At 65.8% G+C, this 55,039-nt stretch carries 55 protein-coding genes (1 of these 55 cut by a window edge); 29 read left to right on the forward strand and 26 right to left on the reverse strand.

The window, feature by feature from the left end:
- The first annotated feature begins 182 nt into the window (after positions 1-182).
- On the forward strand, positions 183-2,648 hold the full coding sequence (locus DX914_RS20310; RefSeq protein ID WP_158549403.1) for a hypothetical protein: 2,466 nt from the start codon (positions 183-185) through the stop codon (positions 2,646-2,648).
- Positions 2,649-2,928: 280 nt separating this feature from the next.
- Positions 2,929-3,435: a hypothetical protein gene (locus tag DX914_RS19080; RefSeq protein ID WP_115861816.1), complete on the forward strand. Its 507-nt coding sequence runs from the start codon at positions 2,929-2,931 to the stop codon at positions 3,433-3,435.
- A gap of 12 nt (positions 3,436-3,447) precedes the next feature.
- Here DX914_RS19080 and DX914_RS19085 read toward each other — a convergent pair whose 3' ends face one another.
- Complete coding sequence (locus DX914_RS19085; RefSeq protein ID WP_115861818.1) at positions 3,448-4,425, reverse strand: alpha/beta fold hydrolase; 978 nt, start codon at positions 4,423-4,425, stop codon at positions 3,448-3,450.
- A 134-nt stretch (positions 4,426-4,559) separates the two neighbouring features.
- Between DX914_RS19085 and DX914_RS19090 the strand changes: the two genes are divergently transcribed.
- The gene (locus DX914_RS19090) at positions 4,560-5,438 is read left to right on the forward strand and encodes a helix-turn-helix domain-containing protein (protein ID WP_115861820.1); all 879 of its coding nucleotides are present in this window, start codon (positions 4,560-4,562) and stop codon (positions 5,436-5,438) included.
- Positions 5,439-5,558: 120 nt separating this feature from the next.
- Positions 5,559-6,188, forward strand: a complete 630-nt coding sequence (locus tag DX914_RS19095) for a hypothetical protein (RefSeq protein WP_115861822.1) — start codon at positions 5,559-5,561, stop codon at positions 6,186-6,188.
- Positions 6,189-6,276: 88 nt separating this feature from the next.
- Here the strand turns inward: DX914_RS19095 and DX914_RS20645 are convergent, their stop codons facing one another.
- From DX914_RS20645 to DX914_RS19120, 5 genes are all read right to left on the reverse strand, one after another.
- The gene (locus DX914_RS20645) at positions 6,277-7,686 is read right to left on the reverse strand and encodes an XVIPCD domain-containing protein (RefSeq protein WP_231118336.1); all 1,410 of its coding nucleotides are present in this window, start codon (positions 7,684-7,686) and stop codon (positions 6,277-6,279) included.
- Between the two features lie 50 nt (positions 7,687-7,736).
- Positions 7,737-8,147: a hypothetical protein gene (locus DX914_RS20135; protein WP_147300731.1), complete on the reverse strand. Its 411-nt coding sequence runs from the start codon at positions 8,145-8,147 to the stop codon at positions 7,737-7,739.
- A gap of 93 nt (positions 8,148-8,240) precedes the next feature.
- On the reverse strand, positions 8,241-9,752 hold the full coding sequence (locus tag DX914_RS19110; protein ID WP_115861827.1) for an XVIPCD domain-containing protein: 1,512 nt from the start codon (positions 9,750-9,752) through the stop codon (positions 8,241-8,243).
- A 13-nt stretch (positions 9,753-9,765) separates the two neighbouring features.
- Complete coding sequence (locus tag DX914_RS19115) at positions 9,766-10,317, reverse strand: lysozyme inhibitor LprI family protein (RefSeq protein WP_115861829.1); 552 nt, start codon at positions 10,315-10,317, stop codon at positions 9,766-9,768.
- Between the two features lie 201 nt (positions 10,318-10,518).
- A complete protein-coding gene (locus DX914_RS19120) occupies positions 10,519-11,211 on the reverse strand; it encodes a glutathione S-transferase family protein (RefSeq protein ID WP_196778967.1) in 693 nt (230 codons plus the stop codon).
- Positions 11,212-11,371: 160 nt separating this feature from the next.
- Between DX914_RS19120 and DX914_RS20315 the strand changes: the two genes are divergently transcribed.
- From DX914_RS20315 to DX914_RS19130, 3 genes are all read left to right on the forward strand, one after another.
- Complete coding sequence (locus DX914_RS20315) at positions 11,372-11,512, forward strand: hypothetical protein (RefSeq protein WP_158549405.1); 141 nt, start codon at positions 11,372-11,374, stop codon at positions 11,510-11,512.
- Positions 11,513-11,636: 124 nt separating this feature from the next.
- Positions 11,637-12,191 carry a hypothetical protein gene (locus DX914_RS19125; protein ID WP_147300732.1) on the forward strand — a complete coding sequence of 185 codons (555 nt, stop codon included), beginning with the start codon at positions 11,637-11,639 and terminating at the stop codon, positions 12,189-12,191.
- A 255-nt stretch (positions 12,192-12,446) separates the two neighbouring features.
- Positions 12,447-12,758: a hypothetical protein gene (locus DX914_RS19130; RefSeq protein ID WP_147300733.1), complete on the forward strand. Its 312-nt coding sequence runs from the start codon at positions 12,447-12,449 to the stop codon at positions 12,756-12,758.
- Between the two features lie 81 nt (positions 12,759-12,839).
- Here the strand turns inward: DX914_RS19130 and DX914_RS19135 are convergent, their stop codons facing one another.
- The 5 genes from DX914_RS19135 to DX914_RS19155 all read right to left on the reverse strand — a co-directional run bounded on the left by DX914_RS19135 (position 12,840) and on the right by DX914_RS19155 (position 17,413).
- On the reverse strand, positions 12,840-13,352 hold the full coding sequence (locus DX914_RS19135) for a hypothetical protein (protein WP_115861837.1): 513 nt from the start codon (positions 13,350-13,352) through the stop codon (positions 12,840-12,842).
- Positions 13,349-14,509, reverse strand: coding sequence for a LamG domain-containing protein (locus DX914_RS19140; RefSeq protein WP_115861839.1), 1,161 nt, complete (start codon positions 14,507-14,509; stop codon positions 13,349-13,351). The genes DX914_RS19135 and DX914_RS19140 overlap by 4 nt, the downstream gene beginning before the upstream one ends.
- Before the next feature lie 214 nt (positions 14,510-14,723).
- Positions 14,724-15,179 (reverse strand): hypothetical protein, encoded by a 456-nt coding sequence (locus tag DX914_RS19145; RefSeq protein WP_115861841.1) that lies wholly within the window; start codon positions 15,177-15,179, stop codon positions 14,724-14,726.
- A 65-nt stretch (positions 15,180-15,244) separates the two neighbouring features.
- On the reverse strand, positions 15,245-16,342 hold the full coding sequence (locus tag DX914_RS19150; protein WP_115861843.1) for an MrcB family domain-containing protein: 1,098 nt from the start codon (positions 16,340-16,342) through the stop codon (positions 15,245-15,247).
- Between the two features lie 717 nt (positions 16,343-17,059).
- A complete protein-coding gene (locus tag DX914_RS19155) occupies positions 17,060-17,413 on the reverse strand; it encodes a helix-turn-helix domain-containing protein (protein WP_115861845.1) in 354 nt (117 codons plus the stop codon).
- Between the two features lie 261 nt (positions 17,414-17,674).
- On the opposite strand from DX914_RS19155, the gene DX914_RS20140 reads away from it, so the two are divergent.
- Genes DX914_RS20140 through DX914_RS19160 form a run of 3 tightly spaced genes read left to right on the forward strand, consistent with a single transcriptional unit; the run spans position 17,675 to position 21,314 of the window.
- Positions 17,675-18,835, forward strand: coding sequence for an ABC-three component system protein (locus DX914_RS20140; protein ID WP_147300735.1), 1,161 nt, complete (start codon positions 17,675-17,677; stop codon positions 18,833-18,835).
- 8 nt (positions 18,836-18,843) lie between these two features.
- Positions 18,844-19,353, forward strand: a complete 510-nt coding sequence (locus DX914_RS20785; RefSeq protein WP_425480708.1) for a three component ABC system middle component — start codon at positions 18,844-18,846, stop codon at positions 19,351-19,353.
- Positions 19,353-21,314 carry a DUF3732 domain-containing protein gene (locus DX914_RS19160; RefSeq protein WP_115861847.1) on the forward strand — a complete coding sequence of 654 codons (1,962 nt, stop codon included), beginning with the start codon at positions 19,353-19,355 and terminating at the stop codon, positions 21,312-21,314. The genes DX914_RS20785 and DX914_RS19160 overlap by 1 nt, the downstream gene beginning before the upstream one ends.
- Positions 21,315-21,408: 94 nt before the next feature.
- Here the strand turns inward: DX914_RS19160 and aceE are convergent, their stop codons facing one another.
- The gene (aceE, locus tag DX914_RS19165; protein WP_115861849.1) at positions 21,409-24,114 is read right to left on the reverse strand and encodes a pyruvate dehydrogenase (acetyl-transferring), homodimeric type; all 2,706 of its coding nucleotides are present in this window, start codon (positions 24,112-24,114) and stop codon (positions 21,409-21,411) included.
- A gap of 324 nt (positions 24,115-24,438) precedes the next feature.
- Here aceE and DX914_RS19170 point away from each other — a divergent pair, with 324 nt between their 5' ends.
- On the forward strand, positions 24,439-24,918 hold the full coding sequence (locus DX914_RS19170; RefSeq protein WP_115862098.1) for an REP-associated tyrosine transposase: 480 nt from the start codon (positions 24,439-24,441) through the stop codon (positions 24,916-24,918).
- 140 nt (positions 24,919-25,058) lie between these two features.
- Here DX914_RS19170 and DX914_RS19175 read toward each other — a convergent pair whose 3' ends face one another.
- The gene (locus tag DX914_RS19175) at positions 25,059-25,388 is read right to left on the reverse strand and encodes a DMT family transporter (protein WP_115861851.1); all 330 of its coding nucleotides are present in this window, start codon (positions 25,386-25,388) and stop codon (positions 25,059-25,061) included.
- The gene (locus DX914_RS19180; RefSeq protein ID WP_115861853.1) at positions 25,385-26,005 is read right to left on the reverse strand and encodes a glutathione S-transferase C-terminal domain-containing protein; all 621 of its coding nucleotides are present in this window, start codon (positions 26,003-26,005) and stop codon (positions 25,385-25,387) included. The genes DX914_RS19175 and DX914_RS19180 overlap by 4 nt, the downstream gene beginning before the upstream one ends.
- Positions 26,006-26,091: 86 nt before the next feature.
- Here DX914_RS19180 and DX914_RS19185 point away from each other — a divergent pair, with 86 nt between their 5' ends.
- Complete coding sequence (locus DX914_RS19185; protein WP_158549406.1) at positions 26,092-26,973, forward strand: LysR family transcriptional regulator; 882 nt, start codon at positions 26,092-26,094, stop codon at positions 26,971-26,973.
- A gap of 161 nt (positions 26,974-27,134) precedes the next feature.
- On the opposite strand, the gene DX914_RS19190 is transcribed toward DX914_RS19185, so the two are convergent.
- On the reverse strand, positions 27,135-28,037 hold the full coding sequence (locus DX914_RS19190) for a LysR substrate-binding domain-containing protein (RefSeq protein WP_115861857.1): 903 nt from the start codon (positions 28,035-28,037) through the stop codon (positions 27,135-27,137).
- 104 nt (positions 28,038-28,141) lie between these two features.
- Between DX914_RS19190 and DX914_RS19195 the strand changes: the two genes are divergently transcribed.
- The gene (locus tag DX914_RS19195; protein ID WP_115861859.1) at positions 28,142-28,771 is read left to right on the forward strand and encodes a flavodoxin family protein; all 630 of its coding nucleotides are present in this window, start codon (positions 28,142-28,144) and stop codon (positions 28,769-28,771) included.
- Positions 28,772-29,090: 319 nt separating this feature from the next.
- On the opposite strand, the gene DX914_RS19200 is transcribed toward DX914_RS19195, so the two are convergent.
- A complete protein-coding gene (locus DX914_RS19200) occupies positions 29,091-31,376 on the reverse strand; it encodes an NADP-dependent malic enzyme (RefSeq protein WP_115861861.1) in 2,286 nt (761 codons plus the stop codon).
- Positions 31,377-31,596: 220 nt separating this feature from the next.
- Between DX914_RS19200 and DX914_RS19205 the strand changes: the two genes are divergently transcribed.
- Positions 31,597-32,943: a glycosyltransferase family protein gene (locus DX914_RS19205; protein ID WP_115861863.1), complete on the forward strand. Its 1,347-nt coding sequence runs from the start codon at positions 31,597-31,599 to the stop codon at positions 32,941-32,943.
- Positions 32,944-33,056: 113 nt separating this feature from the next.
- Here DX914_RS19205 and DX914_RS19210 read toward each other — a convergent pair whose 3' ends face one another.
- Positions 33,057-34,331, reverse strand: a complete 1,275-nt coding sequence (locus tag DX914_RS19210) for a flavohemoglobin expression-modulating QEGLA motif protein (protein ID WP_115861865.1) — start codon at positions 34,329-34,331, stop codon at positions 33,057-33,059.
- 173 nt (positions 34,332-34,504) lie between these two features.
- Positions 34,505-35,626 (reverse strand): ribosome small subunit-dependent GTPase A, encoded by a 1,122-nt coding sequence (rsgA, locus tag DX914_RS19215; RefSeq protein ID WP_115861867.1) that lies wholly within the window; start codon positions 35,624-35,626, stop codon positions 34,505-34,507.
- Positions 35,627-35,812: 186 nt separating this feature from the next.
- Between rsgA and DX914_RS19220 the strand changes: the two genes are divergently transcribed.
- From DX914_RS19220 to DX914_RS19240, 5 genes are all read left to right on the forward strand, one after another.
- The gene (locus tag DX914_RS19220; RefSeq protein ID WP_115861869.1) at positions 35,813-37,063 is read left to right on the forward strand and encodes a pyridoxal phosphate-dependent aminotransferase; all 1,251 of its coding nucleotides are present in this window, start codon (positions 35,813-35,815) and stop codon (positions 37,061-37,063) included.
- Positions 37,064-37,069: 6 nt separating this feature from the next.
- Complete coding sequence (locus DX914_RS19225) at positions 37,070-37,699, forward strand: SGNH/GDSL hydrolase family protein (RefSeq protein ID WP_115861871.1); 630 nt, start codon at positions 37,070-37,072, stop codon at positions 37,697-37,699.
- Positions 37,700-37,799: 100 nt separating this feature from the next.
- A complete protein-coding gene (locus DX914_RS19230) occupies positions 37,800-38,474 on the forward strand; it encodes a methyltransferase domain-containing protein (protein ID WP_115862100.1) in 675 nt (224 codons plus the stop codon).
- A gap of 120 nt (positions 38,475-38,594) precedes the next feature.
- Positions 38,595-39,161, forward strand: a complete 567-nt coding sequence (locus DX914_RS19235; RefSeq protein ID WP_115861873.1) for a lysozyme inhibitor LprI family protein — start codon at positions 38,595-38,597, stop codon at positions 39,159-39,161.
- Positions 39,162-39,427: 266 nt separating this feature from the next.
- Entirely contained in the window at positions 39,428-39,988 is a 561-nt protein-coding gene (locus DX914_RS19240) for a DUF924 family protein (protein WP_115861875.1), read from the forward strand.
- Between the two features lie 349 nt (positions 39,989-40,337).
- Here DX914_RS19240 and grxD read toward each other — a convergent pair whose 3' ends face one another.
- Positions 40,338-41,264, reverse strand: a complete 927-nt coding sequence (gene grxD, locus DX914_RS19245; RefSeq protein WP_115861877.1) for a Grx4 family monothiol glutaredoxin — start codon at positions 41,262-41,264, stop codon at positions 40,338-40,340.
- 89 nt (positions 41,265-41,353) lie between these two features.
- Here grxD and DX914_RS19250 point away from each other — a divergent pair, with 89 nt between their 5' ends.
- A complete protein-coding gene (locus tag DX914_RS19250; RefSeq protein WP_115861879.1) occupies positions 41,354-42,142 on the forward strand; it encodes a polysaccharide deacetylase family protein in 789 nt (262 codons plus the stop codon).
- Positions 42,143-42,325: 183 nt separating this feature from the next.
- Here the strand turns inward: DX914_RS19250 and DX914_RS19260 are convergent, their stop codons facing one another.
- Positions 42,326-43,102 (reverse strand): AMP nucleosidase, encoded by a 777-nt coding sequence (locus DX914_RS19260; RefSeq protein ID WP_115861881.1) that lies wholly within the window; start codon positions 43,100-43,102, stop codon positions 42,326-42,328.
- A gap of 132 nt (positions 43,103-43,234) precedes the next feature.
- Between DX914_RS19260 and DX914_RS19265 the strand changes: the two genes are divergently transcribed.
- Positions 43,235-44,689, forward strand: a complete 1,455-nt coding sequence (locus tag DX914_RS19265) for an amidohydrolase (protein ID WP_115861883.1) — start codon at positions 43,235-43,237, stop codon at positions 44,687-44,689.
- 116 nt (positions 44,690-44,805) lie between these two features.
- Entirely contained in the window at positions 44,806-46,107 is a 1,302-nt protein-coding gene (locus DX914_RS19270; RefSeq protein ID WP_115861885.1) for an amidohydrolase family protein, read from the forward strand.
- A gap of 156 nt (positions 46,108-46,263) precedes the next feature.
- On the opposite strand, the gene DX914_RS19275 is transcribed toward DX914_RS19270, so the two are convergent.
- From DX914_RS19275 to DX914_RS20145, 3 genes are all read right to left on the reverse strand, one after another.
- Complete coding sequence (locus DX914_RS19275) at positions 46,264-46,566, reverse strand: hypothetical protein (protein WP_115861887.1); 303 nt, start codon at positions 46,564-46,566, stop codon at positions 46,264-46,266.
- 258 nt (positions 46,567-46,824) lie between these two features.
- Complete coding sequence (locus DX914_RS19280) at positions 46,825-47,214, reverse strand: hypothetical protein (RefSeq protein WP_115861889.1); 390 nt, start codon at positions 47,212-47,214, stop codon at positions 46,825-46,827.
- 47 nt (positions 47,215-47,261) lie between these two features.
- On the reverse strand, positions 47,262-47,717 hold the full coding sequence (locus DX914_RS20145) for a hypothetical protein (RefSeq protein WP_147300736.1): 456 nt from the start codon (positions 47,715-47,717) through the stop codon (positions 47,262-47,264).
- A 257-nt stretch (positions 47,718-47,974) separates the two neighbouring features.
- On the opposite strand from DX914_RS20145, the gene DX914_RS19290 reads away from it, so the two are divergent.
- Both DX914_RS19290 and DX914_RS19295 read left to right on the forward strand, forming a co-directional pair.
- A complete protein-coding gene (locus DX914_RS19290) occupies positions 47,975-48,439 on the forward strand; it encodes a hypothetical protein (protein WP_147300737.1) in 465 nt (154 codons plus the stop codon).
- 52 nt (positions 48,440-48,491) lie between these two features.
- Positions 48,492-49,106 carry a DUF4304 domain-containing protein gene (locus DX914_RS19295; RefSeq protein ID WP_115861893.1) on the forward strand — a complete coding sequence of 205 codons (615 nt, stop codon included), beginning with the start codon at positions 48,492-48,494 and terminating at the stop codon, positions 49,104-49,106.
- On the opposite strand, the gene DX914_RS19300 is transcribed toward DX914_RS19295, so the two are convergent.
- The 3 genes from DX914_RS19300 to DX914_RS19310 form a co-directional block, all read right to left on the reverse strand.
- Positions 49,075-49,467: a VOC family protein gene (locus DX914_RS19300; protein ID WP_115861895.1), complete on the reverse strand. Its 393-nt coding sequence runs from the start codon at positions 49,465-49,467 to the stop codon at positions 49,075-49,077. The two genes, DX914_RS19295 and DX914_RS19300, sit on opposite strands and share 32 nt — an antisense overlap.
- A gap of 425 nt (positions 49,468-49,892) precedes the next feature.
- Positions 49,893-50,378 (reverse strand): hypothetical protein, encoded by a 486-nt coding sequence (locus DX914_RS19305; RefSeq protein WP_115861897.1) that lies wholly within the window; start codon positions 50,376-50,378, stop codon positions 49,893-49,895.
- A 254-nt stretch (positions 50,379-50,632) separates the two neighbouring features.
- Positions 50,633-51,037 (reverse strand): hypothetical protein, encoded by a 405-nt coding sequence (locus DX914_RS19310; protein WP_115861899.1) that lies wholly within the window; start codon positions 51,035-51,037, stop codon positions 50,633-50,635.
- A 161-nt stretch (positions 51,038-51,198) separates the two neighbouring features.
- Between DX914_RS19310 and DX914_RS19315 the strand changes: the two genes are divergently transcribed.
- From DX914_RS19315 to DX914_RS19330, 5 genes are all read left to right on the forward strand, one after another.
- The gene (locus DX914_RS19315; RefSeq protein ID WP_115861901.1) at positions 51,199-51,438 is read left to right on the forward strand and encodes a helix-turn-helix domain-containing protein; all 240 of its coding nucleotides are present in this window, start codon (positions 51,199-51,201) and stop codon (positions 51,436-51,438) included.
- Between the two features lie 338 nt (positions 51,439-51,776).
- Positions 51,777-51,995: a DUF6364 family protein gene (locus tag DX914_RS20790; RefSeq protein WP_425480709.1), complete on the forward strand. Its 219-nt coding sequence runs from the start codon at positions 51,777-51,779 to the stop codon at positions 51,993-51,995.
- Positions 51,970-52,566 (forward strand): riboflavin biosynthesis intermediates N-glycosidase, encoded by a 597-nt coding sequence (gene ybiA, locus DX914_RS19320; protein ID WP_115861903.1) that lies wholly within the window; start codon positions 51,970-51,972, stop codon positions 52,564-52,566. Before DX914_RS20790 ends, ybiA begins: the two co-directional genes overlap by 26 nt.
- A 391-nt stretch (positions 52,567-52,957) precedes the next feature.
- Complete coding sequence (locus tag DX914_RS19325; RefSeq protein ID WP_196778968.1) at positions 52,958-54,511, forward strand: HAD family hydrolase; 1,554 nt, start codon at positions 52,958-52,960, stop codon at positions 54,509-54,511.
- A gap of 24 nt (positions 54,512-54,535) precedes the next feature.
- Positions 54,536-55,039, forward strand: partial view of a phosphoribosyltransferase-like protein gene (locus DX914_RS19330; RefSeq protein WP_115861907.1) — the 5' portion only. Its footprint extends 597 nt past the window's final position; only the first 504 of its 1,101 coding nucleotides appear in the window; the start codon lies at positions 54,536-54,538; its stop codon lies beyond the right edge, outside the window.

Raw genomic sequence — 55,039 nt, forward strand, 5'->3', positions numbered from 1 at the left:
GCGGTTGGAACTGCGAGCGGCCACGCTACCGCAAGCCGCGCGCCGACGGTAGCGCAGCCTCGAAAGTGCCGGCCGGCGCCGCGCGCGTATACTCGCCCCACTTGCGGCCCACGTCCCGGAACCCGTGGCCTGGCCTCCCCCGCCGCAACACGGATGTTCTTGCGGATACCACCGGAGGCTGCATGACCACGCTACCCACTGCCCCCAGCGCCGGGGCCGATCCCGATTGGGACGCCATCATCGACAACCCCTACCACGCCGGCCCCCTGGTGCGGGTCAGCCGCGCCGGCAACTGGTGGCTGGTGGTGGGCATGCGCCTGGACCTGGCCGATGCGATACAACGCCCCGGCCGGATCAAGACCGAGCGCGAGAACGAAGACCGCCTGCTGATCTTCGCCGACACCGTCACCGCCCAGCACGCGGCCGACGCCCCCATCCTGTGTCACGAGTACGAGCACATCGTGGTGATGGCGCGGCGCCTGGAAGCCGGTGCGCAACTGCTGCTGGAAAAGCGCGGCTGGGAAGTCGTCTTCCGCCTGGGCTTCTACGTCGGCTACCTGAGCCCGGCCACGCTCAAGCGCAGCGTGGAACGCTGGATGCGCTGGAACGACCCGCAGTGGGGCCAGCACGAAGTGCGCGGCAAGACCGACCTGCCCAATCCGCTGGTGCCCAGGCAGGTCAAAGTCAGCACCTATCCCTTGGACGAAAAAAAGCCGCTGCCGTTCTTCGAGGAAGCCATCGACCTGTCGGCGCTGCCGCTGCCGGCGTGCAAAGCCCTGCTGGAACGCATGCTGTTCGCCGCGCAGGCGTTGGGCATGGAAGGCAAGGGCGAGCAATCGCTGGAACTGCTCTCGCGCATGGAGGGCCTGATCGCGCTGACGCCGGACGTGGCCGCCTGGCAGGACGTCGCCCTGGGCTGCCGCAGCGCGCAGGAACTGCTGCGTCCGGTGTCCTTCGACCCCAACCAGGTGCCCTACCTCAGCGCCTCGTTCTACGGCGACCTGGCCAAGGAGCACGTGCCCGCCCTGCAGGCCTACGCGGGCACCTTCGCCCGCCTGAGCGACCGCAGTTACGACCTGGCCGCGCGCAAGCAGGCGGCCAAACAGGTGCTGGGCGAGAAAGACGACGCCAACGCCTTCCAGAAACTGGTGGGCCAGCAGCTGGCCGAGAACCTGCGGCTGGCCACGGCCAACGTCAAACGCGCGCAGGACTGCATCGAACCGCAAAGCAGCAACGTCCGGCGCGCCGAGGCCGAGTTCAAGCGCGGCATGGACGCCTGGAAGGCGGCGAAGGAACGCGAGGCGGCGCTGGCGATCGTCGGCGCGGTGTTCTCCTTCGTCTCGGGCGTGGCCTCGATGTTCGGCGGCAACGCGGCCGGCGCGGCCGGCGCGGCCAAGGCCGCCGCCGATGTGGCCAGCACCGCGGCCAAGCTGGCCGAGATCATGAAGGTGCTGGTGAAAGTGGGCCAGGCGATCGAGAAGATCGTGAAGATGTGCATGGCCATCGTCGCGGCCGTGGACAAGATCGACAACGCCAAGAAATTCGCCGACGACCTGTCGGCGATCACCCGCGAAACCTTGTCCGAAGACGCCAAGGGCGCGCCCTCGGCCGCCGCGCACTGGGACCAGATGTGGGTGGAAATCGAAACCCAGCTGGCCCCGGCCATCCAGGAAGGCGTGGGCGGTGCCGAGGAGTATCTGAAGGAACTCAAGATCCTGGTGATCTACGGCCGCGCGCTCACCACCGCGCAGGCCGCGCTGCCGCCGCTGGTGCAGGAGATCGCGCGGTCCAAGCTGCAGACCGAAATCGCCCGCCGCCAGCACGACGCGGTGGCGCGCGAGATCGACGCGCTGAAGAAGGAACAGACCCTGTCCGGCCAGGCCATGGTGGTGCTGTGGGGCAACTACCGCGCCGTGCAGCGCTCCATGTTGGTGGCGCTGACCCAGTTCGACGCCGCCTACCGCTATTGGGCGCTCAGCGACGTGCTGCCCGCGCGCGACAACCACCGCGGCATCGCCGACCTGGCCGGCGACCTGGTCGCGCTGGCCGACTTGAAGAAACTGCAGGCGCGCGCGTTGGAAAGCTTCAATCCACCGCCCCAGCCCTACACCCGGCAGAAATACGCCCTGCCCGCGCATGCCTGCCAGGCCCTGCTCAAGGGCGAGCGCGTCGATCTTCGCTTCACCCCCACCTACGGCCCCATGGCCAATTGGGGCCGCATCAGCCGCGTGCGCGTGAACGAAATCTACGTGTGGGTGGAATGGGCCGAAGGCCAGCGCCCCAAGCAGGGCGAAGTCGAATTCACCGTGCGCACCAACGGCGCTTACGACGACCGTCGCCTGGTGCAGGGGCAGATGAAGGAATTCCACTTCCACGGCGTGCCGGTCAACCTGACCTTCCGCTACGACCTGGCCGGCACCCCGCCCGACCAACCCGGCGACTGCATCCGCGTGCGCGCGGCCATCGCCGAGGATTTCCGTACCTCGTATTCGGAGCCGACGCTGTATACGGACTGGGTGCTGTCATCGCCCAAGGTCGAAGCCGGCGACAAGGACACGGTGGATCTGACCCAGCTGAAAGCGGCGATCAAGGGGATACGCGTGGAGTTCGCGGGCACGTTCATCAAGGACCCGGACAAGGCGTTTTGAGCCGGATGGCCAACCCGGCCGCCGACACCATCGCCACTCAGTACACGGTCGCGGCTCACGTCGCTCCTACCCCAAAGCAGCCCACACTGGGCCTTGGGGTAGGAGCGGCGTAAGCCGCGATGGTCCCGAGCGCCGAAACACTCACCCCACGTGTCGGCTGCGCTTTGGGGTAGGAGCGGCGTAAGCCGCGACCACGCCCTCCCCACCACTCGCGCAACCATCGGCGCGATGTCCGCGTCTGAGCTAAGGTGCCTCCATCCGCACTCAACCGCCCACGCCCATGCCCCGTCCCGCCTTGCTGCTGCTCGCCCTCGCCCTCAGCCTGCCCGCGCACGCCGCCGACCCGGCTCCCCCGTCGCCCACCGCCGAGGCCATGTCCTCGCTGGTGGTCGGCAGCCTGATCCTGGCCGCACGCACCGACCCGAACAGCAGCGCCGCCCTCATCGGGTGCCTGGAAAAGATTCCGCGGACCATCGCCGCCCCGGTCATGCAGGAGATCGTCCTCGCCGAACTGAGCGCGCAAGAGCTGGCGTCGCTGGACAAGTTCTACACCGGCCCTTACGGCCGGCGCGTCACCGACAACATCGAGCGCACCAACAACCCGCGCGAACCGTTCTCAGACGCCGAATGGGAACAGGTGGGCCCCGTCCTGCGTTCCGACGCCAACCGCAAGGCGCTCAAGGCCACGCACGTGATCGGCCCCCATGGCGGCCGTATCCAGGCCGCGGTCAATCCTCACGTCGAGCGTTGCCTGAAGCTGGACGAGGCTCCAGCCACAGGCAGCTGAAACCGCGCGCCGCTACACCCGCCACAGCTTGCGCGCCTCCTCGGCGATCACCTCCGGGAACTCCTCCTGGAAGAACAGCTTCGCCTTCGGCACGCGGCGGATGCCCTGCGAATTGGGGAATAGCCGGTCCAGATACTCCGCATCGCCCTGATCGAAAATATCGTCCGCCGCGCCCCACACCACACGCATCGGCACCGGGCTGCGCTTGAGCCGCGCTTCGATGCCCGCCAGCGGATTGGGCGTCAGCGCCATATGGAAGGCGTGGTACTGCGCGCGCCGCAACGGCGTGCTGACCAACGGGGTCACGTAGTAATCGATAGTGGCGTCGGCAAAACCGCTGGGGTCGGCGAACACCGCGGCACCGAAGGTCGCACGCGCCTTGGCCCGGTCGGTCAGCCACTCGGCGGTGGCGTCCGCGAGCGTGCCGGCGCGGGCCATGTCCAGCACCGGCTGGATCTTCGGCGGCGGGCTGTCGGGCTCCACGTCGCAATTGGTCAGCAACAGACTGCGCACGCGCTTGGGATAGCGCAGCAGGAACAGCTGCGCCACCGCACCACCGCTGTCGCTGGCGACGAGGTCGACCTGCTCCACCTTCAGCATGTCCAACAACGCGCCCAGCATGGCAGCCTGATCCTTCGCCGCCAGCGGCTGGTCGGCGGGAATCTCCGAATAGCCCAAGCCCATGAAGTCCGGCGCGATGCAGCGGCGATACGGCCACAGGCGATCGATCGCGCCGCGCCATTGGTAGCCGTTGAGCGGCGCGCCGTGCAGGAACAAGGCGGCGCGACCCTGACCGCGTTCGACGTAGGCGATCTTGCCGAACGAAAGCGCGGCATAGCGGCGGGTGGCGCGGTACGCGGCGGCGTCCAAAGGCGCGGACGCGGCAAGTTGCGCGCCACGCCGGCGGGCGCCGGCCAGCGGCGCATAACCGCCGGCGACACCCGCGGTCAGGCTGGCGGCGGCCAGGGCGATGAACTGTCGGCGTTGCATGGGTCGGTCCTATGGGGTGACCGGGCCATGCTGGCGGCGCCCGCGGATTCAGGCGCGCACAAACGGACGGCGGCGAGCACGCAGGGATGATTTTCGGCACTGTCGGCGCCCCACCCGCCGGCCGAGGATGCCCCATGAGCGACCGCCCCGCCTGCTACCCGGCCCCGCCCGCAGCGCTATCGGCGGCGGACCGCGCACCTTTGTTGGACGTACTGACCTCACCCGTACCGCAGGGCGTGTTCGATTCGCCCGTGGACGGCCGCCACGTGCTCTGCCTGCACCTGGGCGAACCGGTGCCCGTGTCGTACCGCACCGACGGCCACCCCCGCACCGGCGTGCGCCTGCACGGCCAATACTGCGTGGTGCCGGCGGGCGCGAGCACGCGCTGGGTGCTGTCGCAGCCGGCGCGCTCGCTGCTGCTGCGGCTGACGCCGTCGCTGTGGCAGGACACCGCGCACACGGCCGGCTCCCACAGCGCCCTGCTGGCGCCCGCGATTCATGTGCGCGACCCGCAAGTCGAGCGCATCGGCTGGATGATGCAAGCCGAAGACCACGACGCCTACCCCGGCGGCCGCTTGTTCGCCGACAGCCTGGCCACCGCCCTGGCCGCCCGCCTGCTGGCCTTGCAATCGCGCCGCTCGCTCAACGACGGCACCCGCGGCCGCGCCCTGCCCGCTTGGCGTTTGCGCCGTGTGCAGGAGTATGTCGAAGCGCATTTGGACGAGCCGCTGTCGTTATTGGAGCTGGCCGCCGTGGCAGGCTACAGCGCCTCGCATTTCAAAGCGCTGTTCAAGCAGGCGGTCGGTATTCCGGTGCACCGCTACGTATTGGAGCGGCGTGTCGAACGTGCGCGCCTGCTACTGATGCAGGGCCGACAAAGCATCAGCGAGATCGCGCTCGTTACAGGGTTCTCGCATGCCAGCCATATGGCGCGCTGCTTGCGGCGCCTATTGGGCGTAAGTCCATCACAGTTGATGCAGGGGTCGTCGGTCATAGAGAACAATCTGCACTAACACTGGCCACTAGGTCGCTCCAAGTACCTCCTGGCACCGGAGGTGCGCACATAACCCGCCTCTTCCTTCAACTACGATCAGCTGCAAAGATGGGTCCAGTCCAATCGGCAGGGAAGCACGATGAAGGAAATTCTCGATGCAGGCGGCACGTCCTTCCTGATTCCCGTCGTGCTCGCCCTGGTGGTCTTGTATGCCATCAGAGGCTTGAACGGGCTGCATAGCCGCAAGTACCAAAACCGTAAAGAGTTCCTTGAGGTATGGGATAACACCCGGATTCAGGATGACCTTTGGCTGGAAGTGACGGTGCGCCATCTGTTCGGCGCCTATCTTCCTGCCCGAGTCGTACACCTGGCGCTAGCGCAGCCCAACAAAAGCGAATCCTTGCTGCAGTTGTCGGAACTATGGGACTTGTTCGACTACGACCCAGAAACCGAAACGGTGCGCTGGCGGCGAAAACGCCATGCCACCGTCAAGCGCCGCCGGACCATGTGGCGGCTGATGTTCGCGGCGTACTTCATCAGCGCTTTCGCAGCCGTAGGCTCTGGAATTGCGGCCGCGCACTTCGGTCCGGGGACTTTTGTCGGTTGGGTATGGGGCGGATTCGCGGTGGTCTGTGCGTTTGTTGCGCTGGTGAACGTGTGGAATGAGGACGGCTTCCGCACCTCCATCACACGTGGCGACTACTGGATGAATCGTATTAACCGAACGGCGGACAAAGCACGCAAGCGGCCGCAAGGACGAGAAGATTAAATTGATGGCTCCGGGGAGCAATCAACGGATGTAGTGGGCGCCTACAGATTGATGGGCGGTGCGACCGCGGGCCGCACCGCCGTGCAGCTTAAGCCGTCCGCCCCGCTTGCCGCCCCTGCACCTGCGCCTCCTGCGCCGGATTCGCCTGCTGGTTGGCATCGTACAGTCGGTTGAGCTGCGCGACCGAGTCGGCCACCGGCGTGCGCACCGCGTCGTCGGTGCGCATGCTCGCCAACTGCCGGCCCGGGTTCTGCAGGTCGCCCTGCACCACGATCATGTTCTGGCCGGCGGCCACGCCTTGTACGTTGGCGTTGCTGAGCACGATGTGGTCGATGCTGGTCAGGCCTTCGCGGCGGGCCAGGCAGGCGGCGCTGGCGGCCATGCAGGCGCTGTTGCCGTCGTACTGGCGGCCCAGGCTGGCGTCCAGGCGGCGGGTGGCGGCTTCGGCTTGCGGCAGCAGCGGGTCGTTGCTGCCCAGCGGGCCGGAGGCGGCGCCACGCTGGCCGGGCGGTGGGGCGGGTTGCGCGCCCTGCGGCGCGGCGGGCGGTGCGTTCGGCGCGGGCGCATTGGGTGCCGGCGCATTCGGCGCGGGCGCATCCTGGGTTTGCGTGGGCGGCACCAGGCGCTGCAGCGTGGCCTGGTCCAGGTTGCCCGTGGCCGGCAGGCCCTGCGCGGTCTGGTAGTTGATGACGGCGGCCTGCATGGACAAGCGGTACACGCCGTCCTCGTTCAAGCGCTGGCCGTCGGCACCGCGGTAGCCGGCGGCATTGAGCTGCGCGGCGGCCGCGCGCACGCGGTCGTCGGTTTCGCCGATGCGGATGATGCCGTCGTCCACCACCGGGCGCGGCTCGATGCCCTGCCCGCGCCGCGGCGGGTCCAGCGACAGGCGGCCGCTGGCCAAGTCGTCCACGTACTGGTCGAACTGCTGGTGATAGCGCGTGTCCACTTCCATATGCACATGGATCGGCACCGTGGCCACGTTGCTCTGCGTGCCCAACGCCTGGCCGTATTGGAGGGTGTCGCCTTCGGCCACCGCGATGTTGCTCATGTGGCGCACGCGCGCGATCACTTCGCCACCCTGGCGGTCGTAGATGTCGACCAGCCCTTCGGACGCGCTCACCCGCCCCACGTAACCGGCCAACGGCGACGGCACGTCGACGCTGCGCGAGCCCGGACCGGTGGCCAGGCGCGGGTCTTCGAGGATGAAGTCGCGCTTCTCCAATACCTGGTTTTCGCTCAGGCCGTAGTCGCGGCGCGCGGTGCGCACCTCGATCTCCTGGATTTCACCGTCGATCACCGCATGCCGGCGCCCGTTCTCGCCACCGGTGACCACACCGTTGACCACGGTCGCGGCCCGGTTGGCGCCGGGGTGGTGGGTGACCAGGCTTTCGTAATCGGTGACCGGCACGTTGACCGTGCGGCCCTTCTGGATCACACGGTAGGGCGTGGGCTCGGGCGTGGCGGGCGCTTGCGGGTCTTGGGTGTTCTCATCGGCCATGGCGGCGATTCCTTTCGTACTGGATGGCGGATCGGACGGTCAGCAACCGATCACGGGCAGCGGTAATAGGTCATGGTATGCCCACTGCTCACGACCGTCAGCGCCCCGTTATCCTGGCCGCTGAGCAGAAACACCTCCTCGATACGCATGGGCTCTTCGTTGATATATAGGTTGGACACGATCTTCCAGGCCTGCGGGCTCTTCGATATCTGGGCCACGCTCAGCGGCTCGTTCCAGTCTTCGTAGCCGGTGCGCTTTTGGGCCGTGATTTCGAAGCGCGAATCGCTGTCCAAGCTGTCGGCGCGCTTACAGTATTCCCGCCCCTCACCGAGCCATATCCCCTGCAAGGCCTTGGGATAAGCAGCCGAAGGCGCCCTGTCCTTGGCTGTAGTGGCTGTGCAGGCAATACACAACAATCCGGCGAGAGCAATGGCCGCCGTATGGCTCAGCGTAGGTTTCATATCGCGCTCTATATGTACTGACTAGGCTCAGGATACGCCGTCCAGGTGACCGGCGGGCAACGGTCGAAGAAGCTTTGCTGTGGATCGAGCTCCTTACATCGTCAAACCGCGGCGATGCAACTCGGGCGCCACCTCCTGCTGGGCCACCTGCGTCGGCGAGACCGACTGTGCCTGTGCCCGTTCCATCTGCTCCAGACGCTGCAGAGACTCGGCTACCGGCGTGCGTACCGCAACTTCCGTCGGCATGTGCGCAACCCGCCTAGCGGGGTCCATCAGATCGCCCTCCACCGCGATGACCCTTGCTCCTGCCGCTTCGGTCGGAGTGGCTCCGCTGAGCATGACGTGGTCCACCCGGCCCAAGCCCTCGCTTCTGGCCAGACAGGCCACGCTCGCGCTCATGCAATCGCTGGCGGGCGTGTGTGGTAAGCCCAGACTGGCATCGAGTCGCTGCACCGCGTCCTGCGATTGCCGCAGTAGCGGATGTGCGCCTGGTTGGACCGGGTCCATTTGCGCCCCCAGTGCCCCGCCCCGACCCATGTGATCGGGTCTATCGGCTTCGCGGCGCACGCCCGGTGCGGCCTGCATGGGAACGCCGTTTCGGCTCCAGCCATCAGCGGTCATCGAGAACATGTCCCCGGCCGGGCTCACTACGGTGACTTGCCCGCGTTGGTCCATAGAGACGCGCGACATTTCCAGGCGTGCATTGGCATCGATACCGGTGATGGTGGCCGCTCTCGCCTGCGCGCCCTCGTCGATGTGCGCGAAGATTCGCGCCCCGCTCGCCGGCGCGCGCATCATCGCATCCAGAAGTTGGACATCCGGATTCCCATTGAAGTCCTGCGACAGTGAGACGTTACCCCGGTCGTGCACTTGCTCACGCCAAGCCTGGCTCAGCCGGCCCTCACCCAGCTCCAGATCGTTCATCAGACGAACTCCGGCCAGCGCGTTGTCGCGACCCGAGACGATCGCGCTCTGCGCGCTGGCCTTGAGCCCGTTGATGCCTTGGCTGCCGATCCAATCCCGGATTTGGTCGGAACTTTGCGCGCCGGCCTCGAGGTGATCGATCAGCCGGCTGCCGCGATTCTCATTTTGGTTATAAAGCTTGCTGGTCATCGCCACGATCTCGGCCGCCTGCGCAGGATCGCTCGCGCTCAAGTCGCGCAGCCAGGGGATCTGCGACAGCGGCTGACCCACGCTGTCCCATTTGCGTTGGATCTGCTCCTGGCTCAAGCCGTCGACGAAGGCGCGGCCCGGGTCGGAGCGCAAGTAGCCGTTGAGCCGGCTCAACTCTTCGCTGGTAAGGGCATTCCCGGTCTGTCCGCGGGTTTGCAAGCGCGTGGTCAGCGAGGCGATTTCGCGATCACTGAACCGCTCATCGGCGCCGGCCCAGGCCTGGTAACCGGCCAGCAGCTCATCGACCTTGTGGCCACGGTTGGTCTGGCCGAAATCCCATTGCACTGCGCCGACCGACCAGCCCGAATTGCCGGTGCTGTGCGACAGCTGATACACAGCGTAGGCGTTAGTCTCGCTGGCCCGGCCCACCGCGTTGTAGGCGATGGCTTCGAAAGTGCTGCGTTCCAGTGGGTTATAGGTGTGATCCGTCACGGTGAAACTCCTCCTATTCGAGCGCAGCAGTCATCGACTTCAGCTGCTCGATACGGGCCTTCGTCCGCTCGACACGGCAGACCTCGGTCAGGTCGGGGGCTTCACGACGCGACATGCCTTGCGCGAATGGCTCCAGTAAACAGTCGGCGTCACGGTAGGCGGCCCAGGCCGCGTCTGCCGTCTTCTGGTGGGCGACCAAGTCCCCCAAGTAGTCGGGATCGTCCTTGAGGTACGAGCTATAGCTCACCCTGGCCTTGGCCTGAAAGTCCTGCCCAAGCCGGATCCGTTGCTGCTCCAAGGCATGCATTTGTTTGTAGGGCGCGCACGCATTCACTCGCGTGCGCTCGCATTCGGCAATCTCACTGTCCGGCTTCTTCGCGAAGCAAGCTTCGCGCGCCTCCACATCACCGACCGCAAAGCAGTCCTGCGCCTCCTGCGACGCCGCTGCGACGTTCGCGCTATGAGCCGGGTTCGATACCGAAGCGCAGCCGCAGCACAGCGCCAAGCTGATGGCCAACGCTTTCCGTGCGAACCGCGGGCCGACTTTTCCTTGTGCCTGTGCCATAGAACACTCCTGCGTGACCTTGGGTATAGCTGGAAATGATGACGGCGTCGCCGCGCACTGCGGCCAGAATCCAGAGCCTAGAATACGTCCGCATAGCCGACTGGCGTCAACGGCGTATGCGATGTGCCATCACTCGACCTTGTTGGCATGCCGCATTTGGTAACTGGCAGTCGCAATGGGCTGCGCGCTGACGCGAAGCGCCTAGCCCGCTTCTACGCGCGCGCAATACGCCTCGAAGGTCCGCCGCCACGCCGGCCGCGCCAGGCAGCGGTCGCGATAGGCCTGCACACCCGGGTAAGGCGCGATCAGGCTGGCGTCTTTCACGCCCGAATGCAGCACGTGCGCCATCAGCAGGTCGGCAATGGTGAAGTCGTCGGTGGCGACGTACTCGCGGTCGGCGAACCAGCGCTCCAGGTGGCCCATGCGCAGGTGCACCCAGTCGGCGAGGAACTGGCGCGGTTTGGGGTCGCTGCCGTTGGCGGTCCAGTCGTGCACCATCAGCGCCACCAGCGGCAGCTCGATCGAGTTCATGGCGGCGAAGCACCAGCGCAGCACCTGCGCCTCGCCGGCCGGGTCGGCAGGGATCAGGCGGCCGGACTTCTTGGCCAGGTACACCACGATGGCGGCCGACTCGGTCAGCACCACGCCGTCGTCGTCGATCGAGGGGATTTGCTGGAAGGGGTTGATGTCGCGGTAGGCGTCGGTGGTCAGGTCCTGCGCGGGGTGGTCCAGACCGACGGTTTCGAACGGCAGCTGCAGTTCTTCCAGCGCCCACAGCACGCGCAAGTCGCGGGTGTGGCCGCGCGCGCCGGCGTTGACCTTGGAGAAGCCATAGAGCTTGAGCATGGGCGGGCCTGTGATGGGGCGGCTGCCGCAGCTTACCCAGCGGGCCATGAAGGCGCAGTTCGCTGCAGGGCAACACGATCCGCACCGCCGCCGCGCGCGCGCAACCGCGGCCTGCGCCGGCTAAGCATGGCCTGCTGCGCGGCAGCTTGACACTGCCACCCCACGGACCTAAAAGCGACGCGCGTTTCGTCACTTAAGGAGGAGTGTGATGCGTATCAAACGTTTGGCGATTTTGGCTGTGTTCGCCCTGCTCAGCGTGAGTGCGTCCGCGCTCAATGCCGAGCCCACCTGCTGGCTGTGCGTGCAAGAAAACGGCCGCATCTTCTGCGTGCAGGTGCCCTGCGAGTGAGGTAAGGGCCCGTGGCCCTGGCGCCGTCCCGGCCTGCGCGCCTCGCGCACCGCTGGGCGGCGCTTCCTTGCCTATCCGCCACACCCATGGTGCGATGCGCGCATTGGATCAGGGGTTAGGGCGCATGAAGACTATCGCCGCTGCCGTGGTTTGCATGGCACTGACGGGCTGCGCCGGCGCGCTAGCGCTGGACGCCAAGTTGCAGTGCGCCGCCGAAGCCGACCGCACGCCCGCGCGCACGCGCGGCGAGTTCCCTTTTCGTTTGACCTACGTCAGTCAGGGCCAACGCCACGTACTGGAAGACGCCACGGTCTGCCAGCTCAAGCGCGCGGGCTGCGACGCCTCCGGCCGGCCCGACACCTGGACGGAAACGCTCAAGAGCGGGCGGCCCGACGTGCTCATTCACTCGGTCCGCGCGGGCGAGATGACGCGCCAGTTCCTGGCATCCACCGGCGGCTGCAGCGTGCTGATGGAGCAAGCCAGTTACCGCCGTGAAGAAGCCAACCCGATCTACGCCGTCAAAGTCATGGATTACCAAGGCGACAAGCCGATCGGCGGCTCGGGTGGCGCGGGCGCTACGGCCGCGCTGAAGGCGTTGGGTATCGAGATCGTGGCGTTCGAGCAATGGTCGGCCGGCGCGGCGGACGCACCTAGCCCTTCATTCAAATCCAAGCCGTAGCGCGGCTGGGTATTTGCCCAGGGCAGGACACGCGGATCTTTGGGGCGCAGCTGCGGCGCGTACTGCTTTAGCTAAAGCCACGGCCATTGATTCGCTTGCCTCCTGCGTTGAAGACATGACCGTCTGTCGGTACGGTAGGCGTGACCGGTCCCCGCCGTCAGGGATCGTTGAGGCAACCCCGATCAGGAAGCGCTGTTGCCTTCCAACACACCGTGGCCACCGAACCCGAAGGTGGCGCAGTTTTCAGAGACCTGCATGCACCGAGCCGCGATAGGCGCCCTGATTTTCATGTTCTGGCTGATGGCCGGCGGCCTGATGCTCGCTGCCGGCGAACCGCCGCTGGGTGTGGTGCTGGTGTTGATCGCGGTCACACTGCCCATCGTTGCGATCAACCGCGCCCTGGACCAGGCACGCGTGCGCCAGGGCAAGGCGCAAGACTTCACCACGCGTTGGAGCGATGTGACCAGCCTAAGCACGCGCCAGGTCGTGGCCTGCGCCGTGTCGTTGGTGATCGGCGCGGGGTTGGTTGCAGTGGCGATCGCGCTGCTGGGCCTGGGCCGCGCGTAGCCCGCAACCTTGGGGCAGCCGATAGCGGCCCCCTTCGATGCACCCGCTAGCCACCCCTAGCGGGCCGCCGGTGCCCTGCGCCTACTTCCCTGGCGCCTGCCGCGCCGCCGCCAGCACCGCCGAGTTCAGCACGCCTTGCTGCTCGGCCAGCTTCAACAACTGCGCCTCCACCAACGCCGCCGAGGTGGACGCGCGAGCGGTGACGCTGGCTGCACCCGCCTTGGCCGCATCCGCGCGGCTTTCGGCGCGCAGGAAGCGGCCCTTCACCGTGTAGTCGCGCGCCCCGGGCGTGGCGCCCACGGCTTCCACGCGGATGCCGTTGTAGCCCAGCACCGGCGGCAACTCGGTGGCCGGCACGCCGGCGCCGGTGGCCAGGGCATCGGCCAGCTGCGTGTGCAGCGAGCGCACGGTGGCGGCGTCGGTGATGGTGAGGGTGGGGTTGGGGCGGCCGGAGTACACCAGGTAGGTCACGCGCAACGCGGTGGGGGCGTCTTGCGCGGCGGCCAGCGGGCTGGCCAGCAGCAGCGCGCACAGCGCGCGCCGTGCCCAGGCGTGGAGCGACGCGCGTGCGGAGGAGGCTTGGGGTGCGTTCATTGGATGTACTCGTGGCCAGCAGTCTGCTGGCTGTCGGACCACACGCGGAAGTAGCCGCAGAAATCGGTGTAGATGCCGCGGTCGGCGTATTCCGGGTTGCTGATGGTGGATTGCGAATTGTCCAGGTTGGTGGCGGGCTGCTGGCCGGGCTTGTGGCTCCAGCCGCCGTAGCGGTCCAGCCGGTACCAGTGGAAATCGCCGTAGGCCGGCGCCGCCACCAAGGCCACGGTGCTCTTGTGGCTGGGCTCGTACGGGTCGGCGATAGGCTCCAGGCCGTCGCGGATGGCCGCCTCGATCAGCGCCGGGCAGGTGTAGCCCGCGGTGCCCTGCCCCGCGCCGTTGCCGGGCTGGGCGAAGGTGTTGGTGCGCTTGTTGGTGGCGTAGTTGTAGCAGTTGTTGCTGAACACCGCCGCGCCGCCGTTCCACAGCCCCGGCTCGTACAGCGGCGTGCCCGGCGCCATCACCACGGCCAGGTCGTCCAGCGACAGCGCACGGTTGTACAGGTGCACCTCGTCCAGGCGCTCGTTAAAGCCGCCGCCGTCCAGGTTGTGGCCGATCAGCAGCGGCGCATCGGTGTTGCTGTAGATATCGGCCTGCAGCGGCCAGGTGCCGGCCTCGACGCCGTCGATGTAGAACTGCACCGTGCCCGTGCTGCGCGCCACCGACACCGCGATGTGGTGCCAGCGGTTCACCGCCAGCGGCATGGCCGCCAGCGACGAATACGGCACCTTGGTGGGCGCGCCCGTCAGCCGCAGCGTGACCCGGCGGCTGGCGGAAATGCCCAGCAGGTAGCCGCCGTTGCTGCCGCGGTTGTCCAGCAGCGTGCGCGTGGCGATGGCCGGGCCCACGCGCACGTAGGCGGCAAAGCTGAAATCGCCGCTGGCGAAACTCAGCGCCGGCGAGTACGGCACGGTGTAGTACTTGCCGCCCGTCAGGTTCACGCCGCTGTTGCGCCAGCCCCAGGAGAGGGGATTGCTACCCACCGCCGTGGCGGTGTGCTCGTTGTTGGTGACGTCGGCGGCCGTGGTCATGCCGTTCTGGAAATCCCAGCCCGCCACCGACCAGGCCGGCACCACGGGCGTGGGTTGCGAGTGGCTGGCGGCGATGGGCAGCAGCGCGCCGATCGCGAAAGCGCAGAGCACCAACTTTGGGTTCATGCGATGTCCTTATGCATGGGTGGGGTGCGGACCAGGGCGACGCGCGCACATTCGCCGCCCCCAGCTGATGTGTACCATTTTTTTTGGAGCATCCTGCGCCCAGGCCAAATAAAAGCACAAGGCCGGCTCGATCAGCATGGCTCCTCTACCGCTTAGCGAACTATTGACGGCCGTACAGAAGAACTCGATTTACTATTACCCCAGCTTGGTTCATCTAAGCGCCGATAGCCTTCATAATAAGGTCAATAAATGCTTTCTCTCCCATTCGACCTACCGCTCGCCTGACAGTTGCGACTAGCTCGGAAGAGGACTCGGAGGCATGCGGTAAGTACAACGAGCACCCTGTTTTGAACTCGAAGTGCTCGGCCAACCCCTTCAACTCAGCAGCCTTGCGCTTTTCGGCTTGTCCGACATTGTGAAACTCGACGTAGCGAACCACCGCGACGGTGGCGATATCGGCACCTAGCGCTTCCGTCTCTCGCGTCGAATCGCCCTGCCATTGAACCTTGACGAATCCCTCTTGCTGCTCTGAATCGTCTTCCTCCACCGGCAAGATGAGAGTGCCGTCGACCAACGAGCGGGCGCACCAGAGGTCTTCGATACGCGTACCGACATACATAGGGCTGAGGTTCGCGATGAAACCAACGACCGCAGCGCTCTTCGAATCCATTTGAATGCCCCTCCTATCCGAGCGAATGCCGCTGGGCGGCGATGACGACGCTGCGTCGCTTTGGGTCACGCCAGTTGGTACTTGAAAGTAATGCCTTTGAGCAGATCGATGTCCAAGGCCCAAGGCATCCAGGACTGGAGCGTACCGCCGACCGCCAGCGGCGATCCATCGCGCTCCACCAGTTCGATCCCATGCACCACCATCAGGGCATTGGCTGGGTACGCCTTGAGGTGTAGCTGTACTTCATTCGCCGTTAGAAGAATCGCGCCTAGGTTGCCTGTCGTTCCTTTCACTTCCACGCGAACGGTCTCGTCGCCCCGCGTAGCCAGTAGATCGAACGATCCCATCTTGCTGACATCCTCGACCCGGAATCCAAGCTCCTGAAGACGGGTGGTAGCGAGGCGCATCGCTCGAAGCTCGATCGCACGGCGCTCGTCGGCGCTCAGGGCGAATCCTTGCCCTCCCTGCGTCGAGGTCGGCCGGGAGATCACAGCGCCCGCCTCCTCGGCATCGCGGACGCTGGGATCGGTAGCCGATGGTGTTTGACCCAGACGCTCTGCGTCGTACAGCTGCCGTAGCAGACCGGCCAGCGTCGTCATATCCCGCTGCAGACCGGCATCATCGGGAAGCTCAGCCGCGGAGTACTGGTAGGCCACCACGCAAGACTTTTCGTAGGAACGCGCTAGCGCTCCGACGGAGCCCAATTTCACATTTGGGACCAACCTGGGATCGTTCGGCAGGCTACGGGACAGCCTAGCCCGGCCCCAGGCCATCAGTTGCGAAAGCTCCTCGTCCGAGCGCGGCACGAACGCGCCATGGCGGAATTGCGTCGAGCCGTGGGCAAGCGCCAGGTAGGCGCCAGCTCCAGCCTGGCCAAACAGCAATACGACGTACCAACCGACCGTGGCCCTGGGGGAGGCCTTCCTGGAGCCGAATCGCACCCAGGGAATTTGCGCCTTCATACCCGTCGCGTCGCGTCCCTCTATCAGCAGATCGCCGATCTCTACGCCCGCTGATTCCGCCAAAAGGGGCTGGATCTGACTAAGGGCATTGGGAATAGCCTTACGGATCAGTGCCCCACGGCGCTTCATATCGTCCGTGTTGGACGAGGAGTAAAGCGCCTGCAAGCCGATCACCTCGGCGACGGCGCTCCTCAAGTCCATCTGGCCCAACAGTGCGGCATGAGCGCCTGTCCCAGCATTCCCCTTGAAGGATTCTGCCGGAATGCAGGTGCCGTGTAAGCACACTATTCGCGCACCAAAGCACAACGATTGGGTACAGACGAGCTCGCCTCCTCTCTTGGAGGGCTGGGCACCCGCGGGCAGGGAGATTCATCGACCTAGGGCGAGCCCCAGTGCGCAGTTCGCACGACCCGCTGGCGCTACGCGGATACGACCGCCCTCGATTGGGCGGGCTGACGCCGGATTCGGAGTGCACCTCGTATCCCAGCACGCGACTGCCGTTGGCGAGTGATCGGACGGCATGGAGACCACAAGTGGCAAGGCGCATCGGTTGAGTATTTTTTCCTCAACGGAAAGTCGCAAAGCCTTAGCCGATAGTCTTTGAGCCTTACGCGAGCGGCGCAGATTGCCTCCGGCAGGCTCGCGAGGCTTACGGTTGGGGCAAATTGGCTTAAACAAGGGAATCAGCGGCGCCACGGAGAGACTTTATGAGCCAACGCCAGCCGTTTTCGGCTCACACTCAGCCATCCGAGCACCTCCGGAAGCTTAGTCAGGCCTGGCGGAAGGATTCCGAGGCCTGCGCTTGAGCCTCCGCGCCGCGGCGGTAAGCCTTTGGGCGCTACCGGAAGCAATGCGAGCCCCATCGCCAGGTCCGCCCCACCCTCCCCGGCCCGGCAACGCCGCGCCGGAGGCCCCGCCTCAGCCCTTGCCGGGCTTCTTCGGCTCGGTGAACACCCGCTTCTTGAGGTCCGCCAGCACCTTGCGCTGATCGGCCTGGTTGAGCAGCCAGAAGGTCACGATGGCTTCGGCCATGACCTGGGTTTCGGCGTAGAAGTAGGCCAGGGGCATCCCCATCGCGTCGGCGATGCGCTGAGCCGTAGCCAGATCGGCGTCGTGGACGGCCTTTTCGTAGCGATTAATGCGAACGGCGGCCGTTTCGGCCGGCAGACCAATAGCCATGCCCAGCTCCTTCTGTGTGAGCCCGGCATCTTCCCTGGCTGCTTTCAGCCGCTGCGCAAAGATGGAGCGGGCATCTACGTCGGTCTGGGCCATGCGCAAAGGATGGCTTCAAACCTCAGAAGCGTAAATTACGTTAAACGTAATTATTTGTCTACTGTAAGACAGGAACTCGTTGGACTCTTAGCGCCTTCACACATCGACATGTTTAGCGGACTTGGGCTACCAACTGAGCACTTGCATTCTTTAAGTTATTGAAAATAATGAAAACACATTGCAAGGATCTTCCGACTGGCAAACATAAAAACTTATGGCGCTATGATCAGGACTAGGCGGGGGATATAGGGCCTTTGACCCATGGCTAACGCAAGAGCCAAACATAGCGCGCCCGGAACTTATCTGGGCTTTGGGCTGCAAACAGTCCGCTTTTGCTACCGACTTCTTACAGCACCGCCAGAAAGCTATGTGCTCATAGAGCACGATGACGATGTGTCCGTTCATAACTCCGATGGCTCCGTCCTACTCGAGCAAACGAAGAGTGCGCTGTCACATAACCCTGTATCAGATTGGGCTACCGATTTATGGAAAACCGTATCGAACTGGCTTGAATCAACAACGCCTCGCAAAGAATGGGATCCAAAGATCACGTATGTCCTGTATGTAACGCCTACATATTCCGGCACATACGTGGAAGCACTATCAAAAGCAACCTCCGCGGCTGACGTTGCAGCTCTTGTCAAAGCCATGGAACTTGACGCGAAGAAGTCTCGCCGTAAGAACACTGTGGTCTACAAATTTGCGAAGCGTTTTATTGAAGGATCTTCTTCAGAGCAAATACATCTAGGCCAAAATTTCACTTTCATTAGCGAGTCCGATCCGGTTCAGGGAATTCGCGAACGCTTTACGTCTGCGGTATCTCCGCAACTACTTGACGCCATATGCGCGTATGCCATTGGACTCGCCAAAGAAGAGTCGGATGCCCTTCTGCGCCAGAGAAAAACTGCAAAAATTAACGCTGGCGCGTTCCAAGCTCGAATTCGCGCACATGCCGCCCGTATTAATTTGCCTATCCTATTTTCTTCAGCAAAACGGCCCGCCCAGACTGCGGTGGCTTCCAAACACCTAGAACGGCCAACATTTGTGAAGCAGCTCGAGTTGGTGAGAATACCGGTCGAGGAGCAACTTAATGCAGTTAGTGACTATCTCAGGTCTTCCGCTAGCAAGACAGAGTGGGCGGACCAGGGTGTACTCCTAGCTGATTCTCTGGACGTATGGGATGAAAGCCTTTGCAAGCGCCATCGCGCGATCGACGGCGAACTATCCATTACCGCATCTTCATCCTCTTTAGAAGACCGAGGCAAACTTTTATACATGCGCTGCATGCAGATCGAGATGGATCTCGAATCGCGAGCCGTACCCACATACTTCATACATGGCTGCCTCAGCGACTTGGCTGACAGGCAAGAAATTGGCTGGCACGCAGATTTCGCCAAGCTCTTGAAAGCACTGGATGCGTAGCTATGACAATGGAAACCAATAGCCCTAATAACAACGAACCGCGATTGACCGAGCTAGACCGCATCTACAATCCGGCATACGGAGCTTACCTGTTGTGGTCGGGAGTCCGCGGATACTTGGATGAAGACGGTCAATCCACGCCCCTACCACTGATCTTTTTGTTTCTTCCCCTGTTAGTTCACGCGCCCACTAGAGACGTGATCGCATCGACCAACAATCCCTCGGGGCTCACTCTGTTTGCGGCAAAAATCGGCCAGCATCAAGAGAACTTGTTGGCCATCCACCATCGTGCCGTGGCTCTGAAAGACCTTACGTACAGGTCATTCGTACTTGCACGCAACTGCAATCTTTTGGTATTCGATAATACAGCGGCGCACCTATACCCGGTCGAACTCACTAGGCCGCCCCCTGCACCAGAAAGCGTACGCCGTGTAAGCAAACAAGCCGCCAAGCTTGGCGCCTGGCTTGCTCGCTTGCCCGTTCAACAGATAGCCTCCACGCTAAGGATAGACTTCTAATGTTTTTTCAAATACTGAAGTTAATTCTATGGCCAAGAAATGGCTCAGAGCCGCGGCTTGTCAACTTCATACCGGGCGCCGTTAATGTAATAAGCGGGTCCTCAAAAACCGGCAAATCAGCTGTCATCCCCATTGTCGATTATTGCCTTGGATCCAGAAACTGCCGAATACCTGTAGGCGTTATTCGAGAGAAATGTGAGTGGTTCGGAATTCTGATAGAGACCGTAGAAGGTCAAAAACTATTGGCGCGACGCGAACCTGGAAACAAACAAGTTATCGGCGACATGTACGTCCTTGAAGGCGAGGAAGTCACTATCCCTCCTTCCATTTCAGAAAAGAACTATGCCGATCACGCTGTTAGAGATTTACTCGATCGGCTAGCCGGGCTCACTTCTTTCGATTTTGACCCGTACTCTGAGAATGGATTTAAGTCGCGTCCATCTTTTAGAGACCTGACAGCATTCATGTTTCAACCACAGAATATAGTCGCAAACCCCGATGTACTGTTCTATAAAGCAGACACATCGGAGCATAGAGAAAAGCTCAAAACCATCTTTCCTTATGTGCTAAATGCGATCACCCCCAGGACGCTGGCTCTGCGCCATGAAGCTGAGCTGCTGGGAAGAAAATTGCGTCGCCTTGAAGCCGAACTTAAGGGACTTCAGCAAGTTTCTGAACGTCGCATGGCAGAGGGGCGGACTTGGTTGACGCAGGCACAGGAGCTTGGGTTGTATGCCTCTAAGATTTTACCGACGACCTGGCCGGAAATAATGGACGCGCTTCGACTGGTCGCGGGCCAGGATTCAACGCGAAGCAAAACAACTATTCCGGACATCGAGAATACTCTGGCGCGACTCGACGAACTTCGACGCCAAGAAGTCGCCCTAGTTGCACAGGCGTCTTCTCATAGGCAAAGACTAATGGAGCTTCGACGCCTTAAGGAGGGCAGTGACAATTTCGTTCACGCCCTTCACTTACAAAGGGAGCGCTTATCCTTATCGCCGTGGCTAAGGTCGCGCCTATTAGAAACAGGCGACGCTTCCACAGTCCTGCCTCACCCGAGCCTTGACAACCTAGAAAAGCTCTGCAGCGCGCTTTCGGAACTTGAGTTGCAGCTAACAGCGCATCCCACGGTGTCCAATACACTTGACGCGGAATATCACCGACAAAGAGAGCTTTCGGAAAGCGCGCTAGCGCGAATTAACGCGGTGAGGCATGAGATTAGAGCTTATGAAGCCACATCCGATCGTGCACGGGAAGAAATAAGCCGTACTGCATCAGCAGAGCGATTCCTTGGTGGACTCCAACAAGCGCTCCTCTCGTTCGATCGGGCGGATGCCAGCATTGAAATATCTGATGAAATATCTCAACTTAAAAATAAGCTACGTGAAATTAATTTCGAGATACACGAATCAGGTATCAGCAAACGCATGGAGAGCATATTAAGTGAGATTCAACAGATCACTGGAGGCATAATCCCAAAGCTTGATGGCGAGTGGGGCGATGCGCCGGTTCGCCTCAACCCCAAAGACCTCACAGTGCAAGTTTATCGCGAGGGCAGAATAGACTATTTGTGGGAAGTAGGTAGTGGCGCGAACTGGTTGGCATATCACGTTGCCATAACTATTGCCCTACAGATCTATTTCTTTAAGCAACCGCGACACCCTGTTCCAGCGATGTTGATTTATGACCAACCAAGTCAAGTCTACTTCCCAAAACTTTCCCCTTACGAACAGCGAAAGTCAGAGGACTACGAACCCGCCCTTAAAGAGCAAGAGGATATAGCGGCAGTTCGCAAGGTTTTTGAAGTTTTAAGCAGCTGTGTCAAAAGTACGTTAGGAAGTATACAAATCATCGTTCTCGACCATGCTGACGAACAGGTCTGGGGAGACGTCCCAGGAGTCGCCTTAGTTGAGGAATGGCGCGACGGAGATATGCTCGTGCCCGCAGATTGGTTGTAGATGTTGACAACAATCGATCCCGTGATGGGTCACTGCAAGCAAAAGGCGGCCTCGCGGCCGCCTTGGCTTTGTTGCGCCGCAGAGTGACGCTACCTCACACCCCAAGCGGATTCGGCTTCTCCACATCAATCTTGTACTGCTTAATCGCCCGGGCCACATCCTTGCCCGTCATCTTGCCTTCCGCCGCCAGCGCCGCGATGGCGGCGTGGGCGATGTAGTAGCGGTCGACTTCGAAGTGCCGGCGCAGGTTGGCGCGCGTATCCGAACGCCCAAAGCCATCCGTACCCAACACCGTGTACCGCATCGGCACGTAAGCCCGCACCTGCTCCGGATACACGCGGATGTAGTCGGTAGCTGCGATCGCCGGGCCCTGGCGGCCTTCCAGCAGCTGCGTGATATAAGGCTTACGCGGCGTCTTGGCTTCCGGGTTGAAGCGGTTCCAGCGTTCGCAGTCGGTGGCGTCGCGGGCGAGTTCGTTGAAGCTCGGGCAGGACCAGATGTCGGCGGTGACGCCGAAGTCCTTGTCCAGCAGTTCGGCGGCGGCGATGGCTTCGCGCAGGATGGTGCCGCTGCCCAGCAGCTGCACGCGCAGTTCGCCCTTCTTGGGTTTGCCGGCGTCGGTCAGCAGGTACATGCCCTTGATGATGCCCTCGGCGCTGCCTTCGGGCATGTCGGGGTGCGGGTAGTTTTCGTTCATCAGGGTGAGGTACCAGTACTCATCCTGTTGCTCGGTGAGCATGCGCTGCATGCCGTGCTGGAGCAGGGTGACGACTTCGTAGCTGAAGGTGGGGTCGTAGCTGCGGCAGTTGGGGATCAGGCCGGCCTGGACCATGCTATGGCCGTCTTCGTGCTGCAGGCCCTCACCATTCAAGGTGGTGCGGCCGGCGGTGGCGCCGAGCAGGAAGCCGCGCGCGCGCATGTCGGCGGCCTGCCAGGCGCTGTCGCCGATGCGCTGGAAGCCGAACATGGAGTAGTAGATGTACAGCGGCAGCATCTGCAAATCGTTGGTGCTGTAGCTGGTGGCGGCCGCGAGCCAGGAGGCGAAGGCGCCGGCTTCGGTGATGCCTTCTTCCAGCACCTGGCCGGTGACGTCTTCGCGGTAGTACATGAGCTGGTCGCGGTCGACGGGCTTGTACTTCTGGCCGTGCGGGGCGTAGATGCCGAGCTGGCGGAACAGGCCTTCCATGCCGAAGGTGCGGGCTTCGTCGGCGACGATGGGCACCAGGCGCGGGCCGACCTGCTTGTCGCGCAGGGCGATGTTCAGCGCCTGCACGAAGGACATGGTGGTGCTGATTTCGCGCTCACCGGTGCTCTTGAGCAGGCGGTCGAAGGCTTCCAGCTTGGGCACTTCCAGCGAGGTGCTGGCCTTGCGGCGGCGCTGCGGGAGGTAGCCGCCCAGGGCCTTGCGGCGCTCGTGCATGTATTCCACTTCCGGCGATTTTTCGCCGGGGTGGTAGAAGGGCACGGCGCCGTCCTTGAGCTGCTCGTCGGTGACGGGGATGTTGAAGCGGTCGCGGAACAGGCGGACGGCTTCGTCGTCCATCTTCTTGGTGCCGTGGGTGGGGTTGAGCGATTCGCCCGAGGCGCCCATGCCGTAGCCCTTGACCGTCTTGGCCAGGATGACGGTGGGCATGCCCTTGGTATTAACCGCCTCGTGATAGGCGGCGTAGACCTTGTGCGGGTCGTGGCCGCCGCGGTTGAGGCGCCAGATGTCGTCGTCGGACAGGTTGGCGACCAGGGCGGCGGTTTCGGGGTATTTGCCGAAGAAGTTGTCGCGGGTGTACTTGCCGCCGAAGGCCTTGCAGTTCTGGTATTCGCCGTCGACGGTTTCCATCATCAACTGGCGCAGGCGGCCGGTGGTGTCGCGCGCGAGCAGCGGGTCCCAGTAGCTGCCCCAGATGTTCTTGATGACGTTCCAGCCGGCGCCGCGGAACTGGCCTTCCAGCTCCTGGATGATCTTGCCGTTGCCGCGCACGGGGCCGTCCAGGCGCTGCAGGTTGCAGTTGATGACGAAGACCAGGTTGTCGAGGCCTTCGCGGCCGGCGACGGAGATGGCGCCCAGGGATTCGGGTTCGTCGGTTTCGCCGTCGCCCAGGAAGGCCCAGACCTTGCGGTCGGATTTGGGCAGCAGGCCGCGGCCTTCCAGGTACTTCCAGTTACGGGCCTGGTAGATGGCGCTGATCGGGCCCAGGCCCATGGAGACGGTGGGGATCTGCCAGTAGTCCGGCATCAGCCAGGGGTGCGGGTAGGAGCTGACGCCGCGGCCGTCGACTTCCATGCGGAAGTGGTCGATCTGCGATTCGCTGATGCGGCCTTCGAGGAAGGAGCGGGCGTAGATGCCGGGCGAGCTGTGGCCCTGCACGCCGATGAGGTCGCCGGGGTGGTCGGCGGACGGGGCGCGCCAGAAGTGGTTGAAGCCCACGTCGTACAGGGTGGCCGCGGAGGCGAAGCTGGCGATGTGGCCGCCCAGGTCGCCGGGCTTGCGGTTGGCGCGCACGACCATGGCCATGGCGTTCCAGCGGATCAGCGAGCGGATGCGCCATTCCATGGCGGCGTCGCCGGGGCTCTTGGCCTCCAGGTGCGGCGGGATGGTGTTGATGTATTCGGTGGTGGGCTGGAACGGCAGGTGGGCGCCGGCGCGGCGGGTGACCTCGACCATGCCCTCGAGCAGCTGGTGGGCGCGCTCGGCGCCGTCGCGGGCGATGACGGCCTGGACGGATTCGACCCATTCCTGGGTCTCGGTGGGGTCCGGGTCGTTCTGGAGCAGGTCGTGCAGGGAGCTGGCAAGCGGCTGGTTCATCGATCTCGCGGCCCCGTGGCCGCGCCTCGGAAGTGGGGGCGGATTAGAGCATCGAGTCTAACAAAAGGGGGGGTGGGATCGGCTTGCTTTGGGTGGTGGAACGGGTGGAATAGTCCGTATTGGTTAGGGGGTGGAGGGGACGGGCGTTGGTTTGTGGGGTGGCGTGGTCGCGGCTTACGCCGCTCCTACCCCAGAGCAGAGCCTCGTGAACTGGGATTTGGGGTAGGAGCGGCGTGAGCCGCGACCGTTAACGGGTCGAACTCCGACACGCGATGGGGATGAACCCTGATGGGACGCCACGCTCGCGACGGCGACCCTGTGGGCATGGCCCTGCCCCACCCTTCCTCTCCCGGACACGCCGCCCTGCGCCGTGGGCGTAGCTCCGAAGCCCACCGGGCGTACTTGCTGACCTTCGCCACCCAGGGGCGGCGGCCGCTGTTCCTTGATCGGGGGCTGGCCGAGGCTGCATGCGCGGCCATGCAGGACCGGCGCCTGTGGACGCGTTCGCGGTTGTTGGCGTGGGTGTTGATGCCCGATCACTGGCATGGGCTGGTGGCTCTGGGGCCGTGGGAAACCCTGCCGGATTTAGTGCGGCGGTTGAAATGCAATTCGGCGCGATCGGTGCGCACGGTGGCGCCGTCGGCATTGCAGGTATGGGCGGCGGCGTATCACGACCGCGGGCTGCGTCGTGAGGAGGCGCTGGTGGACGCGGCGCGCTATGTAGTGATGAATCCGTTGCGGGCGGGGTTGGTGCGGCGGGTGGGGGACTATCCGTACTGGGGGGCGGTTTGGGTGGATCGGTGAGGCGCGCGGGGGTGTGGGTGGCGTGGTCGCGGCTTACGCCGCTCCTACCCCAAAGCAGTGCCGCGCGATTTGGGCTTTGGGGTAGGAGCGGCGTGAGCCGCGATGGCGCCCCACGCGCCAACGCAGCGCCATAAGCAGGCTCAAACCGGCGCGCGGTGCAGCAGCGCGATGCCCGCCACGATCAAGGCCACGCCGCCCAAACGCCAGGGGTTCAAGGTTTCGCCGAACACCGCGGCGCCCAGCAGCACGGTGCCGGCGGCGCCGATGCCGGTCCACACGGCGTAGGCGCTGCCCACGGGCAGGGCGGTGAGGGCGCGGCCGAGCAGGTAGACGAAGGCGGCCAGGGCGATCAGCGAGGCCACCGTCCAGCCCAGGCGGGTGTAGCCCTGGGAGAGCTTCATCGACGCCGCCCAGGCGACGTCGATCAGGCCGGCGGCGATCAGCATGAACCAGGCACTGCCGGTGTTCATGGCTGGGCGTCTTCGCGTTCGGCGCGCAGGGCCTCGCGCACGCTGGGGCGCTGGTCCAGGCGGGTCAGGTAGGCGGCCAGGTGCGGATACGGGGCCAGGTCGATCTTCAGCAGCTTGGTCCAGCCGGCGACGGTGTAGAGGTAGGCGTCGGCGATGCCGAAGCGGTCGCCCAGGAATTCGCGGCCGTCGAGGTGGCGGTCGACCAGGGCCAGGCGCGGCTGCAGGCGTTCGCCGGCGACGCGCACGCAGGATTCGCCGTACTCGGGGTGGAACAGCCAGGGGCTGAAAGTCTTGTGCAGTTCCGAGCTGATGTAGGTCAGCCACTGGTCCTGTTCGGCGCGCTCCAGGCTGCCGAGCGGAGCGCTGAGGCCGGCAGCCGGGTCCTGGTCGCCCAGGTAGCGCAGGATCGCCACGCCTTCGCGCAGGGTGCGGCCGTCGTCGAGTTGCAGCAGCGGGACGTAGCCCAGCGGGCTGAGTTCGCGGTAGTCGCGGTCGTCGCCGAGGACGCGGGCGTCGGGGCCCAGGCGCACGCGGCGCAGCTCCAGCGGCAGGCCGAGTTCGCGGGCGACGATGTGCGCGGCGAAGGAGCAGGTGTACGGGGTGTAGTAGAGCTTCATGGGCTGGGGTCCGTGGGGGAATGGCGCTACTCTCCTCGCCCGGCCCGGCGCCTGGAATACGGCGCGCTTACAAGGATCGCTTGCGTATGCGGCACACCGCTCGGCTGTCGTTGGAGGACTTCGAACTGCTGCGCGCGATCGGCGCGCACGGGAGCCTGAGCGGCGCGGCCAAGGCGCTGGCGCTGGATCACTCCAGCGCGTTCCGCCGGCTGGGCGCGATCGAGGCGCGCGCGGGCACGCCCTTGTTCCGCCGCAGCCGCACCGGTTACACGGCCACCGAGGCCGGCACGGTCGCCATCGAAGGCGCGCAGCGGATACTCGACGATGCCGATCACTTGCAGCGGCAGCTGGCCGGGCGCGATGCGCGCGGCGGGGCGCGGTTGCGGATCACGATTCCGGACACGCTGGCGGAGGTGGCGGCGCGCTTGTGCGCGGCGTTCACGGCGGCCCATCCGCAGATCGGCTGCGATCTGTCGGTGTCCAATGCGTTCGTGAACCTGCAGCAGCCCGACGCCGACGTGGCGCTGCGCGCGTGCGCGCTGATGCCCAGCGGGTTGTCGGTGCGGCGGGTGGGGTCGATCGCGACGGCCGTGTATGCGGCCAGCGGCGCGAAGGCCGGCAAGCGCGAGGGGTTGAACGACGGGGCGTGGATCGGGTTCGACGACAACCTGTCGCATCTGTCGTCGGCGCTGTGGTTGCGCGCGCACGTGGACGAGGCGCGCATCGCGATGCGGGTGAATTCGCTGCCGGCGGCGCTGGCGGCGTGCAAGGCCGGGGTGGGGCGGGCGTTGTTGCCGTGCTACTACGCCGATGCGGCCGGCGGGGTGAAGCGGGTGTCGGCGCCGTTGGCGGACGTGCCGACGGAGTTGTGGTTCGCGATTCACCCGGATTTGCGCCGGTCGGCGCGGGTGCGGGCGTTGCGGGAGTTTGCGTTGGGGTGGTTGCCGGAGGCGATGGGGTTGGGGTGAGGGGCGGGGCTGCGCTGGCGGGGTGCTGAAGGCGCCGTCGCGAGGGTGGGTTTCGGCGTCGTTGTGTTGGCGCGGTCGCGGCTTGCGCCGCTCCTACAGGTGGCCCAGATCGATCCGCAGCCCCTGTAGGAGCGGCGCAAGCCGCGACCGCGCCAATGGCACTACGGCGCAGGCTGCGAAGCGGCGATTTCCTCATCCAACCAGCGCAGGAACGCGCGCACCGGCGGATGGCGTTCGCGCCCCGGCACGCACAGCACGTGATAGGTCTCGCCCGGGACGACGATCTCCGGCCGAACCGGCTCCAGCAATCCGCGCGCCACGCTGCCGGCGGCGACCACCGAGCTGGCCAGCACCAGCCCCTGCCCCGCGCCGGCGGCGTACATCGCGTAATGCTCTTCGTCGTAGGCACGCACCGTGGGCGCGCGCTGGGTCCAGTCCACGCCGGCGCGTTCGCACCAGGCGTCCCAGGTGCGGCAGTACAACTGCGAATCGCCCCACTCCACGGTGATCAGGGCCGGCGGCGATTGGGCGGCTTCGGCCTGCGCCTGGCCGGGTGCGCCGTACACGCCGAAGGTTTCGCGCAGGCCGCCGTGGCGGTGCAGTCCGGCCGGCACGGCGCCGCCGTAGCGAATGGCCAGGTCGACGCCGGCGTTGTGCTCCAGGTCGATCACTTGCGCGCAGGTGTCGATGCGCACGGCGATGTCGGGGTGGCGGGCGTAGAAGCGGCCCAGGCGCGGCACCAGCCACAGCGCGGCGAACGAGGTCGGGGTGGTCACGGTGAGGCAGCCGGTGTCCGGCCGCGGGCGCAGCGCGGCGACGGATTGTCCGATGTCGAGTAGGGCGCCGTGGACGTCGCGGAACAGCCGGCGGCCGTCGTCGGTGAGCGTCACGCCGCGCGGCTGGCGCTGGAACAGGGAGCGGCCGAGCCAGCTTTCGAGCTGGCGGATCTGGTGCGAGACCGCGGTCGGGGTGACGTGCAGTTCCTCGGCGGCGGCCTTGAAGCTGGTCAGGCGCGCGGCGGCTTCGAAGCTGCGCAGGGCGGTCAGGGGGAGCTCGGCGAACATGGGGTCAGGCCTGAATCCGGCTCATGCCGGCTCAATTATGGTCATTTGAAGCAGCCAAATGGGAGAAATAGATTCATCTCAACTCCCTTACGGCCGCTACCGACATGACCGCAGACCGCCCCCGCCGCTTGTTGATCCTGGTCGCCAGCCCGCGCCGCAACGGCAACAGCGCCTTGCTCGCCGATGCGGCCTTGCGCGGTGCCCACGCCGCCGGCCTGGACGCCTCGCTGCATTTCGCCGACGACCTGATGCAGACCTTCTTGCGCGATTGCCGCGATTGCCGCGACGAACACGGGCGTTGCCGCATCGACGACGGCTACGCCGATTTCTTCCTGGATCGCTTTCTCGAGGCCGACGGGCTGGTGCTGAGCACGCCGGTGTATTGGTACGGGATGTCGGCGCAAGCCAAGGCGTTCTTCGACCGCATGTTCTGCTATGTGGCGCGTAGCTATCCGCAGTCGCAGCGGGTGCGCGAACGCATTCAGGGCAAGCGGGTGGGCTTGCTGACGGCGTCGGAGGAGATGTATCCGACCATCGGGCTGAGCATCGTCAATCAGGTGCAGGAGTACGCGCGCTACACGCACTCGCAGTTCGTCGGCGCGGTGCATGGGCAGGGCGACCGGCGCGGGTCGGTGCGGGAGGACCGGCACGGGGCGATGGCGGCGGCCGAGGCGCTGGGGCGGCAGTTTTTCGAGCGGCCGCACGCGGATTACCAGGTGGATTCGGTGAGGTGAGCGGGCCGGGGCGATTTCGTCACGGCCGCAGTGGCGTTATCGCGACTTACGTGGCTCCCACATAAAGCGAAAGAAATGGCTTTGGGGTAGGAGCGGCGTGAGCCGCGATTTGCGCGAGCAGCCGCAGGGGCGTGGTCGCGGCTTACGCCGCTCCTACCCCAAGGCTAAGACCGCAAGCGCGGGGCCGGCTTCTGTGGGAGCGGCATGAGCCGCGATGGCGCAGGTAGCCGGAGTGGCGCTATCGCGGCTTGCGCCGCTCCTACCCCAAAGCGGTTTCGCGGGGCCGCCGGCTGTTGCCGGCGGCCCCGCGGCGCTGCGGTTACGGGGCGCTGGTGCGGGCGGCGCGGATCTGCGCGTCGACGGCGGCGATGGCGGTCATGTTGACCACGCGGCGCGGGGTGGAGGCCGGGGTGAGGATGTGCGCCGGCTTGTCCAGGCCCATCAGGATCGGGCCGATGGCCACGCCGTCGGTCATCACCCGCACCATGTTGTAGGTGATGTTGGCCGCGTCCAGGTTGGGCAGCACGAACAGGTTGGCGCGGCCGTGCAGGGTGGCGTTGGGGAAGATGCGCTTGCGCAGCAGGTCGTCCCAGGCGGTGTCGGCCTGCATTTCGCCGTCCATTTCCAGCTTGGGCATGCGCTGGCGGATGATCTGCCGCACCTTGCGCATCTTGGCCGCCGACGGGTTGTCGTGGCTGCCGTAGTTGGAGTGCGACAGCAGCGCCACCTTGGGCTCGATGCCGAACAGCTTGAGGCGGTAGGTGGCCTGCAAGGTGGCTTCGGCGATCTGCTCGGCGGTGGGGTCCACCTGCACGTGGGTGTCGAGGAAGAACCACGCGCCCTGGTCGTTGATCACGCCGGTCATGGCCGAGGTGCCGGACACGCCCGGGTCGAAGTCGAAGATGCTGCGCATGTAGCCCAGCTTCTTGTGGAAGCGGCCGACCAGGCCCGAGATCATGGCGTCGGCTTCGCCGCGTTCGACCATGAGCGCGGCGATCAGCGTGGGCCGCGAGCGCAGCAGGTTCTTGGCCGCCGCCGGGCTGACGCCGCGGCGCTCGGTCAGGGCGTGGTACTGCTGCCAGTAGTCGTTGAAGCGCGGATCGTCGTTGATGTTGGTCAACTCGAAGTCCACGCCTTCGCGCATGCGCAGGCCCAGGCGCTGGATGCGGGTTTCGATGACGTCGGGGCGGCCGATCAGGATCGGGTAGGCCAGTTCCTCGTCGATCACCGTCTGCACCGCGCGCAGCACGGTCTCTTCCTCGCCCTCGGCGTAGACCACGCGCTTGCGGTCGGCGCGGGCGCGGTCGTAGACCGGCTTCATCAGCAGGCCGGTGCGGTAGATGTACTGGCTGAGCTTTTCCTCGTACGCGTCCATGTCGGCGATGGGACGCGCGGCCACGCCGGAGTCCATGGCCGCCTTGGCCACGGCCGGGGCCAGCATGACCAGCAGGCGCGGGTCGAACGGGCGCGGGATCAGGTACTCGGAACCGAAGGTGGGCACTTCGCCGCCGTAGGCGCCGCCCAGGTCGGAGGACTCCATGCGCGCCAGCGCGGCGATCGCGCGCACGCAGGCCAGCTTCATGTCTTCGTTGATGACCGTGGCGCCCACGTCCAGCGCGCCGCGGAAGATGTAGGGGAAGCACAGCGCGTTGTTGACCTGGTTCGGGTAGTCCGAACGGCCGGTGGCGATGATGCAGTCCGGGCGCACGGCCTTGGCGTCTTCCGGCAGGATTTCCGGATACGGGTTGGCCAGGGCCAGGATGATCGGCTTGGCGGCCATGGTGGCGACCATTTCCGGCTTGAGCACGCCGCCGGCGGACAGGCCCAGGAACACGTCGGCACCGGCGACGATGTCGGCCAGGGTGCGCTTGTCGGTGTCGCGCGCGTAGCGCTCCTTGTCCGGGTCCATCTTGCCGCGGCCGGTGTAGAGCACGCCGTCGCGGTCCACGGCCAGGATGTTCTCCGGCTTCATGCCCAGCGCCACCAGCATGTCCAGGCAGGCGATGCCGGCCGCGCCGGCGCCGCTGGTGGCCAGCTTCACTTCGGCGATGTTCTTGCCGACGATCTCCAGCGCGTTGAGCACGGCGCTGCCCACGATGATCGCGGTGCCGTGCTGGTCGTCGTGGAACACCGGGATCTTCATGCGCTCGCGCAGCTTGCGCTCGACGATGAAGCACTCCGGCGCCTTGATGTCTTCCAGGTTGATGCCGCCGAAGGTGGGCTCCAGCGAGGCGATGATGTCGACCAGCTTGTCCGGGTCGCGCTCGTCGATTTCGATGTCGAACACGTCGATGCCGGCGAACTTCTGGAACAGCACGCCCTTGCCTTCCATGACCGGCTTGCCGGCCAGCGGGCCGATGTCGCCCAGGCCGAGCACGGCGGTGCCGTTGCTGATCACCGCCACCAGGTTGCCGCGCGCGGTGAGTTCGCTGGCGGTGTTGGGGTCTTCGACGATGGCCTCGCAGGCGTAGGCCACGCCCGGCGAGTAGGCCAGCGCCAGGTCGCGCTGGGTGACCATGGGCTTGGTCGCGGTGACCTTGATCTTGCCGGGCGGGCTGAGGCGGTGGTAGTCGAGCGCGGCGCTTTTCAGATCGTTGTCGGACATCGCAGGTGGGCTGCCGTGGCGGGGCCGGAAGATGAATGGACTAGCAGTCTAATGGATAGCCGCGCGGGATTCGCACGCGTTTTCCTTGCCGTTCACTAGTACTTTGGCGTTGTGCCCCGCCCCTTTGCAGGCCTTGGCGGGCCGGGCCGGCCACCGACGCCGGCGTATGGCCTTGCCTGCGGGCAGGCGACACAATGCGCGACCCCTCGCCGGAGCCGTCATGAACTCGACCCCTACGCGGTCCTGGCCGCACTGGACCTTGCCGATCCTGGTGCTGGCCGGCGTGCTGCTGGCGCAGGCGCTGCTGATCTTCAACCCGGGCTATTACAGCCACGACGAGCTGCAATGGGCGGCCTTCGCCGGGCAACACCCGGGCTGGCATTTCCGCGATTACCTGTGGCGCGACGTGCAGTCGTTCCAGTACCGGCCGCTGACGTTCTCGCTGTGGCTGTGGCTGTCCGAGCACCTGTTCGCGCGACCGCTGGCCTTCCACGGGCTGATGGTGGCGCTGGGCGGGCTCAACGCGGCGATGCTGGCGGTGCTGCTGCGGCGCTGGGGCGTGACCGCGGGCGCGGCGGCCGGCGGCGCGCTGGTGTTCGCGCTGGGGCCGTTCGCGGCGCTGACCCACGGCTGGGTGGGCACCCTGGCCGACCTGATCTGGGTGGGCTGCGCGCTGGCGGTGGCGTTGCTGGTGCAGCGCGAGCGCGGCGGGGCCGCGACGTGGTTCGCCGTTTTCGTGCTGACCGCGCTGGCGCTGCTGGCCAAGGAGGCCGGCATCGTGATTCCGGCGCTGATGGCGCTGGGCTGGTGGTTCCTGGGCCGCGAGCGCCGCTGGCTGACCGCCACCGTGGTCGCCGCGCTGCCGGTGGCGGCCTATCTGGCGCTGCGCGTGGGCGTGCTGCTGTTCTCGCCGCGCGAGGCGGCCAACTACGGCTGGAGCCTGGCCTTCATTCCCGAGCGCTGGCTGGAGTACCAGTTGTACCCGCCGATCGCGACCAAGATGGCCATCGCCGGCACGCTGTCGCGCGGGCTGGGCGACGGGCGGGTGTGGCTGGCGATCCTGGTGTGGCTGGGCACGGCGGCGGTGCTGTGGCGGCTGGGTCCGCGCTGGTTTGTGGGCTGGCTGCTGGCCGGCACCGCGGCGCTGGGGCCGGTGATGATCCTGGCCGAATCGGCCAACCAGTACGGCTACGGCTATGCCGCGGCCACTGCCGGCGTGTGCGCGGCGGCCTGGCCGCAGCTGCGGCGCTGGGGCCGGGTCGTGCTGGTCGTGGCGGCGCTGCTGAGCGTGTGGCACGGGGTCAACGTGATGCGGCGCATGCACGAGGTGGGCACGATCCAGGCGGTGTATTCGCCGGCCATGGCGCAGGCGGTGCAGCGCGCGGGCGGGAAGACGGTGCGGCTGGCGATCGCCGATGACGGGCAGGCGTGGATTTACCAGCGCTTGTCGCACGAGATTCCGGGCTATGCGGGCGTGCCGATCGGCGAGCGGGTGAAGCTGGTCGCGGCCGGTGAGGCGGCGGATTACCAGATACAGCGCGATGGGTCGCTGAAGCCGTTGCGTTGAAAGCAGAGCTTTGGCTTTGGGGTAGGAGCGGCGTAAGCCGCGACCTGCGCGAGTGGTCGAAGCGACGCGGTCGCGGCTCACGCCGCTCCTACCCCAAAGCGGTTAACAGCGGGTCAAACGTCGATGGCGCTGCCCGTGGCGGCGATCGCGTCCAGGCGGATGCGGTTGGCGAACAGCGAGAAGGCGAGCATGCCGGCCAGGCCGTTGGCGCGGGTGATCCACGGCGGCATCCAGCGCGGCGGCACGATCACGCCTTCCTGCAGCAGCGGTTCGAAGCGCTGCACGTCGCCCAGGGTCATCTTGCCGGCGAACAGCCAGCGGCACAGGTGCAGCTTCTGCTGGCGCAGCGCCCAGCGGAAGAAGGTGTGCACGCCGACCAGGCCGCGCAGGTACACGGTGTCCTTGGTGAAGGCCGCCCCGCCCGTGGTGGGCACGCCGCGGAACACGCGCTGGGCGGAGGCGAAACTGTCTTCCAGCGACTGGCCGGCATCGAGGAAGTAGCGGAACACCTGGATGAAGTCGGCGCCGTCCAGCGCCATCGCCACCGCTTCGATGCGCAGGCTCAGGCGCTTCATCCGGCCGATGTCGATGCTGCCGGTGATCTGCTCGGCGAAGGTGGCCAGGCCTTCCTGGGTGGCGGTGGCGCGCGGGGAGGACAGCGCCAGGCTGGGCAGCACGTGCTGCTGGCGGCCGTTGAGCGCGGTGAGCGAATGCACGAAGGCTTCGTGCTGCAGCAGCTGGTCGCGGTCGTAATCGCTGAAGGCCGCGCCGCTGCGCAGGCGGATGCGGGTGGCGCCGGCGGCGGCCTTGGCGATCAGGTCCGGGTCCAGCACCACGTCGATCACGCGGCCGTCGAAGTAGTCGTCCAGTTCGCGCTGCAGCTGCAGGTGCAAGGCGGTGGCGGAGATCTTCACCGTTTCGGCCGGCGACATCAGCTCGTGGTCGAGCTCGTCGGCGATGGAGATGAAGTGGCGCGCGGCCTCGCGGGTGCTCGGGCCGTCGCCGGGCAAGGGTTCGTCGGGCTTGCCGAACAGTTGCACCGACAGCTCGGTCACGCGCGTCGTGCCCAAGGCCTCGAGCAATTCGGCGGCCAGCGACCAGCTGTGCGCGGATTCGCGCAGGTACACGCCCAAGGGGTGATCGGGGTCGGCTTCGGCCTGCACCGCGGCCAGTTCGCGCCGCACGTCGCTGAAGTCCAGGCGCGGGTAGTCGATCTGCGGCAGCGTGGCCTGGCCGCGCGCGTAGTCGGCCAGGAACTGCACTTCCAGACCGGCGGGCCAGCTGACCAGGGTCAGCAGTTTGACCTCGCGCGCGGCGCGGACCATGCGCGCGTCGAGCAGGGCGTGGTGTTGGATGTCGGCGGGGAGACCGGTGGGGATGGCGCTCATGGGCGCGCGCTCGTTGGTGCGGGTAAAAGCGAATCCCCCCTGCCCCCCTTTTTCAAAGGGGGGAACAGCCAAAACGGGGCGATGGAAGTGGAGCGGCGAAGACCTTGCTGTTCCCCCCTTTGAAAAAGGGGGGTTAGGGGGGATTTGCTCTTCAGCGTCACCCGTTCCACCCGCTAATGCTTCCCGTACTTCTCGTCCAGCCGTTTGTTCAGCGCCTTGCCCAGCACCTTTTCCTGCGACTTCTGCGCGCGCCGGTTGGCCAGTTTGTTGGCCGCGCCGGCGACCTCGTCGCGCAGCTTCAGATAATTGGCGAAGCGCTGCGGATCCAGCTTGCCCGCTTCGATCGCCGCGCGCACCGCGCAGCCGGGTTCGCGCGCGTGCGAGCAGTCGCGGAACTTGCACTGCTCGGCCAGCGCTTCCACGTCGCTGAAGTTCTCGGCGACGTCTTCCTCGCCGGTGGGCTTGAGCTCGCGCATGCCCGGCGTGTCGATCAGGCAGGCGCCGGACGGCAGCGGAATCAGCGCGCGATGGGTGGTGGTGTGGCGGCCGCGGTCGTCGCTGGCGCGCACCGCGCCGGTCTTCATGCGCTCGATGCCGAGCAGGGTGTTGGTCAGCGTGGACTTGCCGGCGCCCGACGAACCCACCAGCACCGCGGTGCGGCCCGGCTGCAGCCACGGATTGAGCACGGCGACCGATTCCGGGTCCTTGGCGTTGACCGCGCGCACGGCGATCTTCTGCGCGGCCAGTTCGAGCAGCGTGGCCATCGCCTCGGGCAGGCTCTCGGGATCGGCAGCCTCGGCCAGGTCGGACTTGGTCAACACGATCACCGGCTCGGCGCCGCCGCCGACCAGGAGCAGGTAGCGCTCGATCCGGCGCGGATTGAAGTCCGCATCCAGGCCGCAGACGATGAACACGGTATCGACGTTGGCCGCGATCAGCTGCTGCTTGTAGTGCTCGCCGGCGGCGCCGCGCTTGATCGCGGTGCGGCGCGGCAGCAGGGCCACGATGCGCGCGCTGCGCGGCGGCTGGCCTTCGATCAGCACCCAGTCGCCCACGCCGGGGCGCTGCTCGGGCGGAAAGCGCGGGCGCTGCCATTCCGGCAGGGATTCCACCGGGAAACCGGTTTCAGGGCCGTCGGCCACCACGTAACCGCTGCGGTGCTGCTCGATCACCCGCGCCGGGCGCGCGTCCGGGTGCTCGGCCAGGGCCTGGCGCCAGCGCGGATCGTCGGGCAGCGATTCCCCGGCCGACAACGGCCAGCCGATGGTCTGCAGAGCGGCGAGTTCGGGGGTCAAGAGCGGGCGGGCGGGAGGCGCATGGGCCGGATTCTACATAGGCCGGCGCGCGCCGCCGCGCCGGCCGCTGCGCGGATCGGAACCGGGCGCACGCTCCGGCCGGCCCCGCGCCGCGGCCGGCGGCTGATTCAAACCGGTGTTTCCGCTAGTCTGGCGGGTATTCCGCTCCTATTCCCCTGCCCCGCAATGTCCCTGCCTCCCGTGAAAACCCGCGAACGCCTGTCCGAAGTCCGTTACGAAATCCGCGGCGAACTGGCCCGCCGGGCCCGCGAACTGGAGGCCCAGGGCCGCAAGCAGATCAAGCTCAACATCGGCAATCCGGGCGCCTTCGGTTTCCGCGCGCCGGAACACCTGCAGCGCGCGATCGCCGAGCGCATCGCCGACACCGATCCCTATACCCATCAGCAGGGCCTGCCGGCCGCGCGCGAGGCCATCGCCTCGTTCCACAAGCTGCGCGGCACGCCCAACGCCTCGCCCGAGCGCGTGTTCGTGGGCAACGGCGTGAGCGAGCTGATCGACCTGAGCCTGCGCGCGCTGCTCAACCCCGGCGACGAAGTGCTGCTGCCCTCGCCCGACTACCCGCTGTGGTCGGCGGCCACCATCCTCAACGACGGCCGCCCGGTGTATTACCGCTGCCAGCCGGAGAACGGCTTCCTGCCCGACCCGGACGAAATCGAGCAGCTGGTGTCCAGCCGCACCCGCGCCATCGTGCTGATCAACCCGAACAACCCGACCGGCGCCGCGTATCCGCGCGAGCTGATCGAGCGCATCGTGGCCATCGCCGCGCGCCACAAGCTGCTGCTGATGTGCGACGAAATCTACGACTCCATCCTCTACGACGGCGCGCAGTTCACCCCGGTGGCGCCGATCGCCGGCGACCTGCCCTGCCTGAGCTTCGGCGGCCTGAGCAAGGTGCACCGCGCCTGCGGCTGGCGCGTGGGCTGGGCGGTGCTGTCGGGCGACCCGGTGGCCAGCGGCGATTTCCACCACGCCATGGACCTGCTGGGCGCGCTGCGCCTGTGCGCCAACGTGCCGGGCCAGTTCGCGATCGACGCGGCGCTGCACGGCGAGGACACCATCGCGCCGCTGTGCGCGCCGGGCGGGCGCCTGTACGAAGCGCGCCGCGCAGTGATCGAAGCGGTGCAGGCCAGCAAGCACCTGCAGCTGGTCGCGCCGGCCGGCGCGCTGTACGCGTTCCCGGCCGTGGTCGGCGCGGCGGCGCAAGGCTTCGACGATCACCAGTTCGCGCTGGAACTGCTGGAAACCGAAGACGTGCTGGTGGTGCCGGGTTCGAGCTTCAACGTGCCCTACCGCAATCACTTCCGCGTGACCCTGCTGCCGCAGCCGGACGACCTGCGCGAAGTGTTCCACCGCATCGAACGCGTGCTGGACCGCCACGCCGAGCGCGCGGCGGACGCCGGCCGCGCCGTCGCCTAAGCCGCAATGGCCACGCCCCTGCCGCTGCAGCCCTATCTGGCGCTGGGCGACAGCTACACCATCGGCGAATCGGTGGACGAAGCCGGGCGCTGGCCGGTGCAGCTGGCGCGCGCGCTGCGCGAGGAAGGCCATACCCTGGCCTGGCCGCGCATCATCGCCACCACCGGCTGGACCACCGACGAGTTGAACGCCGCGCTGGACGCGGCCGAACCGCTGGGGCGCTGGGAGCTGGTCAGCCTGCTGATCGGCGTCAACAACCAGTACCGCGGCCGCAGCGTGGCCGATTACGCGAGCGAATACCGCGCTCAGCTGCAGCGTGCGATCCGTTACGCCGGCGGTCGCGCGCAGCGGGTGTTGGCGATGTCGATCCCGGACTGGGGCGTCACCCCGTTCGCGCAGAACGACAAGCGCGGCGCGGCGGTCATCGGCGCCGAGATCGACGCCTACAACGACACCGCGCGCGGCATTTGCGAGCGTGCGGGCGTGGCCTGGGTGGACATCACCCCGGTGTCGCGCGAGCGCGGCGCCGAAGCGGTGATGCTGGCCGACGACGGCCTGCACCCTTCAGCGGCGATGTACGCGCAGTGGACCGCGCTGGCGCTGCCGGTGGCACGGCGCTTGCTCGCCGCGCACTGAAGCGCCAAGCCGGTTCCCGAGACCGCGCGGCAATGCGACACTGCGGCCGGAACGGGACGCAGGAACGATCGGGTCGGCGATGAGCGAAGCGGCGCAAGCGATGGGCAACGGACAGGCGGTGCGGATCGCGCGCGCGTTCCTGCCCGAGCATCCGCTGGGCAACCGCTGGGACTACTACTACAGCCGCGCCAAGCTCGGCAGCGACCCGCTCTACCCCGGCGTCAGCGCGGCGCTGCGCGGCACCCAGGCGCCGCTGTTGGATCTGGGCTGCGGCCTGGGCCTGCTGGCCCACACCCTGCACGCCGACGGCATCGACCTGCCCTACTTCGGCGTGGACAGCGACGCCGGCAAGATCCGCCGCGCTGGCCGTGCGGCTGCGCGCGCGGGCCTGCAACACGCGCGTTTCGACACCATGGACCTGGCGCGCGAACTGCCCGAGCACCGCGGCAGCGTGGTGATCCTGGACGTGCTGCAGTTCATTCCCTACGCCGCGCAGGCGCGCGCGATCGACGCGATGATCGCCATGCTCACGCCCGGCGCGCGGCTGGTGATCCGCACCGGCCTGGACGACGGCACCGGCCGCGCCCGCGTGACCCGCGTGACCGATCTGTTCTCGCGCGCGGTGGGCTGGATGAACGCCATGCCGCGTTACTACCCCGACGGCGCCGCCTTGCGCGCGCGCCTGCACGAAGCCGGGCTGACGGTGGAATTGACGCCGCTGTTCGGCAGGACGCCGTTCAACAACTGGCGCATCGTCGCGGCAAAACCCGCCTAAATTCCGCGTTCTTCGCGCACCGCGCGTTCATCTTCCGGTTCTGCGACGGCCGGCACGCGACATCGCAGCCCCTGAGACCCCCTCCCCGCACACTGGCCTCCAGTATCGGGAAGCACCGCCATGGAACAGGTCCTCTATCTATTCGTAGGCGCCGTCCTCACCTGGACCTTTTATTTCGTCCAGCGCCGGGTCGAGCGCCGCACCACCGTCGACGCGATCGAACGCGGGCAGAAGCTGCTCGCGCTCAAGCAGGGGCTGGATGTCAGCAACACCAGCCTGGACGATCTGCGCCACTTCGAAACCCGTCTGATCGGCAAGGCCGAGATCGCCGCGCGCCTGGCCGACAACTACTTCAGCAAGGCCGAGGAAGTGGCGCGGCAGAGCGACGACGACGGCGTGAGCCAGGACGACATGAACCGGCAGGCCATCGCCGAGTTCAAGCAGGTGGACCACCGCCTGCAGATCCTGGTCGCGCACCTGCGCAGCCAGCTCGACGGCGACGGCCGCGCCACCTTCGAGGACGCGCACCGCGCCTGGATGGGCTTCCGCGAACGCTATGCGCGTTTCATTTCGCAGTCGTATACGCGCGGCTCGGTGCGCACGCTGATCCGTGCGGTCACCCTGGAGAGCGTGACCACGGCGTGGATCACGGAGCTGGAAACGCAGCTGGGCGACGACCGGTTTTGATTGGCAGGTCGCTCGATCCTGCATGAGCTTGCGGATGCTCGCGATCCTTGAGAACCGGCGGGGCATCGAAGTCCGCTGCCACCCCGTCATTCCGACGTAAGCCGGCACCCCTCTTGATCGTGGCGTCCCGCATCTACGCCAGCCACAAGCAACATGGGTTCCGGCGTGCGCCGGAATGACGGTGGGATGCGGTGTTGAGCCTGCATCCTTCACCCACACATGCGGGCTGCTAAGGTTCGCGTTCGCCCCATCGAGCAGGCCCCGCCATGACCCTCCCCACCGCCCGCGAAGTCGTCGACTTCTGGCGCAACGCCGGTTACACGCAATGGTTCGACGGCGGCCCCGCCTTCGACTCGCTGTGCCGCGAACGCTTCCTGGATGCGCACCTGCGTGCGGCGCGGCGCGAGCTGGACGAGTGGATGGCGCAGGGCGAAACGGGTTCGCTGGCGCTGCTGATCCTGCTGGACCAGATCCCGCGCAACGTGTTCCGCGGCAGCGGCCACGCCTACGCCACCGACCCGCTGGCGCGCATGTACGCGCGCCAAGCGGTGGCGCGCGGCGACGACCAGCGCACCGAGGCGGCGCTGCGCTCGTTCTATTACCTGCCGTTCGAGCATTCCGAAGCGCTGGAGGACCAGCTGCGTTCGGTGGAGCTGCACCGGACCCTGCCGGTGAGCGAAGCCGCGCCGGACCCGGCGCAGTGGGCGGTGCACCACCAGGAAATCATCGAGCGCTACGGCCGCTTTCCGCATCGCAACCGCGCGCTGGGTCGCGAAAGCACTGCCGAGGAACAAGCCTACCTGGACAACGGCGGCTTCAAAGGCTGACCCGCCTTGGGGTAGGAGCGGCGTAAGCCGCGACCGCGACTTCGCCACTGCGACGAACGTTCCGTACCCCCGTGTAGGAGCTGCGCAAGCTGCGACCGCGAACCCGCGGCTACGGCGCAGGGATCAAAAGCATTCGCGCTACGCGCTCATCCCCTCACCCTAGCCCTCTCCCGTAAACGGGAGAGGGAACTGAGCCGACGTCGCCGCTTTAGCCCCTCTCCCGTTTACGGGAGAGGGGTTGGGGTGAGGGCACGCGAAACAACGATCACGTCGAAAGCCACGCCACCGCGCCGCTCAGAAGATGGCGCGCGATGCGGTTATCACCGCACCCCACAAAACCCAAGCTTACTCAGTACCGCGGCACCGCCGGATCGAAATCCGACCAAGCCTCGATCCCGCCTTCCACGTTGTAGATCTCGCGGAACCCACGCTGACGGAAATGCTCCGCCGCCTGCGCGCTGCGGCCGCCGCGGTGGCACAGGAACGCCAGCGGCGTGTCCTTGGGCAGGCCTTCCAGCGCTTCCACGCCCTGGTCGAAGGTATCGAAGGCCACCGTGGCCGCCGCCTGCGCGCGCTCGTCGGCCGGACGCACGTCGACCAGGCGCACCGAGCCCTCGCGCACGCGCGCGGCCACGTCGGCCGGCGCGATCGAACGCACCGCCGGCGGCGCGTTCGGGTTGACGATGACCAGGCCGCGGCCGCGCTCGTCGTCGGCCCAATCGATGGACACGCCGTCGGCGCGGCGCGCGTTGATCCAATCGGTCTGCACGCGCACGCCTTCCACGTCCACCGCCACGGCGTTGGCGTCCACCGGCGCCAGCTGCAGGCGCACGTTGTGGCGCGCGTCCACGTCCAGCTGCACGGCGTAGCCGTCGCCGGCGTTGGCCACCGCCTCGCGCAGCATCTGCGCGGCGGCCGGGGTGATGCTCAGCTGCGGCGGGCTGCGGTCCGGCGCGGGCAGGCCCAGCGCGCCGTGCAGTTCGCCGCTGCCGGCCATCTGCTCGATGATGTCGCTGCCGCCGACCAGCTGGCCGTCGATGTACAGCTGCGGGATGGTCGGCCAGTCGCCGTATTGCTTGATGCCTTCGCGGATCTCCGGATCGGACAGCACGTCCACGTGGGCATAGCCCTGCGGCAGCAGCGCGTTCAGCGCGCCCGAGGCCTTGGCCGAGAAGCCGCACTGCGGCGCGTTCGGCGCGCCCTTCATGAACAGGACGACGCGGTTGGACTGGAGCAGGGTGTCGATGCGCGAGCGCAGCGCGGGGTCGAGGGACATGGTCTAAGGCCGAGCGTGAGGTATCGGGGCAGATGGGGGCGGCGCGGGCGCGACGCAAGGGGCGGCGGGCGCTGGTCTAAGATGCGGCCATGCCGCGCATCCCCGCCCCGCACCGCGTTCCCCGCCAGCCCTGGGCCTGGCTGTGGCTGTTCGCGGCCTCGCAGGTGGCGGTACTGGCGCTGTGGTGGATCGGCGGCTGGCAGTGGGGCCTGCCGGCCCTGCTGCTCACGCATGGCGCCCTGGTCTGGGCCACGCTGCGCCCGCAATCGCCCTGGTTCAGCCCCGTGCTCACGCGCCTGCGCACCGACGAGCGCGTGCTGTGGCTGACCATCGACGACGGCCCCTCCGACGACACCGTGGCCCTGTTGGACCTGCTCGACGCGTTCGATGCGCGCGCGACCTTCTTCCTGGTGGGCGAGCGCGCCCGCGCGCGGCCCGAGCTGGTGCGCGAAATCGCGCGCCGCGGCCACGGCATCGGCAATCACAGCCACAGCCACCCTGCCGCCTGGTTCTGGGCGCTGCCGCCGCGGCGCATGGCGGCGGAGATCGCCGATGCGCAGGCCGTGCTGGGCGAATTGGCCGGGCAGCCGCCGCGCTGGTTCCGCGCGGTGGTGGGCATGGCCAATCCCTTCGTCGCCGCGGCGTTGCGGCGGCACGGGCTGGCGCGCGTGGCCTGGTCGGCGCGCGGGTTCGATGCGGTGGCGGCCGATCCGCAGCAGGTGGTGGCGCGGGTGGAGCGGACGCTGGCGCCGGGGGCGATCGTGTTGATGCACGAAGGCGCGGGGCATGGGCGCAACGTGGAGACGATGCGCGCGTTGCTGGAGCGGCTGCGGGTGTTGGGGTATCGGTGTGTGGTGCCGGAGATTAGTGCGGCTTAGGGATCGAAGCTTCCGCCGCTGCTTGCCCCCCCGCGTGCCCTCACCCCAACCCCTCTCCCGTAAACGGGAGAGGGGCTAAAGCAGCAAGCGGCGTCGGAAGCATCCCCTCTCCCGCTTGCGGGAGAGGGCTAGGGTGAGGGGATGAGCGCGCAGCGCGAATGCCCTTGATCTTCCGACGAAGGCTTACTCGTCGAAGCGCAGGTGCCGCACCGACTTGCCGTGGCGGCGGATCAGCTTCAACGCTTCGATGCCCACATTGATGTGGTTATCGACATACGCCGCGCTCACCTTCGCATCCGACGCTTCGGTCTTCACCCCTTCCGGAATCATCGGCTGGTCCGACACCAGCAGCAGCGCGCCGCAGGGAATGCGGTTGGCGAAGCCCGCGGCGAAGATCGTGGCGGTTTCCATGTCGATGGCCATGCAGCGCATCGCGCGCAGGCGCTCCTTGAAGGCCTCGTCGTGTTCCCACACCCGGCGGTTGGTGGTGTAGACCGTGCCGGTCCAGTAGTCGTGGCCCAGGTCGCGGATCATGGTCGACACCGCGCGCTGCAGCGCGAAGGCCGGCAGCGCCGGCACTTCCGGCAGCAGGTAGTCGTTGGACGTGCCTTCGCCGCGGATCGCCGCGATCGGCAGCACCAGATCGCCCAGCTCGTTCTTGCGCTTGAGCCCGCCGCACTTGCCCAGGAACAGCACCGCCTGCGGCATGATCGCCGACAGCAGGTCCATCATGGTCGCCGCGTTGGGGCTGCCCATGCCGAAGTTGATCATGGTGATGCCGTCGGCGGTGGCGCTGGGCATGGGCCGGTCCAGGCCCACCACTTCGGCGCCGGTCAGGCGGGCGAAGGTGTGCAGGTAGCCGCCGAAGTTGGTCAGCAGCACATGCTGGCCGAACTGGTCCAGGGGCACGCCGGTGTAGCGCGGCAGCCAGTTTTCGACGATCTGTTCTTTGTCTTTCACGTGCTAGGCCTTTTCTAGTTGTTGTGCGCCCATTGTCGCACCGCCCATGACTATCGTCAGGGTTGGCGGCGCCGGGGGCGGCGGCTAGGGTTCGGGGGCTGTCCTTTGGCTGTCCTTCCTAGGGGAACCCACATGATTCGACCGTTGCTGGCCGGCTGCGGCCTGGCGCTGCTGGTCGGCGCCGCCCAGGCGGCCCCGCCCGCGCCCGCCGCCTCGCGCTTTACGCAGGACCCGTACCCCAGCACCTACCGCCCGATCGCGGCCGGCCCGGTGCTGCTGCAGCACGCCACCGTGCTCACCGGCACCGGCCAGCGCCTGGACGACGCCGACGTGCTCATGCAGGGCGGCAAGATCGTCGCCGTGGGCACCGGCCTGGACGCCCCGGCCGACGCCACCCGCGTGGACGCCACCGGCAAGTGGGTCACCCCCGGCCTGATCGACGTGCACTCGCACCTGGGCGTGTACCCCAGCCCCGGCGTGAGCGCGCACAGCGACGGCAACGAGATGACCAGCCCGGTCACCCCCAACGTCTGGGCCGAGCACTCGGTCTGGCCGCAGGACCCGGGCTTCGCCGCGGCCATGGCCGGCGGCATCACCACCCTGCAGGTGCTGCCGGGCTCGGCCAATCTGATCGGCGGCCGCGGCGTGACCCTGAAGAACGTGCCGGCCACCACCTACCAGGGCATGAAATTCCCCGGCGCGCCCTGGGGCCTGAAGATGGCCTGCGGCGAAAACCCCAAGCGCGTCTACGGCGGCCGCAACACCTCGCCGGGCACGCGCATGGGCAACGTGGCCGGCTACCGCGCCGCCTTCATCGACGCCAGCGAGTACATCCACAAGAACACGCCCAAGGCCGAGCAGCCCAAGAAGAAGCGCAGCTGGTGGCAGGGTTCGTCCAACGGCAACGGCACGGCGGCCGACAGCGACAAGGACGCCGGCGGCAAGCGCGACCTCAAGCTCGACACCCTGGCCGGCGCGATCAAGGGCGACATCCTGGTTCACATCCACTGCTACCGCGCCGACGAAATGGCCACCATGCTCGACCTGGCCAAGGAATTCGGCTTCAAGGTCAGCGCCTTCCACCACGGCGTGGAGGCCTACAAGCTCGCCGACCGCCTGGCCGCCGAGAACGTCTGCGGCGCGCTGTGGGCCGACTGGTGGGGCTTCAAGATGGAAGCCTTCGACGGCATCCAGGAAAACATCGCCCTGGTCGACCGCCCCGCCAACAGCTGCGCCATCGTCCATTCGGATTCGCAGGAAGGCATCCAGCGCCTGAACCAGGAAGCGGCCAAGGTCATGGCCCACGCCAAGCTCGCCGGCATGGACATCCCGCCCGAACGCGCGATCCGCTGGCTGACCCAGAACGCCGCCAAGTCGCTGGGCGTGCTGGAACAGACCGGCACCCTGGAGACCGGCAAGATGGCCGACGTGGTGGTGTGGAACGGCAACCCCTTCAGCGTGTACGCCAAGGCCGAACAGGTCTACGTGGACGGCGCGCGCATCTTCGACCGCAACGACCGCAACCGCCAGCCCACCTCGGACTTCCTGCTCGGCCAGGGCGCCCGCGCCGCCGGAGGTGCGCCGTGAGCACCATTCCCGTCATTCCGGCGAACGCCGGAACCCATTTTGATTTGCAATCCCCCATCGGCGGGCGGAGCGTCATGGCAGAAACAAAAGCAACCTGGGTGCCGGCTTCCGCCGCAATGGCCGGCGTGGGCGGTTTGCGCAAAGCCGTACTCACCGCCGCCTTGCTGCTCACCAGCTTCGCCGCCAGCGCCCAAGACCTCCTGATCCGCAACGCCACCGTCCACACCGCCACCGCGCAGGGCAGCCTGCAAGGCGCCGACGTGCTGATCGGCAACGGCCAGGTGCGCGCCATCGGCAAAAACCTGACCGCCCCCGCCGGCGCCCAGGTCATCGAAGCCGAAGGCCGCCCGCTCACGCCCACCCTGTTCGGCGGCATCACCGAGATCGGCCTGGAAGAAGTCTCCGGCGAAAAAGCCACCGTGGACGAAACCCTGGCCCTGGGCGCCGACACCAAGCAGATGACGGTGCGCCCCGAGTTCGACGTGACCCTGGCCTACAACCCCGAGTCGGTGCTGATCCCGGTCACCCGCATCGAAGGCATCGGCTGGACCTTGCTGGGCGCGGGCACCGCCACCGGCGGCTCCATCGTCGCCGGCCAGGGCGGCGTGATGCGCCTGGACGGCGGCCCCGACCCCACCGGCGCGCGCGTGCTGTTCGTCAAGCTCGGCGGCGACGCCTCCGGCCTGACCGGCAACTCGCGCGCCGCGCAGTGGATGATCCTGGACCAGCTGATCGCCGAGGCCCGCGGCCGCATCGGTCCCGACTCGAACGCCGCCCTGCTCACCCCCGCCGGCCGCGCCACGCTCGCGCGCTACCTGGACGGCGGCGGCCGGGTGATGGTGGGCGTGGACCGCGCCGCCGACATCCGCCAACTGCTGCGCTGGTCCGCGCGCCACAACGTGCGCATCGCCATCGCCGGCGGCGCCGAAGCCTGGAAGCTGGCACCGCAACTGGCCGCGGCCAAGGTGCCCGTGTTCGTCGACCCGCTGGCCAACCTGCCCGGCGACTTCGACCAGATCGGCGCGACCATGGAAAACGCGGCCCGCCTGCGCGCCGCCGGCGTGCCTGTGGGCTTCAGCCAGAGCGGCGACGCCTCGCACAATGCGCGCAAGGTGCGCCAGCTGGCCGGCAACGCCGTCGCCGCCGGCCTGCCCTGGGCCGACGGCCTGGCCGGCCTGACCCGCGTGCCCGCCGAAGCCCTGGGCGTGTCGTCCGAACTGGGCAGCATCGCCCCCGGCCGCCGCGCCGATCTGGTGCTGTGGAGCGGCGACCCGCTGGAAGTCAGCAGCGTGGCGTTGCAGGTCTGGATGAACGGCCGCGCCATCGAAATGCGCAGCCGCCAGACCGAACTGCGCGACCGCTACCTGCGCCCGGACAACGGCATGCCGCGCGCGTATCCGGCGCCTACGGGTAGGTAACGAAGACAGCGCAGCGAGCCACCCACACGGCTCGCTGCGCTCCTGCCTTCTGTTTTGAGCTTTCTGTGGGAGCGGCGTAAGCCGCGATAGCGCAACTTCGGATGGCGGCGAATCGCGGCTCACGCCGCTCCCACCCCAAAGCCGAAGCCTTCCGCATCAAACGTGCGCGTCCAACCCAACGCCGCAACTGGGGCAAAAATTTGGCTTGCTCGTGCCGCTCAGCACCTGCCCAAGACGGGCCCCGCACCGGGGGCAATTGACGCACCACATGATGTACAGCACCGCGCCCATGAACCCGACAAAGGGCACGACCATCCAGCCCCTGTGCAGGCCGGGAAGATCGAAGAACATCGTGGCCGCAAACAACAGCCAGCACCCGAACGCGACAGCGCGCGCCCTGAAGATTTTTGCCTTGAGCATCTCGCCGATCGTCATCGCGCCTGGGTCCTGATCGTCCACCTGGCTCTATCGTAGAGGATGTGCACGCCTGCCTAGCGTGCCATTGCTCCACCCCAACCACCGCCTTGGGGTAAGCGCGGCGTAAGCCGCGTCCACGCCACCCCAATCTCCCGCGCATGCCCCGGCCCATACGGACACAGCCCGCCCCCTGTGGGAGCGGCGTAAGCCGCGATTCGCCCCGACCCGAAGCTACGCTATCGCGGCTTACGCCGCTCCCACAGAAAGCAAGGCTCCGGCATGGCGCGGCACCGCCGGCGCTTAGTTGTCGTAGTTGGTAATCCTGGCATGGATCACACACCCGCCACGCGCCACCAGAACCCCATCGAAGCCCCAATAGCTCTCTCCGGGGCGTTCGGATCGGAAACTGAACGCATGCACCCTATCGGTGTCCGCAAGCTCACGCTTGAAGCCAATCGCTTTGCCGTGCGTGCGTTCAAACGCCGCCGCCGAATAGGGCTCCGATACCGCCAAGCGCTTTCCGAGCTGTTCGACCGTGCCGCCCGCGCAGGCCGGGGTAGGTTGGATGCGCTCAAGCAGATCGCCACCCCAGGTGCTCGGATCGGAAGGCAGCGCCACCTTCTCGTAAGCGCTTGCCAACGGAGCGCCCACCGCGATGGCAAGCAGCAGCCATAAGCCTCTAACGACCATAACCACTCCCGCAGTAGCGCAGAACAAAGTGGCGTTCTCTCTAGTGCTCATTGCGGCCGCGCCTCCGCCGTCATCAGCGTCACCAGCTCCAGCCTGCCCGTGAGGTCGAAAGCGAAATGCACTGAATGCACCGGGTAGTCATAGCGCAACCAGCCGCCGTGCGAGCCCAGCAGCGTCTTGCCCGGCAACGCGTTGCGCGCCGGTACGCCCAGAACCGACTCGACGTCGGCGCGCGAAGCGTCGAACGAAAGCCCCGGCCCGAGCGAGCCGCCGTATCGGTGGTAGCCCTCCTTGCCGCCGCCGTACAGGAACACCACTTGCACGGTTCCGCCAGAATCGAGCTGCAATTGCAGTCCGTCCGTCACCGAACGCAGATACCTCGTCGTCGGCAGGCCGGCTTCTAGTGATGCCTGCGTATACGCCTTCAATCGACAGCGCGCCAGCGTATGCGCTGCAGCGGGCGCTTCGGGCGATGAACCCAGTAGGGCGATCAGCGCATCCATGGTTTCACTCGGGCCGCCCCTTGGACGAGCAATCAGTCCTGTACGAATTCGCATTGAACGCACGCATGCAGGCAATCCCCTAGAAGCTGCTTTACAGCGGTCGAGTGCGAATATAGCCGACGGTACCAGATCGTCAGCGGCATCAGCACCGCTGCCATCCCGCCGCCTTGTTGCCTCCACCCTGGCCGCCTAAGATCGCCCCAGGGCCGCTACCGGTGGCCATGCACCGCGTCGGGGGACGAATGCACGCCATCAACATGTTGGCCCTGCTCCTGCTGGGCGCTAGCCCGCTGAGCGCACTCGCTGCGGAGCCGGCACCTTCCACCGCGACCCTGCAGATCCAATCCAATCACCCCGATAACCTGTGGCATTACCGCACCTACCAGGACGGCGCCAACTGCAAGGGGCTGTCGCACCCCAACCGGGTCGCGGGGCCTATCGGCATACCGGCGAGCGGGCCCTTCACGTTCTTCGTCTCCGCCGCCTCCAGCGGCAGCCTGTCCCACTACCGCTACTGCTGGAGCAACGTCACCTTCACCCCCGAGGCCGGCCAACGCTATTTGGCGCGCTTCGACTTCGGCCGCGATACCTGCCGCGTCGCCGTGGTCAAGACCGGCGCCGACGGCACCGAACCGCCCACCTCCGTGGACATTCAACTGCGCGCCTACAAGCCACCGTTTCTGCAAAGCGGCTCGTGGTGCGGCAAGCCCATCAAGCAGTAAATCTTCGCCCTCATCACCCGCTGGATGCTGGGCCGCTTAGACGCCAATCCCCATGGATAAAACACCGCGCGCCAGAGAGATCATCCAAGCCATCGCGAAATTCGAACTGGCGCCGGCGCTAAAGGCCGAGGGTTTCAAGAAGTCCAACCTGACCTTCACTCGCCGTCGGGGGCTGACGACACAGATCATCAAGTTCGAACTGTCCAGCTGGAACCTAGGCCCTAGGGGCTTCTTTACCGTGGATGTGCTCGTCAGATTCGATGAGATGACACCCCCTGGCGAGTCACCAGGGCCTTACCCCCAGTTTTTTGCCTCGCTGGATCAACTGCTGACAGATGTGCCGCGGAGCTTTGAGGTCAACGCCGACACTCCCGTGCCGCAGGCCTCGGCGCGTCTGACACAGTGGATTATGGACGGCGTGGTCGCCCCATTGAACCGCGTGAACACTCTCGTCGAATTCGAATCGACCGGTTGGGTCCAGGTCCCTGCCTGGGCGTTCCCCGCGTTGTACGCCTACTACGTGGAACGCTATGAAGAAGCCGAGCGGCTAGTGCGCAAGGAAGCGGAATTCTTCAAGGACAGAGGCATCACCTGGGAAGGCCTGGTCCAGAAGTACCGGTTCCACAAGCTCAACGCTAGATTGGCGCAACCTGATCCGGGCGATTGATCACCGCCTCGATCATGTACCCATCCGGGTCGATCACAAACGCCGCGTAGTAGTGCGGCCCATAGTCCGGCCGCAGCCCCGGCGCCCCGTTGTCCGTACCGCCCGCCGCCAGCGCCTGCGCATGGAACCGGTCCACCGCCTCACGCGAGGGCGCGCCGAAGGCCACGTGGAAGCCCGGCCCCGGCGCCACCGCGTGGGCGCGCAGCTTCAGGCAGAGCAAGTCTTCGCCCTCCGCGAAGCCGTAGCCGATGGCGGTGCCGTCCTCGAACACGCGGCGGTAGCCCAAAGCGCCCAGCGCGGCGTCGTAGAACGCGCCGGCGCGGTGCAGGTCGGCGACGGCGAAGGAGAGGTGGTGGAGCATGGAGTGCGTCCTGACATGGGGTGCGGGGCGGGTGGCGGGGTGAAACCCTGGATGGATTGTGCCGTCTTGGTGCCAACACCGTGACTTTGCGCCTGCGGGCCGCAGTGGTGCACGTAAACACCGCAGCGTTGTGGATCAAATCCACACCGTAGCCCGTCCGAAGCGCGACGCTGCCGCTCAACCCGGCAATGCGGCCCTTTGCCCCCGCACCCCTGCCCCTTCTACCGGCAACGCTGCCGTGCCCACCCGCAGCGCTGCCCGATCCATCCCCATCGCCGCGCCTGCACGGCGCTCGGCTGCCCTGACGGACCGGTGCGCTGCCCTTACGCACCGCACCGGTCCCCGTGCACACCGCAACCGCCGCCATGCGCACCGCTACCCTGGCCCGCCACCCGCCACGCGAGCTGCGCGGGCCGGCCGCGCCGTCACGACGCGAGCGGGCCCGGCAGCGGCGGCACTTCCGCGCGGCGCGCGGTTTTATCGAAGCGCGCGCTCAGGCTTTGGCGCAGCGTTTCCAGCCCGTGGTGCTTGCCCGACACCCGCAGCAGCGCATACCCCTCCAGCGCCGCCGACATCACGTCGCTGCCCAGCGCCATGTCGGTGTCCTGCGCGCGCTCCACCAGGCGCTGCAGCCGCAGCAGGCGCGGACGCAGCCGGTCCAGTGCGGCCAGGTCGGCCTGCGCTTCGGCCACGCTCAGGCCGGGCGGCACCACCTGCGGGTGCTGGGCCAGCGCGATCAGCGTCTGCCGGCAGAACTGCTCGGACTTGGGCCCCATCTTGGCCAGCGCCCGGCGGTCGTCGATGGTCAGCGACACAAGGCCGACCAACTGCGCCTCCAGTTGGGTCAGGGTGGCGTCGATCGCGGCGAGCTGATCGTCGGGCAGGGTCAAGGACAACAAATTCTGGCTCATGCACGGTTTCCTTCTAGGGGCTTGATGGACGAACGCAGCGCCCGGGCCACCGCAACCGTAAGGTGCAAACCGGCCGCCGATGCCGGCGCTACGGCCCGGGCGAACCGCCCAGGCGCCCCCAGCGTTTTGCGCACGCCCGCCGCGCGGCTATAGGAAAAGCCCCCGCCGCGCCGTCAGGAAACTCCGATTTTTCTGTAGGGCTTTTCCGAAATTCGCGTGCCACGCACACCGCGCCGCACCCGCTACCGAACGCCCTAATCCGCGCGCCGCTTACGCGTGCCCGCGTGGCTTGCGCGTGCCTCGTCCGCCGCGCCGGAGAGCTGTTGCGCCAGCGCCGGCTGCTCGCGGCAGAAGCGCGCGTTGGCCGCGAGGGTGCCCCAACGCTGCGCGGCGGCCAGTTCGTCGTCGGCGCGTTCGAGCAGGCGGCGCTGGTGGTCGGGGGACAACTGCAACTCCAACGTTTCAAGGGCGAGGTCTAGCAGGCTGCGGGCTTCTTCCATGGCGCGGTGTGTCTGGTCTGTGGCTTGTTGGCACAAGTGGTCCAGCCGTTCGGGGGCTAGCGCGGCCAGGGCGATGGCATCTGTGGCTGGGCCGGTGGGGGCGGGCCAGAGCTGTAGGAGCAGATCAGGCGGGAGGGTGAGCTGGTTGGGGACGGGCATGGCTGCGGTCCTTGCTGGCGGTGAAGTCTCGGGCGGCGCCCGGCCGGAAGTACCGACAAAAGCCCCGGGCGCCCTGCCCCACGAACCGATAGTATCTATTTTTCCGATATCAAGAAACTAGATATAGCTTCCGTGTGGCCTACCGCTTTCCGGCCACGCACATGCCCAAGTCAATTCATCAGCACGAGAATGAAGTCCTTACCTTGTTACTTAAAGAGATGCGGCTTGCGTCTGGGATGCTGCAAGCAGACGTGGCTCAGGCGCTTGGACGATCACAATCCCATATCAGCGACATCGAGAATGGGACTCGACGTCTCGACCTCATCCAATTGCGCGAGTACTGCGCAATCTTCGACACAACCCTCATCGCTTTTGTCAGACGGTTCGAGAAATCTCTATAGCGATCAATTGATCGAGCGCTCCAGCCGATCATTCTCAATCGAAAAGACCTACCTAGCACTTGGAGCTGACCGATCAGTTCTGCGCTCAATCCACAACGCTTGACTGCTACCGCGCGACACAAAAAGCGCAGGTGAAGTCGCGCCGCTGACCTCGCCTCGCCTCGCCTCAATCCTTGAGACAAGTAGCAGCCAAGCTGACGAGAGCGATGACGTATTGGCGAGAATGGAAAGTCAGCTGGACAAAAACGCGAAACCAGTGCAATTGCACGGAACTATAGTTGCAACAAGTAATCTATATGGTGTATATATGGCATATATTTGCAGCATCTAGGCTCGCCATGTCGCGATCTCGCAGCAGCTCCAAGAGCACGACAAGCCTAACTCTGCGCATCGACGCAGACATCAAGGAGGCTGCCGAAATCGCAGCCAAGCAAGACCGTCGCAGCCTCACCAATCTCATTGAGGTGTTGCTTGAACGGCACTGTCGCAATCTGGACCTATACCCCCCCTCTGATAAACGGAACTCTCCCGATGGCCAAGTCCGCAAAGCTTCCTAAGCCTCAAATTGCGGCTGCCGTGGCGTACAAGCAGGCAACGGGGGAAATTCTGTTTTATCGCGCCAACGAAAAGCCATACGGGCCGTTTAGCAACCTTTACAAACGATCCTTCGTATTCGAGGGCCGCGAGTTCGCCACCGCTGAACACGCGTATCAGGCAGGGAAGGCAGCCAAGGAATCTGTGAAGGAATGGATTCTTAGCGCGCCATCACCAGCACTCGTTGCGATGGCGGCCCACGGTCTCTACACGTGGGACATCGTTCCGAATTGGGCTCAGATCAAGTTCGATCGAATGAGAGCCGTCTTGCGCGCAAAATTCACCCAACACGAGGACTTGCGAGCGCTGCTTCTTTCGACGGGGACAGCGAGACTCGTAGAAGCCGGAAAGACCAATAATCCTGTCAACCGTCTCTGGGGTGAAGTGAACGGGATTGGTCAGAACATGCTCGGCGTCATGCTGATGGAATTGCGAAAGGAACTAAGTACCCCGACGCAAATATCCAAAGCAGTGGGGACTAAGCGGGCTCTAACGGTGACAAAGCGCCCTAACCGTCTGCTAGCCAACGGATGAGCCGGCGGCTGCCGCTGTGACGGAAACAAACTATGACCTAGAGCTTGCCGCCCTTCCGCAGACATACGCGTCGGCACTTGCTGCCGAATTGAAGGGACTGAAGGCAGCGTTAGCAGGGGCCAGCGAATCGAGCGTCATCGGCGTTGGATCCGGCGGGTCCTATACAGTCGCCTCATTACTATGCAACCTCCACGAAACGTATACCGGTCGCGTCTCGCGACCTTCGACGCCCCTAGAGCTGATCTGCAATCCCACGCTAGCATCATCAAGCCCGGTATTTCTGATTTCGGCCGAAGGTAAGAACCCCGATATTACCGAAGCCTTGCTGCGCGCCCGACGTCACAGCGCTAGAACGATACATGCACTAACGAACAGGACGAGCAGCCCGTTGATGGAGTCCATCCACGGGCTCACGGATGTTAGCGCCCACGTTTTTGAACTCGACAAGAAAGACGGGTACCTGGCGACGAACAGCCTATTGCTAGACGCCATGCTTGTCGCACGCGCCTACGGAGAACTAGACCAGTCCCGTAGCCCGTTCCCCGATCAGATGAGCCAACTTCGCATTGGCGACCAAGCCCTACCAGAATGGGCAAATAACTCGCGAAGCTTCGCCGAAGAAGCCGTCAAGCGAGGCTCAATGATCGTAGTCTATTCGCCGCTCCTTAAGCCAATTGCCTCGGACTTAGAGTCGAAGTTATCAGAGGCGGCATTATTGAACTGCCAATTGTGCGACCTGCGTTCATTTGCGCATGGCAGGCACCTTTGGCTGTCCCAGCGGACGGACGATTGTGTAGTCCTGGCCATCACCGAGCCGTCACTTGGCCAATTGTGGGACAAGATGAGAAGTCTATTTCCTCCTGCCATGCCGACCATGACAATGTCGCTCGGAGGAGCTTCGCCACCCGACCTCATTGCTGGCTTGGTGGCCCAGATGCAGTTTGTTTCAGCCATCGCCAGCGCGTCCGGCGTCGATGCTGCGAAGCCATCAGTCCCCGATTTCAGCCGCAAGCTGTACTACCTAGATCTCACATCTTCTATCCCCGCCCCTACCGACATGCTTGCGGCGGCTGAGGTGTCCAAGTTTGAGGTCATGGGGGCAAGATGGCCGTCCGCGCGACGCCTTGGCAGCATGACTCGCGCCCGAGCGGACTTTCAGTCATCGCTCGCTTCGCAGAAGTTTCGGGCGGTCGTTTTCGACTTCGACGGGACGTTGTGCAGCTCACGCCGAACCGATCAAGCGCTGTCTACTGAAATCATCCGGCAGCTCGAACGATTGCTACAAGCCGAGGTTGTTATCGGCATCGCCTCAGGGCGGGGCGGATCTATCTTGGAAGCTCTGGCAAAGGCGCTGCCCCCCGAGCTTCTGGAGCGCATAGACGTCGGCCTGTACAACGGTGGGTGGGTGGGAACCGCGAGCGAACCAGTGGTAACCGCTAAAGAAACAAGCGAGTTCTTGAGCCATGTTACGCGACTGATGCGGCGACTCAAGTCGATCGGCGTTCCCATAGACACAGTCAGACCTACGCATCCGATCCAAGTGAGCGTAAGGTTCCGTGAGGGCATTGCAACAGAACAGATGTGGTTCGTACTGGCAGACGCGCTGAGGCAGGCTGGCCTGGAAACCGCTTCTATCATGCGTAGCAAGCACTCAATCGACATACTATCTTCTGGTGTTAGCAAATCTGGTTTGGTTGCCCACATGATCCAACACCATCGAATCGACCCCTACCAGATACTCACAATGGGCGATCAGGGTGCTTGGCCGGGAAATGATGCATCTCTGCTTGAGCACCGATACTCACTGAGTGTGGATTCGCCCTCAAGACGAATCGACAGGGGCTGGAAGCTTGCACCGAGCCACAAGCGTGATGTGGACGCCACCCTATGGTATCTCGAGAGAATGGTCACCGGTTTAGGCGGAACATTTCATATCGACCTTTAGCAACCGCGGACAACGGCGAGACACATGCGCGACGAGAACGCAATTCAGCTACTGGCAAAGGTGATGAGCTGGACGGAAGACTCGGCGCTTCAGGTGCGCTCGCTGCAGCTATTGGCAGATTTCAAATACGACTCGTATCAGCGCTTTGGCCCAGGACGAAAATTCATTGAAAGCCTCGCGCTGTGGCTGAACCAGTTCGACCCTAGTGACCGGGAGGCTGCGCTGGAACTTGTCAGAGACAAGCTAGTCTTTCTGTCGGATGACGAGCTTTCCCACCTGGTGACTACGGCCTATCCGGATCTCGTGATCCAGGAGCGCCTCAGGATCGTTGCTGAAGAAAACGCCATTCCGCTGCATCGAGTTCGAGAAATTGCCTCCCACCCTCGCTTTAACGAGCTTCGAATCAAGTCCCTTTTTCTAGGCCTGAGTGACGGCGCTAGAACCAACGAACTTAGACGAGCGAGTTTTGGGGAGATAAGCAACGAGCAGATTTGGCAGGCTTACGAGCTAGGCGACAACAAAGTCGAC

It is taken from the genome of Lysobacter silvisoli (assembly GCF_003382365.1).
GTDB lineage: Bacteria > Pseudomonadota > Gammaproteobacteria > Xanthomonadales > Xanthomonadaceae > Lysobacter > Lysobacter silvisoli.

Coding starts and splice junctions, on each gene's coding strand:
- DX914_RS19225 (WP_115861871.1), top strand. CDS start 37,070: ATGGCCACGCCCCTGCCGCTGCAGCCCTATCTGGCGCTGGGCGACAGC.
- DX914_RS19190 (WP_115861857.1), bottom strand. CDS start 28,037: ATGTTCGCCGAGCTCCCCCTGACCGCCCTGCGCAGCTTCGAAGCCGCC.
- DX914_RS19130 (WP_147300733.1), top strand. CDS start 12,447: ATGCACCGAGCCGCGATAGGCGCCCTGATTTTCATGTTCTGGCTGATG.
- DX914_RS19160 (WP_115861847.1), top strand. CDS start 19,353: ATGTTTTTTCAAATACTGAAGTTAATTCTATGGCCAAGAAATGGCTCA.
- DX914_RS19115 (WP_115861829.1), bottom strand. CDS start 10,317: ATGGCACAGGCACAAGGAAAAGTCGGCCCGCGGTTCGCACGGAAAGCG.
- DX914_RS19175 (WP_115861851.1), bottom strand. CDS start 25,388: ATGAACACCGGCAGTGCCTGGTTCATGCTGATCGCCGCCGGCCTGATC.
- DX914_RS19180 (WP_115861853.1), bottom strand. CDS start 26,005: ATGAAGCTCTACTACACCCCGTACACCTGCTCCTTCGCCGCGCACATC.
- ybiA (WP_115861903.1), top strand. CDS start 51,970: ATGGCCAAGTCCGCAAAGCTTCCTAAGCCTCAAATTGCGGCTGCCGTG.
- DX914_RS19135 (WP_115861837.1), bottom strand. CDS start 13,352: ATGAACGCACCCCAAGCCTCCTCCGCACGCGCGTCGCTCCACGCCTGG.
- DX914_RS19145 (WP_115861841.1), bottom strand. CDS start 15,179: ATGGATTCGAAGAGCGCTGCGGTCGTTGGTTTCATCGCGAACCTCAGC.
- DX914_RS19325 (WP_196778968.1), top strand. CDS start 52,958: ATGGAGTCCATCCACGGGCTCACGGATGTTAGCGCCCACGTTTTTGAA.
- DX914_RS19250 (WP_115861879.1), top strand. CDS start 41,354: ATGCCGCGCATCCCCGCCCCGCACCGCGTTCCCCGCCAGCCCTGGGCC.
- DX914_RS19120 (WP_196778967.1), bottom strand. CDS start 11,211: ATGGCCCGCTGGGTAAGCTGCGGCAGCCGCCCCATCACAGGCCCGCCC.
- DX914_RS19080 (WP_115861816.1), top strand. CDS start 2,929: ATGCCCCGTCCCGCCTTGCTGCTGCTCGCCCTCGCCCTCAGCCTGCCC.
- DX914_RS19185 (WP_158549406.1), top strand. CDS start 26,092: ATGCGGCACACCGCTCGGCTGTCGTTGGAGGACTTCGAACTGCTGCGC.
- DX914_RS20785 (WP_425480708.1), top strand. CDS start 18,844: ATGGAAACCAATAGCCCTAATAACAACGAACCGCGATTGACCGAGCTA.
- DX914_RS20135 (WP_147300731.1), bottom strand. CDS start 8,147: ATGAAACCTACGCTGAGCCATACGGCGGCCATTGCTCTCGCCGGATTG.
- DX914_RS19300 (WP_115861895.1), bottom strand. CDS start 49,467: ATGCTCCACCACCTCTCCTTCGCCGTCGCCGACCTGCACCGCGCCGGC.
- DX914_RS20310 (WP_158549403.1), top strand. CDS start 183: ATGACCACGCTACCCACTGCCCCCAGCGCCGGGGCCGATCCCGATTGG.
- DX914_RS19155 (WP_115861845.1), bottom strand. CDS start 17,413: ATGGCCCAGACCGACGTAGATGCCCGCTCCATCTTTGCGCAGCGGCTG.
- aceE (WP_115861849.1), bottom strand. CDS start 24,114: ATGAACCAGCCGCTTGCCAGCTCCCTGCACGACCTGCTCCAGAACGAC.
- DX914_RS19125 (WP_147300732.1), top strand. CDS start 11,637: ATGAAGACTATCGCCGCTGCCGTGGTTTGCATGGCACTGACGGGCTGC.
- DX914_RS19200 (WP_115861861.1), bottom strand. CDS start 31,376: ATGTCCGACAACGATCTGAAAAGCGCCGCGCTCGACTACCACCGCCTC.
- DX914_RS19205 (WP_115861863.1), top strand. CDS start 31,597: ATGAACTCGACCCCTACGCGGTCCTGGCCGCACTGGACCTTGCCGATC.
- DX914_RS19150 (WP_115861843.1), bottom strand. CDS start 16,342: ATGGACTTGAGGAGCGCCGTCGCCGAGGTGATCGGCTTGCAGGCGCTT.
- DX914_RS19210 (WP_115861865.1), bottom strand. CDS start 34,331: ATGAGCGCCATCCCCACCGGTCTCCCCGCCGACATCCAACACCACGCC.
- DX914_RS20140 (WP_147300735.1), top strand. CDS start 17,675: ATGGCTAACGCAAGAGCCAAACATAGCGCGCCCGGAACTTATCTGGGC.
- grxD (WP_115861877.1), bottom strand. CDS start 41,264: ATGTCCCTCGACCCCGCGCTGCGCTCGCGCATCGACACCCTGCTCCAG.
- DX914_RS20145 (WP_147300736.1), bottom strand. CDS start 47,717: ATGGATGCGCTGATCGCCCTACTGGGTTCATCGCCCGAAGCGCCCGCT.
- DX914_RS19315 (WP_115861901.1), top strand. CDS start 51,199: ATGCCCAAGTCAATTCATCAGCACGAGAATGAAGTCCTTACCTTGTTA.
- DX914_RS19095 (WP_115861822.1), top strand. CDS start 5,559: ATGAAGGAAATTCTCGATGCAGGCGGCACGTCCTTCCTGATTCCCGTC.
- DX914_RS20790 (WP_425480709.1), top strand. CDS start 51,777: ATGTCGCGATCTCGCAGCAGCTCCAAGAGCACGACAAGCCTAACTCTG.
- DX914_RS19310 (WP_115861899.1), bottom strand. CDS start 51,037: ATGCCCGTCCCCAACCAGCTCACCCTCCCGCCTGATCTGCTCCTACAG.
- DX914_RS19270 (WP_115861885.1), top strand. CDS start 44,806: ATGGCCGGCGTGGGCGGTTTGCGCAAAGCCGTACTCACCGCCGCCTTG.
- DX914_RS19290 (WP_147300737.1), top strand. CDS start 47,975: ATGTTGGCCCTGCTCCTGCTGGGCGCTAGCCCGCTGAGCGCACTCGCT.
- DX914_RS19295 (WP_115861893.1), top strand. CDS start 48,492: ATGGATAAAACACCGCGCGCCAGAGAGATCATCCAAGCCATCGCGAAA.
- DX914_RS20315 (WP_158549405.1), top strand. CDS start 11,372: ATGCGTATCAAACGTTTGGCGATTTTGGCTGTGTTCGCCCTGCTCAGC.
- DX914_RS19240 (WP_115861875.1), top strand. CDS start 39,428: ATGACCCTCCCCACCGCCCGCGAAGTCGTCGACTTCTGGCGCAACGCC.
- DX914_RS19235 (WP_115861873.1), top strand. CDS start 38,595: ATGGAACAGGTCCTCTATCTATTCGTAGGCGCCGTCCTCACCTGGACC.
- DX914_RS19170 (WP_115862098.1), top strand. CDS start 24,439: ATGGCCCTGCCCCACCCTTCCTCTCCCGGACACGCCGCCCTGCGCCGT.
- DX914_RS19140 (WP_115861839.1), bottom strand. CDS start 14,509: ATGAACCCAAAGTTGGTGCTCTGCGCTTTCGCGATCGGCGCGCTGCTG.
- DX914_RS19090 (WP_115861820.1), top strand. CDS start 4,560: ATGAGCGACCGCCCCGCCTGCTACCCGGCCCCGCCCGCAGCGCTATCG.
- DX914_RS19195 (WP_115861859.1), top strand. CDS start 28,142: ATGACCGCAGACCGCCCCCGCCGCTTGTTGATCCTGGTCGCCAGCCCG.
- DX914_RS19305 (WP_115861897.1), bottom strand. CDS start 50,378: ATGAGCCAGAATTTGTTGTCCTTGACCCTGCCCGACGATCAGCTCGCC.
- DX914_RS19220 (WP_115861869.1), top strand. CDS start 35,813: ATGTCCCTGCCTCCCGTGAAAACCCGCGAACGCCTGTCCGAAGTCCGT.
- DX914_RS20645 (WP_231118336.1), bottom strand. CDS start 7,686: ATGGCCGATGAGAACACCCAAGACCCGCAAGCGCCCGCCACGCCCGAG.
- DX914_RS19265 (WP_115861883.1), top strand. CDS start 43,235: ATGATTCGACCGTTGCTGGCCGGCTGCGGCCTGGCGCTGCTGGTCGGC.
- DX914_RS19230 (WP_115862100.1), top strand. CDS start 37,800: ATGGGCAACGGACAGGCGGTGCGGATCGCGCGCGCGTTCCTGCCCGAG.
- DX914_RS19280 (WP_115861889.1), bottom strand. CDS start 47,214: ATGGTCGTTAGAGGCTTATGGCTGCTGCTTGCCATCGCGGTGGGCGCT.
- DX914_RS19085 (WP_115861818.1), bottom strand. CDS start 4,425: ATGCAACGCCGACAGTTCATCGCCCTGGCCGCCGCCAGCCTGACCGCG.